A 57,671-nucleotide genomic window follows, 5' to 3' on the forward strand; every position below is an offset into this window, starting at 1 on the left:
TTTTGATAATGTATCAATTAAGTTATCTAAAATTTGACTAACCCAAGTGTTTTTTTCTCACTTGTGAGAAATCCGGGAATAGTGTCTGCCAATCTTGCAAAGTGTGAGGAACGAGTTTTAGCCCGTGGTATCTCCTCTAACCATGCAAAAACTCGACCTAGATTGATAGCGGCAGCCGTCAAAATATGCTGTAGATGAGTTTTAGCTAACCCAATATAACGGCAATCGCGCAATTCAAATCCTCGGATGCCCTGAGAGATAGTACCTTCAATGCCTGAACGCAGTTGATACTGTTTTTGGAACTGTTCAGTTTTTTGTCGCTCTCTGCCTTTTTGAAGGGCTTCGTAATCGGATTGCGCCTGTATAGTTAACCCGCGAGGGTTTGTTTTTGCATGAGTACATTGACTCCGAACTGGACAAGCCAAACAATCACGTTGCCGAAACTCAACGTAAATTACAGGTTTACCATAAACACTTTTATTCTTTTTCCAAAGGTAACTACGCTTACCTTGAGGACAATAGACCGCTTTCTGTTGCCAATCTATTTTAAAGTGAGATAAATCAAATCCCAGTCCGGCTTTTGCTTGCCATCCCACGTTCAGGGCTACTGGCCCCAACAGGTCAATGTTATAGTCTGCGTTTCCCCTAAATGTTCCAGTCTGCTTAAATCCCTGACTACAGCTAGTATATGGGTTGAGTCAGTGCGTTGTTTTCCTCTTGCTGACAGTAGTTTGAGTTCCTGAAATTTCGACAGCATCAAGTCTAGTATTTGCTGCTCGACACCACCTCTTATTAAGCGATCGCGGAATTCGCTTAGAATACTAAAGTCAAAACCTGGATCTGTTAACTCTAGGGACAAAGCATATTTCCAGTCAATCCGCCCTTGCACTGCAAGAGTTGCTTGTCTATCAGACAAATTTTCTCGCATATTGCATTACCAGTATCATTGCCAAACGCCAAGGTGCTTGTGCTGGCTGACCGCGTTGTGCATAAAGTGATGCGAAATCTTCATCCTCGTAAAAGACCCCAAGTTCATCACGCAGTCGCATATATAAATTACATGACAGGAAACGCGGCTTTGGCTACACGTACCGTTTCATTGGGAATAGGAGGAATTTCTTCAGGATGTAAGCACATATACTGCCTCCACAGGTATTTCTTCTAGTTTATTGATTATTGAGGCAGCTAACTTAATTTTTTTCTTTCCGTATATTACACGGAAAGGGTAATTCTACCTTCCCATGTAATACACGGTAAAATCGGCGTTTTTATGTTAAGTAATGTTTCGCCAACAGTATCACAGTATCCGTATCCCGGCTGTACCCCTATTAATGCTAAAGAAAGGAAAGTTGGCGGCACATTTTGTAGTATAAAAGTAATCTAGCAAAAAATTTTATTCTCTTATGACAAGCTTGTGCCAAATTTGACTTGATTACACTAAAAGGAGAGTGGGAATGAAAAAAGTAGCGGTGTTTGGCAATGCTGGAGGCGGTAAATCAACTCTAAGAGCCTGTCAAGAAACAACTTTTACATGTTGAAGTATAGATGTTATGCTCAAACTATGAAAAAAGCTAACAGGAACGAGTAGGTAAATACTAGGGCTTGCTATAGGGAAAACGCATCTTATTTACTAATCAAAACTAAAAGAGATTTCAAAATGACATAGATAATTCTAAAAATTAATTAAATGATAAATAAAATAAATGAAGTATTCTCAAAAAGCATGAATTATCTTATCTGAAGCTGAATAATTATTTATTGATACTAAAATAACTCAATATTCGAGTTTATAAAACTATGTTTATTTAGAGAAAAAATGAAATCCTTCCTAAATATTCAAATCTAATTTCTGATTTATGAGTTTATGCTAATGCTAAAACTCTTGCTAAATAATTGTTATCCAGCCCAGCGAGAAACTGTTTATTTTTTATTCCACGTTTGACACGCTTCTCTTTACCTAAAAGATTGACTGCAATATGTCTGAGAATTGCAAAATTCTGTGGAGCATTATCTTTCCTAATCCGACAGTCATCTTCCTTCAAGGCGACATCTAATATCCAATGTAATGAATTCTCAATTCCCCAATGACTGCGAATAGAATTACCAAACTGTTTAGCATTTGACTCAAGGCTACTGATAAAATAATGGGTTTCAACCGTTGTTTCACCATTTAATGAACGGACGGATTCTACCATCCCAACACTATTAAAGTTTGACCAAACTGAATCTGGGTTAAGCCGAGACTGAATTTGAGATAACATTACGTAATTGCGGATTTCATGACGACCATGCCCTGCTTCTTCTGTCTTATATGTGCTATGTTCAATCCCATCAAAACCTGTCGCTATCCCTAAAGAGAAGAGTTTTTCGACTTCATTATGAAGATTTCCTTGATTCTTCTTTAACGCAATTACATAATCGGCATTTTGCGATGTGATTAATTTTACGATTTCTTTCTGGCAGCCAATTGCATCAATTGTCACAATACATCCAGATAGTTCTAAGACCTTTAATAATTCTGGAATTGCTGTAATCTCATTTGATTTCTCATCTACTTTAACTTGTCCCAAAACTAATTTATTCGTAGTTGCCCAGGCGCTTACCATTATAATTGCGCTTTGGTCACTACTATTATCATAAGAACCACGTAAGGTTTTCCCATCAAGTGCAATAACTTCACCATTCGTCATCTTCTGTATTGACTTCATCCAATTAAGAAAACATTCTTGAAACTGTTGAGGATAAATTTTAAGCAAACACCCTCGCAAAAGTATCATGAGATGGAATGCCATTTGGTAGTTCTAAAAATGTTTCTAACCATTCATACTTTGCACAGCCATACGTCTCGATTGCCGTCCAACCATCCGCTCCACAAATCACAGCACATACGGCAATGGTCATGATATCGATTAAGTTATGTCGCTTCGTGCGATTTATTCGTGGGTCTTCTATTCCCAAAAAATGGTCAGCAATTGTGATTTTCGGCTTGAGCTTCATCTTAGGAGCTGGGAGAACGTAATCCTTCTTTCTGATAAATGTGAGAATACCACGTTCTTTAACAGGTAGCCGTCCTGACTTTTCACGCCATCTGTAAAAGTCAGGACGGCTCAGTTAGCGATCGCATAAATTGATCTGACCGTGATTCCTAGTCATTAATCTAAAACTATTGAGAATCAGACTGTGAGAAAACCTACGCTAGAAGAGTGGAGAACTGACCGTGAAAGTTCAGGCAGGCGTCGGCTGCCTCTAACTCCCCCCTCGTAATGATTATCATTTTTATAATGAGTGAGATTTATTTTCCTCAAAACCTTATGTAGTTTGAGTCTTAGTGTATTTCACCTTGATTCAGGCTCGTCAATATTTAGATGCGTTTGCCCTGCCATCTTCTGTAATTGAGCAAGCTCTTGATGAGCTAAAAATTAGATATTATCAGCGATTATTTGACCCAATAGTAACGCTTTGGGCATTTTTATCTCAAGTTTTAGATGCCGATAAAAGTTGTCATAATGCAGTAAGTAAAGTCATTGCTTATTTGGCTGGACTTGAAGTAGAAATTCCTTCAACAGATACAAGCGGTTATTGTCAAGCGGTACTCGCCATCATTTAAATAACTTTATTCCCGAATTGTTAGCTGCAATTTCAACAAAACGGCTTAAAATTTATCGCACTTTACTCAAAGTTATTGCTCACAAAGCTGTTCCTGACCGTCCTGCTAGATACGAACCACGAGTCCGTAAACGTCGCCCGAAAGCTTATCCCTTAATGACCAAACCCCGGCACGAATTACGAAAGCAGTTGCAAACTGCTTAATCCACAAGCATTTCGGCTTTTCTTAGTGCCATTCAGCTATAACCCTTGTTCTCCATAACTTAGAGCTTTTCTTAGTGCCATTCAGTACAGAGCAAATTAAATTTAACTATATACAGAATACAGATATGTGAATTTTTCGTGAGGTAATGATAAATTTTTATGTTAGTGTACTTAATATTTTACTTAATATTTATAGTATGAAAAGCTTGTACTGAGTAGACAGTATGACTCGCAACCCAGGTATAAAAATGGTACAACAAAGCCACTTTGAGCTATGGCCAATTTTAAAAAATCACATTCTGTCAATTTTTAATGCTTCGAACTTCAAGGAGCAACCCAGAGTTATTGTTGAATTGGGCTGCGGGAACGGTCTACTGCTACAACAGATCTACTTATGGATTCGAGATTATAGTCTTCGCGGTAATGTTCTGGATGAACACGATCTGACACTAGTTGGTATTGAGCAATGCCCAGATTTAATTCGGACTGCAACTCGTAACCTTGGAGATATCCCCGCTGATGTCATTTCAGTGCTTTTGAATCGCCCAGAGCAGATATTGCGTGAACTGGACGGTAGAATAACTGCTAACAAGCAAGATATCTTGTTCGTTCAGTCCGTTTACCATCTCAACGATGAAGAATCTGACTTAAGCGACATCAGGGATGTAACTGAATATAACAGGCAGATGTTGAGCGAGTGGAGCAACGTCGTGGGTCGTCACGGACTCCTGATTTGCCAATCTCACCCTGTTTTACTGCAATTGACTAAGGACATCAATTATTTAAGCAACGACTTCAAGAACTTGCCAAACGAGGCGGTTCCCAAAACCAGCGATATCGGTGCTGAATCTTTCCTGATACTGGCAGCTAACGTTGGGTTATTTTCAGCTAGCCAACTGACATATCCAATTGATACATCGGTCGTGCATTTTAAGAAAGCGGACTATCGCATTCGCCACACTCGCTTATCAGATTTGCCCGCACTAGTGCAACTGGAAAAGGAATGTTGGTCGATTGAGTTGCAAGCTACATCTACCAACTTGGTCGATCGCCTGAACAATTATCCTGAAGGACAGTTAGTGCTGGAGTTGCTCGATTCTGATAATAATTACAAAGTCGTCGGGGCTATCTACTCACAGCGGATTGAAAGTACCGATCAAATTCAAACCATAACCGCAAATCGAGTCTCCGAGTTGCATTCCCAGGACGGTTCTATTGTCCAGTTGCTGGCGGTAAATATTTTTCCCGAGGTTCAGGAGAGGAGACTTGGGGATCAGTTACTGGAGTTTATGCTTCAACTGTGCAGCGCGATCGATGGTATCGAGTCTGTCGTAGCGGTCACGTTGTGCAAGGAGTTCCATCGCCACGAGTTTTCCTTTGAAGAGTACATCAGGCAGCGCAATGTCCGTGGTAAGCTAATCGATCCAATTTTGAGGTTTCACGAACTACACGGTGCGAACATTGAGTGTATTGTGGAAAATTATCGACCATTGGATCGAAACAATCAGGGGCATGGGGTACTCGTCCGCTATCCAATTCATCAGCGCAGACGCGACGATCGGCGAATTAATGACGCAGCAAAGTGGGATGCTGGTCTGGATGCTGAACCACAAGCATGGGACACCGAATTGGCTACTGCATTTTTGGAAGCGACGGTTCAGTCCTGTCTGGGTGATGAAAAACGGAGTGGATACAAGTTCGATCGTCCCTTGATGGAGATGGGTCTTAATTCAGTCGATTTGCTGATTCTCAGCGAACAAATCAGCGATCGCTTCGGGCTGAATTTAGACCCAGCCTTCTTCTTCAGCTACACCACGCCCGAAAAGGTGTTGAGGTTTCTGATTGAGAAGCAGACACCCTCGGTAACGCAGAATCAAAATGTCGCGTCCCCATTCGTCGCCCCTACAGATACCTTGTTGACAACTACTCCCAAATCTGCAATATCGTGGCGAACCGAAGCAACCGACTCGGACGACGCTGTTGCCATTGTTGGGTTAGCCTGTCGGCTCCCCGGTGGCATTAACAATCCCGAATCGCTGTGGGATCTGCTCAAAAACGGTGGTTCAGTGATTGAGAAACTTCCAGAAGGACGTTGGCAATGGCCTAGGGACATCGACCCAGAAGGCAAGCACCAAGGTATCGATTGGGGTGGTTTTTTATCCCAAATCGATCTGTTTGACGCTGGCTTTTTCCGCATCAGTGCGATCGAAGCTCAGAGCATGGACCCGCAACAGCGAATTCTCATGGAATTAGCTTGGCAAACACTAGAAAACGCTGGCATCACTGCGAACAAAGTTGCTGGCAGCAGTACGGGAGTTTTTGTGGGTGCTAGTGGCTCTGATTACTGTCGGGTAATGGAGCAGGTAGGTATTCCGATAGAAGCCCACGTTGCAACGGGCACGTCGTTGGCGGCACTGGCAAATCGCATCTCTTACTTTTTTGACTTGCGAGGCCCAAGCATCGTCATTGATACGGCCTGTTCCAGTTCGCTGATGGCAGTGCATCAGGCAGTTCAATGTATCCGATCGGGTGAGTGCTTACAAGCACTTGTGGGCGGCATACATATCATGAGCCATCCAGCTAACAGTATTGCATATTACAAGGCTGGGATGTTGGCGCATGATGGCAAGTGCAAGACATTTGACGATCGCGCAGATGGGTATGTTCGCAGTGAAGGGGCTGTGATCTTTCTGCTCAAGCAATTGCGTCAGGCGGAAGCAGATGGCGATCTAATTTATGCGACGATCAAGGGGTCAGCCTCAAATCATGGTGGACAATCCGCCGGTCTCACCGTACCGAATCCGCAACAGCAGGCAGCACTCTTAACCAATGCCTGGAAAGCCTCTGGTGTAGCCCCTAACACGATTAGTTTTATCGAAGCCCACGGAACGGGCACAGCCTTAGGAGATCCCATTGAGATCCAGGGAATTCAACAAGCTTTTTCGGAATGGAGTGAGACTCCCCAAGTCCCAATCTCCTGCGGTCTGGGTTCACTCAAAACCAACCTGGGGCATTTGGAGGCGGCTGCGGGCATAGCAGGTCTGCTGAAAGTCGTGCTATGCCTCCAACATCAAGAACTGCCAGCAAATCAGCATTTCGGACACCTGAACCGTCATATCGATCTATCAGGTAGCTCGTTTTATATTGTGGATCGACATCAGAAGTGGGATCGCCCCAACGAATCTATTCCCAGACGGGCTGGTGTAAGTAGTTTCGGCTCTGGAGGTGCAAATGCTCACGTTGTGGTGGAAGAATATGACGTAGGGTGCAGCGTTGAACTAGGGACTGGGGATTGGGGACTAGGGATTGGGGACTGGGAAGATAAGTCTGTGGATTCAGACCCCAGCCAAATCTTGTTCGCGCAGCGTTCGCACGAGAAGAAATTTCTTGCCGAGTCCCCAGTAAAGAGTACCCAGTCCCCAAGCGGCCAGGATTCCCCAACAAGCTTGGCCGAAGTTGGGGAATCTTGGGCGCTACCTGCTGAAAAGGTGGATGACCGAACTTCTGAACCTTTTCTTTTCGTACTGTCGGCTCAGAATACTGCACAGCTAAGGGATTATGTCAAGCAATTTGAGCAGTGGCTCAGTTCGCTCTCTGACGAGCAATGCTCCTTGGCAGAACTGACTCGGTTTCTGCAAAGCCACAGGCAGGCATTCGAGGAACGGCTGGCTGTGGTAGCCGCAAGTCGCGTTGACCTGGTTAATAAGTTGCGTCAATTTCCAGATATAGGCGAATCGGGTTTTCAAGGTAACATCAAGCATCCTAGTCGTGAGGTTAAGACTTTAATTCGGGGGACTCTGGGAGAACAGGTGATTCAAGCAGCGATCGCAGGGCGAGATTGGGAGCAGTTGGCAGCTCTTTGGGTCGCCGGAGTTTCCCTGGACTGGTGTTTGCTGAATGGAAATCAATTGCTGACAGCATCCTCCAAACATTGGCGATTCTCCATGCCGACCTATCCTTTTGCGAAGAATCGGTTTTGGCTTCCAGGCACAACGTCACTACAAGAGTCGACTTTACCAGATGCCAATGCTTCCGTCAAGCCAGAACAGTCTGCTTCTGAGGCGGAACTGTTTACGTTAAAGCTGGTTTGGCAACCAGTAGACATTTCAAGCTGCGAAAAATCTGGCTCGAAGATGCCCGACGGTAAGACGGTGATTATTGGTGGCACCCCTGAGCAAAAGGAGGTTTTGCAAACGTATTTTACCCAATGCGAATTCATGGCGATCGCGACTGATGCAGATATCCACGATCTCGTTGAGCAACTCAAGCTGCTTGGGCGGATTGCTCATATTATCTGGGTCGGAGGCAGTAATTCGGCAAGACATAACTTTCCTGAGAATCTTCTGGTTAATCAAGCAAGCGAGATTTTACAGGTTTACCGTTTGCTCAAAGCGGGGGCTGTTATTTATGGAAACGAAGGGCTGCAATGGACTGCGATCGCACTACAAAGTCAAGCGGTTTTTTGTGGTGAAGATCCCGATCCCACCCAAGCGGGTATTCATGGATTTATCGGCAGTATAGCCAAAGAATTTCCCCAATGGAAATTTCGGCTGCTGGATATGCCTTCACCCGCAGATACATCATATAAATGGCCAGTGCCAGAAATGTTCGTCCCCTTTGATTCGGATGTGCGATCGCTGGCGTGGCGGGATGGCAAATGGTACAGACCAATCCTGGCAAAGTTATTTTTGTCAGAACCTGGTCGATCGGCCTATCGTGCCGGCGGTGTGTACGTAGTCATCGGTGGTGCCGGAGGTTTGGGCGAGGTATGGAGCCGATATCTGAGCGAAAAATATCGAGCGCAAATAGTTTGGATTGGTCGCAGCCCATTGAATGACACAATTCAGCAGAAACTAAAGGCGATCGCTAACTTGGGGCCAATGCCGAGATATATTTCGGCAGACGCAACAAGTCAGGAGGAACTTCAGCGCGCCTATGAACAGATTAAACATGAGTTCGGCTCGGTGCAGGGTGTCGTTCATGCGGCGGTGGGTCTTTTCGATCGCAGCTTCAACGACACAGACGAAGCTAGACTTTGCACAGTTTTGTCTGCCAAAGTAGACGTGAGCGTGCGGCTAGCTCAGGTCTTTCACACCGAAGATTTGGATTTTGTTTTATTCTTCTCCTCCATTGAGGCGCTGTCACAAAGCGGCGGACTGAGTGGTTATGCCGCAGGCTGCGCCTTTAAGGATGCCTTTTCCCAGTGCCTCGCCAACCGTTGGAACTGCCCAGTCAAGGTGATTCATTGGGGGCACTGGGCGATCGGCACCGGAGACAGAATCTCCCAGGCATCTAAGACTCGCCTCAAACAACGTGGCATCGGACTTCTAGAGTCTAAAGAGTCGATGCAGGCGTTAGAGTGCCTAGTGAGCAACAATCGCTTGAATCAGCTTGCTTTAATTAAGAGCGCAAGTGTCGAGGCAATCGATTGGTACGACGGGGGCGAATTTGTTGTTAGCTTCGAGGAAGTTGCGCCGTCAATCATACACGAGATTCGGCACATCGATGTCGCGCCAAACCAATCGATCACGCAACTACAGGCGGATAGCATCTTTCAATGCAGACAGATGCAGCCGCTTTTAATCCGCCTGCTGCGAACTAGCCTCAATGCACTTAACCTGGATTCGTCTGGTAGTGTACCTGACTTCTACGCCAAATGGCTGGCAGCTAGTAGGTCTATTCTTACTCAAAACGAAACGGGGGCTAGACTCGAATCCCCGAATATAGTTTGGCAAGCTTGGAAGGAGGCTAGGGATAACTGGCCAGAAGCCGACAGCAAACAGCGGGCGTTTTCCTTAGTTGAGACTTGCGTTCGGGCGTTGCCAGAAATTCTATCCGGGCAGAAGCGAGGGACAGACAGTCTGTTCCCGAATGGTTCCCTACAGATTGTCGAAGGTATTTATCGTGACAATTCTGTTGCGGATTATTTTAACGAAGTGTTGGCAAAATCGCTACGGTCGGCGATCGAGGCGCGGTTGAGGCACGATCCACGCACAAAGCTGCGGATATTAGAAATTGGCGCGGGAACAGGCGCAACAACAAAAGCCGTGCTGTCCAAATTAGCCGGACTTGAGGATAGCATTAGCGAATACCGCTACACCGATATCTCCAGAGCATTTCTTTTGCACGCCCAAGAGAAATTCATCCCTGACCATCCCTTTGTTGAAATCGGGATCTTTGACGTTGAACAGCCGTTGGCAGGACAGAAGATTGCAGCCGGTACTTATGACTTTGCGATCGCCACAAACGTGCTGCACGCGACTCGTAACATTCGGCAAACGCTGCGGAATGTCAAGGCTTGTCTGCGGACTAATGGTTTGATTTTGCTCAATGAGCTTTGCGACCAAACGCTGTTCGGTCATCTCACCTTCGGGCTATTGGAGGGATGGTGGCGACATGAAGACCCAGAGTTGCGAATTGACGGGACGCCGCTATTGTCAGTTGAATCTTGGGAGCGAGTCCTGCAAACAGAAGGGTTTCAATCTCCCTGGTTCCCGGCAGCGATCGCGCGATCGCTCGGACAACAGGCGATCGTTGCCGAGAGTGATGGACTGGTGCGGCAGAATCGCCCGTCAGTTGGTAATGCAACTCGTACTGTTGAAACTGGTTCTGGCATCAGCAGTATAGGTGCAATCAACGAATCCGATGATACTAGCCTCAGCCAAAAAGCCACCCGGTTTTTCCAGCAACTAGTAGCCAAAATACTCCGCATGAACCCAGAGCAGCTCGAAGCTGATGAGCCGTTCCAGAGTTATGGAATTGATTCCATCCTAGTTGTGCAGATCGCAGGGGCGCTACAAGAAAAATTTGGAGGAATTCATAGCACGTTACTTTTTGAAGTGCAGACTCTCGGCGAACTAGTCAACTACTTCGTTGAGTACCGCCGCTCGGACTTGATCGCGCAGCTGAGTAATAATCGGGAATCCGCCACTACACTAGATCAAAATGCCGCAAGTGAATTGCCGGATGCCGAACCTGCCGCCGCGATCGCTACTAATACTTCCCAAATAGCTGCTCGGTCGAGAAGCAATACCACAGATGCCATCGCCATCATTGGCATGAGCGGTCGCTATCCGATGGCTAAGGATCTGTCCACCTTTTGGGAGCGTCTGAAAGCCGGAACCGACTGTATTTCGGAAATTCCGCGCGATCGCTGGTCTTGGGAAGATCATTTTCATCCTCACGTCGAAGAGGCAGTCGAGCTTGGTAAGAGCTATTGCAAGTGGGGCAGCTTTCTGGATGATGCCAAGGAATTCGACGCCCAGTTCTTCGGTATTTCCCCGCATGAAGTGGTAAACATCGATCCGCAGGAGCGAATTTTTCTTCAGGCGGCATGGGAAGCATTGGAGGACGCTGGTCACACCAGGCAGATGCTAGAATCCCAATACCAACAGCAAGTCGGCGTATTTGTTGGCGTTACCAGAACCGGGTTCGATCTCTACGGGCCTGAACTCTGGAGACAAGGTAAGATTGGACACCCCCACACATCTTTTAGTTCCATCGCCAATCGCTTGTCGTATTTTCTGAATCTTCGCGGGCCCAGTATGCCCATTGATACCATGTGTTCTTCGTCGCTCACAGCAGTGCATGAAGCTTGCCAACACCTCCTGAATGGTTCAGTGCAACTCGCATTTGCTGGCGGTGTTAATCTCTATCTGCATCCATCCAGCTACAACATTCTGTGTGCTAGCAAAATGCTGTCTAAAGATGGTCGTTGCAAGAGTTTCGGCAACCACAGCAATGGTTTTGTTCCCGGCGAAGGTGTGGGGGTGGTATTACTAAAGCCCTTGTCTGTTGCGATCGCCGATCGGGACAACATCTACGCCGTAATTCGCGGCACTCATGTCAATCATGGAGGTAAAACCAACGGTTATACAGTGCCCAATCCCAAAGCACAGGCAGAACTAGTGTTTGAGGCGCTAGAAAAGTCTGGGGTCGATGCCAGAGAGGTGAGCTACATCGAAGCGCATGGAACAGGAACTGAACTTGGCGATCCCATTGAAGTTGCGGGTCTAACTAAGGCGTTTCAACGGCATACTCAAGACACAAGCTTTTGCGCCATCGGCTCTGTCAAATCCAACGTCGGTCATTTGGAGGCAGCGTCTGGAATCGCGGGTTTGACCAAAGCGATCTTGCAACTCAGGCACAAGCAACTCGTTCCCAGTCTGCACGCTGACGAACTTAATCCGAATATCGACTTTCCTCAGACACCGTTTTACGTGCAGCGTCATCTTCAGCATTGGCCGCAACCGCTCGTGGAAGTAGACGGAAAGACGAAAACTGTCCCTCGCATCGCTGGCGTGTCGTCCTTTGGGGCTGGCGGTGTCAACGCCCATGTTGTGGTCGAGGAATATGACGAGGAGCCAACCAGCGAGTCCGAAATCGGTGACGCACCAGTATTAATGCTGCTATCTGCGAGAAATAACGGGCGTTTAGCTGCTTATGCCGATAAACTGCATCAGTTTCTAGAAGCAGGGGCGGTGAATCTCCAGAACCTAGCTTATACCTTGCAAGTGGGGCGTGAGGCACTACAGTCACGGATTGCCATAATCGTATACTCACAATCCGATGCGATCGCCAAACTTGATGCTTTTATTAAAGGTAAATCCGATATTGATGACTGCTATGTAGGGCTAGCTGGTAAAGATAAAGCTACAGTTCTCAAGTGGAATTCTGACCCCGATTTGCTTAAACAAATAACAGCCTGGACTGAAGAGGGCTGTTACGCTCGTCTAGCTGAACTCTGGGTCAAAGGCGTAAATATTGATTGGTCGAGGCTTCGTCGCACATCGACCATTTACCCCCGGCGAATTTCGCTGCCAACCTATTCTTTTGAGAGAAAACGGTATTGGTTGGAACTAGAAGACAACCAGTCTAGCCAAATTACTCCGCCAGTAAATACACAGGCGGCAAGCGGTGAACAAAGTAGCAAAGCCATTGATTTGAACGACCAACAGCAGACAGTAGATTCACCTAAAACTAGGAAGTTAATTACTTTGGTGGACACTGACAAGGTTCAGCGCGACAGAGTTAATCGCCGGAATCGACAACCGATTCGCCTGAGAAATCCAGCCGAACTTATACCGCAGACCAAAGTAACGCCCTCTTTTCTCAGTCTTTCCCAGCAAGCTCAGGGAATAGTCGAAATCAGAATCGCTGCCGCCGATCGCCCCTTAGATGCTTCCAAGCTCAGTACTGAGCTAAGGGATAAGATGCTCGCCTTGAGCGATGAGGTGCGTGTCTTATTGCTGGTTGACGATCGCGGCCTGTTTTCCAGCAGCATAACTCACGACGATGTGCCAGTCATGCGGGCGTTGATTGGTTTTCTCCTGGAATTAGAATTACCTTTAATTGCGTTACTTAAAAGTGATATTCGCGGATTGGGTTGGAACTTAGCTAGCCTCTGTGATTTCCTCATCTTCCGTGAAACAGGTCAGTTTTGTCACCGAGGTTTGAGCGATCGCGATCGCTCGATAGTTGAGGAGCGATTTGGCAAATCATTCGCGTCTCGATTTTTTGCAGTGCCACATCTGTGTAGCGGACAGGCATTGGTAGAAATGGGTCTGGACTGCCTGGTTGCTGCCGACGATCGGCTCGACGATCTGGCCTGGGATTTCGCAGTTCAAATTTCTCAGTCACCGCAGCGATCGCTGATTGAATTGAAAAAACAGCTATCACGTAGCGTCCAAAACCTGGTGCGTCATACCTATTTACCATCTCCAGCCAATAGCAATATTGGGTTGAGCGGCGTGTCGGCAGTTCCATTCTTTACCCACCAGGATCTAAAACGAATGGTGGAGGAAAATGACCAATGGCTTGCCAGTCCGACCTTAGTGGCTACGTATTGCGATGTAGTCCACGTGCATGCATTTGGGAACGGTGTTGTGCAGGTTACACTTGCCGATACAGCCAATAAAAATATGTTCTCCAACGCCTTTAGCGAAGGATTAACTCAAGCGTTCGAGCATATTGAAAGTGTGCCCACTTATAAAGTTGTCGTACTTATTGGTTACAACCAATACTTCGCGTGTGGTGGAACAAAAAGCGGCTTGCAAGACATATATAACGGCAGGGCGCGATTTACCGACAACGATATTCACAGCCTGCCCCTGCGATGTCATCTACCTGCGATCGCCGCCATGCAGGGTCACGCGATCGGGGGCGGTTGGTCATTAGGGATGTTCTGCGATGTAAACATATTCAGCGAAGAAAGCATCTATCAAACTCCTTATATGCAATACGGCTTTACCCCTGGAGCGGGATCGACGCTGATTTTTCCTGCACGTTTGGGGCCAAACTTAAGTCGTGAAATTCTGTTCGGAGGACGAGAATACAAGGGAGCCGAGTTAAAAGAGCGAGGTATCTCAATGCCTGTGCTTCCTCGTAGCCAAGTTCTTGGTTATGCCCTGAAACTGGCTCATCATCTCGCCAAGTTTTCCCAAAACGAGCTTATTCAGCGAAAAAACCAGGCAACCGCAGGGCTAAGGGATTTGTTGGACAAGGTTCACACGCAAGAGTTGGCAATGCACGAGAAGACATTTGTGGGGCAATCCCAAGTGCTGAAAAACATTCACGAACGGTTCGATCAAGGCATTGAACTAGGGATTGGGGACTGGGAAGAGCAGTCTGTGGATTCACCCAACCAACTCGTTATCCAGACACTCAGAGAAACGATCGCGGCGGAATTGTTTTTAGAACCCGATGAAATTGACGAAGATGCAAAGTTTGTCGATCTGGGACTAGATTCCATATCTGCGGTCATGTGGATCAAACGCATCAACGCCAAGTTCGATCTATCTCTCCCCGCCACGAAGGTTTACAGCTATCCAACTCTGCGAGAATTCGCCAACTACGTGCAGCAGTCTAGCAACGTCCTTAATGGTTTCAAGGAGCAGACAACCACTCTCGAAGCAACGATCGTTGGCGATCGCGTTGAGAATTGTCCGCCTGCTCCGATGCCATTAAACAGAGAGTTACCCTCATCGCCATCGATTCTGAATATTCTGATTGAATCTCTGGCGGAAGAACTATTCATGGAAGCAACCGAGATCGACGAAGAGGCGAAGTTCGTTGACATGGGGATGGATTCCATTACTGCGGTTACGTGGATGAGGAAGATAAATCAGTTATTTGGATCTTCGTTGCCAGCAACGGATGTCTACAAATATCCTACACTCAGCGACTTTGCCCGCAACATTGAGCAAACCGTTGCCAGAATGCAGTCCCACAATGCGGTGGCACTTCCCCCCCCAACAGCGGCCGCTCACCAAAAAAGTGCTGAGTTAGAAATGAGAAAAAATACATCCTTGCTTCAATCCCCAAGTTTTAAGGATGGGGTACAACTGGACACTCAGCACGGACTAAACGCCCCGATATTACTCAGCACTACTGAAATACCAAAGCAGTCTCTGCCTACCCCTGCCGACAGAAATTCTTATAGCAGTGACGCGATCGCCGTTGTCGGCATGGCAGGTCGATTTCCGCAAGCGAAAAATTTAGCAGAGTTCTGGGAGAACATCGCCAACGGCAGAAATTGTGTCTCGGAAATAGCAAGCGATCGCTGGAACCTTGCTGATTTCTATGACCCGGACAGGAATGCGGCAAACAAGACATACTGCAAGTCGATGGGTGCGCTGGAGGATGTCGATCGCTTCGATCCCCTCTTTTTCCATATTTCCCCACGGGAAGCGGAATTCATGGACCCCCAGCAAAGGCTGTTTCTCCAAACTAGCTGGCAATGCATTGAAGATGCGGGATATAACCCCAAATCCTTTGCAGGCAGCAAGTGTGGCGTATTTGTCGGCTGCGAAACGGGAGACTATGGAAAGATTGTGCAGCGATATGAGTTGAACGCTCTCGGATTGCTAGGCTCTTCTGCGGCACTGCTCCCGGCAAGGATCTCTTATTTCCTCAACCTCCAGGGCCCTTGTATGGCGATCGACACAGCCTGCTCTGCATCCCTAGTTGCCATAGCTAACGCCTGCGACAGTCTGCTACTGGGTCACTCCGATGCAGCCTTGGCTGGAGGAGTCTACGTCCTCTCCGGGCCGGAAATGCACATTATGATGAGCAAGGCTGGTATCTTGTCACCCGATGGCAGATGTTTCACCTTCGATCGCCGTGCTAATGGCTTTGTACCGGGCGAAGGCGTGGGCGTCGTGTTACTCAAACGCCTTGCCGATGCCGAAAAAGACGGTGATGACATCTGCGGTGTGATTCGAGGCTGGGGGGTCAATCAGGACGGCAAGACCAATGGAATTACAGCACCTAACGGACAGTCACAGCAGCGATTGCAGAAAGAAGTCTACCAACGGTTTCAGATTCAGCCAGCAGACATTCAACTGGTTGAGGCACACGGTACAGGAACGCGACTCGGCGATCCGATTGAGGTAGAAGCGTTATGCGAAACCTTTCGTGAGTTCACCAATAAAGAAAAGTTTTGTGCGATCGGGTCGCTCAAAAGCAACATCGGTCATCTCGCCACCGCCGCAGGGGTGGCTGGGTTGATTAAAGTGTTGCTTGCCATCAGGAATAAAAAACTCCCGCCAACAATCAACTATGAATCGTTAAACGAACACATCAATCTTGATAGCTCCCCGTTTTACATCAATACGGAATGTACAGACTGGATTGTTGATGCAGAGCCTCGGCGTGCTGCCATCAACTGTTTTGGCTTTAGCGGCACGAACGCACACATGGTGATTGAGGAATATGTTAATCGGAGTGATGGACATCCAGCTATCACCGATGTTGCACCCGCTCAACCTTATCCGATCCTACTTTCCGCTAAGAACGAACAGCGCCTGTGGGAATATGCAGAACAACTGCTAAAACACCTGGAATCACAAACGCAACCTGGCGAACAGCCAGCCGCTTTGGGATATCGGCTATGTGACCTTGCGTACACATTACAAGTGGGGCGCGAACCGATGGATGCCCGTCTAGGATTTGTTGCTGACACCTTGACTGAAGTCGGGCAGAAACTGCGCCGCTTTGTTGATCGCAGTACATCTACTCCCCTGAAGAGTTTTGATGGTATCTATTGTGGCTTGGTTGGATCGGATTCCTCGGATTTTATAAAATTTGCTGCTGATGGTGACATTGTGACGATGACTAATTCTTGGTTGTCTCAACGAAAATACTCCAAGGTAATGGAACTATGGGTGCGAGGCGTATCTATTGACTGGACGCAGATTTATACCACTGGTGTAACAGCGCCAAAGCGGATTCGCCTACCAACCTATCCATTTGCCAGAGAGCGTTACTGGATTGGCAAAGAGATAGGAGCGATCGCGGATTTATCAGTCAAAAAATCAGAATTTGCCGATCGTATCGACTCAGCCAGTCAACTTGAGTGGACTCCCGAAGCACTTCCAGAGAACATTCCGTGGAGCGATCGCTTTGCTGATTATCAAGACCAAAAAATCCTCATCGTCTACGCCAGCGACGAGGACAAGGAAGGGATCTGTAGTCTTCTGAGACAAATTGAGGCTTCCGTTGGGCTGGAGCGATCGCTAAACTTGCAATGTCTTAGCTTCGACGCACTCGCCACTATTTCCATTGGGCAACCGTTGAATGTTGTTCTTGCCGTGGAATCTAAAGATGATGCCGCACGTAACTATTTTGAGATCCTTGGCGAATGGTTAAAATCCCAGCAAGAATTATTTAATACATATTATCTAACTGCCAATACTGAAGGTTTTGGAGATATAGAAAATGATCCGGTGACAGGCGCGATCGCAACATCGCTCTCTAACAATTGTCGAATCATTAGTGTGCAGCAGGATACATCCTGTGCAGAGAAGTATCAGCTTCTCCTGCGGGAATGGTTGAGCCGCAACCCATTAGATGAACAGCCGAGATTGGAATGGGTACGCTACGATGGGGTCGAACGATTCGTTTTGCGTCGCGCTAAATACCAGCCTGTCGAGTCTGGGGAGAAATCAAAGCGCCTCTATTCTATCCAGAAAAAGTGGAAACAAGGTGCTGTTCGACCGACAAAAACCTCGTCTTTTCAGGGCGAGATGCTGATTTTGGTAAACGAAGAAACCGCCGATCTGGGGCAACGTTTATTCAGTCAACAACGGGCTGCGATTGTCTACTGTGCAAATAATGACAGTGACCGAAATCGTCAGATATCAGCACAGATACTTGATTTTCGCGATTCCTCCTGCGGATTGGAAAGTGCAAAGACGATCCTTTCCCAACTTCAGCGGATTCGCATCGTTGTCGATCTCAGCGCTCTCTACCAAAGTTCTAAGGATTGCGATCGCGATGCACTGGGAAAAATTGCGTTTTATCAACAGCTGATAGCTGTCAGTTCCGATCTGGACATATTATATATCACAAAGGGGTTGCAGCATTTTTGCTCAGATACGATTAGTCTTGCCGGAGCGAAACTTGCCGGACTGATTAAGGTACTCAGTGCCGAACACGCTTATGTCGCATCTCGACATATCGATATTGATGCAGCGATGCTGCGTAATCCAGGGTTGCTCGAACAGGCACTCACTCAAGAGCTTACCGCTAATCTGGAAGAAACAGAAATTTGTTATCGCCAGCAAGAACGGTTCGTCCCCTACCTGGAAGCTGAAATTGCAGAACCAAGGGCGGATTTATCGATTCGTAGCGACGGAGTTTATGTTATCAGTGGCGGAACGGGAGGAATCGGGCTGGAAATAGCTGATTATCTCGTAGCCAAAGGCGCGAGGAAACTCGTCTTGATGGGACTGAACCCGCTACCACCCAAAACAAAATGGGGGGACGAAGGCGAACAATATTCTGAACACCTAAAGGTGAAACTTGGTAAGCTAGCCTCGCTAGATCGCCAGGTTGAGCATTTGAGCATATATACGGGATCGTTAACCGAACCTCAGCAGTTAGCGAACTTCTTTGCTGAAATTCGCGATCGCGTTGGTTCGATCGGTGGTGTAATTCACAGTGCTGGTATCACTTCTGACTTTAAAAAGCCCGCTTTCGTAACCAAAGATTTGGCTGGTATAGCTGCCGTCATCGAACCCAAAATAGCAGGACTCGAAGCACTTGCCACCATTTTTGCGAACGACGCGCTCGACTTCTTCGTGGCCTTCTCTTCATTGACGGGATTAATCCCTCGGTTCGCAAAGGGAAGTTGCGACTACGCCTTGGCAAATGCTTATGTTGACTGGTTCATGGCTTATCAAAACACTCAACTACATAAACGGGGTTATAAGTCAATCACCTGGGTGGACTGGCACGAAACTGGAATGGCGGCACGGGCACCATCATGTATCTTTAAAGCCATGCAGAACAATCTTGATAAAATTGGCTTGTTTACCCATTCCAACAAAGTCGGTAAGGACTTATTTGAACTTGCGCTTCAGCAGCAGGGAGCAGCCTGGGTTCTGAATACTGAGCTAGACCCAACAAAGTTTGGTGAGGCTGCTCCCACACTGCTTTTTGCACGCGATCGCTCTGCAAGCAATTCTCAGACCGAGGTTTCAAGCATCCAGTACCAGATCGAACAGTGGGAATCTCTGGTTCAGAAGCAAGGATTCATTGCCCCAGAATGCGTCACAAATATCATCAGTTTGTCAGAAATCAAAAGGCTCGATCCGCAACTGATTCAACGCATTTACCGTCTGTTGTTTCCGCAAACTACTGCCAAAGCTTTCGACAAAGACAGCCATGAAGCGATCGCCTTGAATGCAAATGACTCCCAACCAAACCAGCCAGACGCACCCGCCATCGACGTGATTCGAGAGGTTGCCACTCAGGTTCTGAAACTCAAGGAAATCGATGATAACAAGAAGTTTCAAGATTATGGGCTAGATTCCATTTCGGCAACCCAACTCGCAATTCGCCTGGAAAAACGTCTTCAAAAAGAAGTGCCACCCCAGTGGCTCCTTGACTTCCCGACAGTCAAGCTTTTGACCGACTGCTTGCAACGGCAGCCAGTGCCCTTGGCAATAGACGGTGAAGCGATCGCCAAGGCGATCGAGAAGGCAGTGAGGGAAGTATTGAAGATAAGTGGTATTGATTATAACCAGACTTTCCAGAACTACGGATTAGACTCCATTTCGGCAACCCAATTGGCAATTAAGCTTGAGAAGCAGTTGGAGCAAGAGATTATGCCCCAGTGGCTGATTGACTATCCAACGATTACATTGCTTGCTCGTCACTTAATTACCCAGATATAAGTTGTAAAAAGCATGACTACTTCCATCGAAGAATTGCTCGGTCTACAGCCCCCGATGACAAACCGTAAAAAGGAAAGTAACAACCAAATTTCGTTCAGCTTGCTGTTTTTCTCTGACGTGAGGAAAGATGTGACGGACAAGCAGAAATATGAATTCGTGCGCGACATCACGGTATTTGGCGATCGCGCAGGGTTTACGGCAATCTACATACCTGAGCGACACTTCTACGAATTTGGTTCTATTTTCGCCAATTCGGCGGTGATGGCATCCTATTTGATTCCGCAGACGACCCGCATCCGGTTTAGAACAGCCGGGATTTCCCTGCCTCTGCACCATCCGGCTGAAATCGTCGAGTGGTGGGCGATGAATGATATATTATCTGATGGACGAGTGGATCTCGGTTTTGGGTCGGGATGGAACAAGCCGGATTTTATTTATGCGCCCGAAAAATATGCTGAACGACGCAAGATTTGTAGTGAGTGGATTCCGATGGTGCAAAAGCTTTGGCGTGGCGAAACTGTCGCCTTTCCCGGCCCGAACGGTGAACTAATACCGATTGTGGTTTATCCACGTCCCCTGCAAAAGGAACTGAACGTCTGGCTGCTGGTCACAAAGAATGATGACGGTTTTTTTTACGCAGGTCGTCAAGGTTACAACGTTTTCACCATGCTCTACGGAAATAACTTTCAAGCCATGCGAGAAAAGATCGCATTATATCGTCAGGGACGGGAGGAAGGGGGTCACGATCCCAAGAAAGGCATAGTGACTCTAATGCTACATACCTTGGTTCACGAAAGCCGTGACTTGGTGCATAAAGTTGTTGAATTACCCTTTAAGGCTTATATCAAAAGTTCTCTAGACGCGCACGTACAAGCACTGGATGATAATAAAGGTGTCTCAGCGAAAGAGAAGGCCAAAATACTCGATTACGCATATCAACGGTATGTTAAAACAGCAGCTATTTTCGGCACCGTGGACGACGGCAGGAAAGTCATTGATGAAGCGATCGCGATCGGTGTTAACGATATAGCCTGCTTGGTTGATTTTGGCGTGGATTACTCTTTGGTAAAGGAGTCCCTCTCCTACCTGGAACAATTGACTTCGCACTATTTGCCATATACTAAATAATTATGAATACGGAAGAGCAACTTAAGTGTATCGAAGAGGCATTTTATCGGGACTCAATGCAGTCCCTGCCCTCCAGACAACCAGAATTGATTGTGCCGCCTTCGTTTCAAATTGAGCCGATCGCAATTGTTGGAGTGTCTGGCTACTTGCCTGGTTGTATGTCCGTCCGTGAATTCTGGCAAGCTTTAGACGCAGACCGTTCGTTAATTCAGGAAATCCCTGGAGAACGCTTTGATTCGCGCAAGTATTACGATCCGGCAGGCAAAGATCCTGGAAAGACGCGGTGTAAATGGGGCGGCTTTATTCCAGATGTTGCCGGCTTTGACGCGCATTTCTTTAAGATTCTTCCCTTTGATGCGAAGCAAATAGACCCAAGGCAGCGCTTGCTGCTGATGTCAGTGTATCAAACTTTATGTGATGCCGGATACGCCCCCGCAACGTTGAAGAAATCCCGCACCGGAGTCTATGTTGCTCATCAAGACGATGATTATCTCCAAATATTGAATGAACGCGGACTCGATCCGGGTGAAGGGTACGGGCAGGCATCGCTGCTGGCTAATCGAATCGCGTACTTTTTTGATTTTCGAGGCCCCAGCGAGATCGTAGATGCACAGTGCGCTGGTGCGGCAGTCGCTCTGCATCGAGCTGTATCGGCACTGCGATCCGGTGAAATCAGCCATGCTATTGTCAGTGCTGCCAACTTGCTTTTGCGCCCGCAGCCTTTCTTGGCACTGTCGCGCACCAAGCAATTGAGCCGCACCAATACCGTGAAGTCGTTTCAAGAGAACGCAGACGGACATTTACGGGCTGAAGGTGTTGTCAGTGTGATGTTGAAGCGCCTCACACAAGCCGAGGCAGACGGTGATTTTATTTATGCGCTGATATCGAATACGGCGGTAAACTTTAATGGTCAAGGGGGTACTTCGAGTGCTTCTCCGAACATAGAGAGTCATGTAGACTTGATCGAGCGATGCTATGGAGAAGCTGGTATTGACCCGCGTGACGTGAGCTATATCGAAGCTCAGGGCATGGGGAATCGTCTTTCCGACTTGGCGGAGTGGGAAGCCTTTAATCGGGCGTTGCGATCGCTAGCCAAAGCTAGAGGCGTAACTTTGGATCTCCACTCCTGTCGAATTAGTACGCTCAAGCCTTTAATCGGGCACATGGAATCGACATCTGCTCTGGGGGCGCTGCTGAAGATCGTCCGTAGTTTGGAAACCGAGCAGATTCACAAGATTCTCGGCTTTTCTGGCGCGGATATGGCGCTGGACACAGACAATCAGCCCTGTGTTCTGGCCAGCGAGACATTGCCTTGGAACAAAACGGACAAGCCGCGCCTCGCCGGACTGCATTCTTTTGGGATGAGCGGCAACAATGCTCATATTTTAATTCAGGAGTATCGTCCGTCAGAGAAAGAATATTCCCCGACTCAATCTTTGCCCGTCATTCAAGAGTTTCTCATCGTACTTTCTGCGAAAAGCGAGAAATCGTTAAAAGCCCTCGCAAGGGAACTCAACCAGTTTCTTGCTACTTCCTTAGTCCCTGATTTAAAGGACATTGCCCACACATTGTACAATGGGCGCGAACACATGGACTATCGAATGGCGATGGTCGTGCGCGATCGCCAACAATTGAGGGCTGGACTGCAATCGTATATCGAAGCGCCCGATGGCATTTCGACGAAAAAAGGGAATCCCAATGTCTTTATTGGCACTGTGAGTTCTGCTCAAGAGCAAGATCCTTCAAGTTTTGCCGGCATGCAAGCGATCGCGGCGGCGTGGGTGCAAGGCAGTGCAATTTCCTGGCCGGAACATCCCACCGCCCGCCGCGTGCCGCTTCCTAGCTATCATTTTGAGACACAGCGCTATTGGCTGGATGAAGGGATACAGCATCCTCCATCTCTGGCGGCAATTCCTAAGACGGGATTTCAGGACTTTGCGATCGATCCAGGGCAATCCAGTGAAGAGAACCTGCGTCGATATCTCACCTGTATTCTAGTCGAGTTCCTCGACCTCCCGTCAGATCGAATCGATGAGAATAAACATCTGCAAGATTACGGCATCGACTCTCTTGCGGGAATGCGGGTGATTCGCAGTCTGTCGGAAACCTTCGACATCGAAGTTTTAGGTCGAGATTTGCTCCAGCATCCGACAATCCGATCGCTATCAAAACACCTAAGTCAAAGAATCGACTTGGAGGCGAACCGCCCGTCCAATCCCCAGGTGAGTGAACCGGAAAACCGAGAGTTGGAATTTCCGCTTTCTGAAGGTCAAAAAGGATTATGGGCGTTACAGAAGTCATTTCCGCTCATGACTGCCTACAATATTCCGTTGTGTCTTAAGATTCGCAACACCATCGACGCTTCGATTTTGTCAAAGGCTTTGAAGTCATTACTCAGACAGCATCCTGTTCTCGGCTATCACCTGTCTGAAAAAGACGGCATTCTCAGACAAGGGCTGGCTCCGGGGACTGAGATCGGCATTAATACCGAAGATGTTTCAGTCCTTGATGAGCAAAGCATCCTATCTAAACTCAGAGAAAAGTCGAAACAGCCCTTCAATCTGGAACAAGGCCCCTTAATCCGGGTGGATCTGCTGCAAAAATCTTCAACGCAAACCTACCTTCTGATTTGCGTACATCATATTGTGTTTGACGGTGGCTCGTTCCTACCATTGGTTGATTCACTTTTTGATGCTTATCGCCGCTTACTGCACGGAGAATCGCCGCTTGCTGCGCCGATCTCCACAACATATCAGGATTTCGTTCTCTGGGAGCGGCAGATGCTGAATGGCGCTTGGGAAAAACATCGATCCTATTGGCGGGAGACACTTTCAGGCAACCTGCCAGTACTGGAACTACCCACAGATCGCTCGCGGTCAAAAGCACAACTGTTTTCCGGCGCAGTCATTTCGACATCGATTGAGTCGTCGCTGGCGGCTCAAATCCAAAGTTTTAGCAAAGCGCAACGAGTCAACCCCTCTACCATATTTCTGGCTCTATTCAAAATCCTGTTACATAGATATACCAACTTGGATGACATCATCGTTGGGATGCCAAGCATGGGACGACCGCAAGAACGATTCCGCTCGGTCGTTGGTTATTTCATCAATATGGTGGCGATCCGCAGCAAAGGCTTCAGTCAGCAGACGTTCGCGACTTTTCTGGAAAATCTCAAATACACCATGTCCGATGGTCTTGACCACGCCAGCGTTCCGTTTACAACCGTTGTCCGAGATATCGGCATTCTCCCCAATGCGATCGCCGCCCCCGTGTTTCAAGTGGCATTTGAGTACCAGAACGGTCTCGCACCTAGCGATTTGCAACACTTATGCAGTTGCTACGGCGACCTTTTCGATCTAGAAATTAGCTTCGACATCCACCAAGAAGGTGAATACGAGCTAGTGTTGGAGGTATTTGAAGAAGCAAATGGTTATCGAGTCAGTTTTAAATATAATCCGAGCTTATATGACGCAACAACGATTCAACAGATGCTCGGTCATTATTTGCAGCTGACTCAAGTGGCAATTTCCAATCCGAATGCCTTGGTACACAAGTACGAAATGATGGACGACGCGGAACGACGGTTGATTCAGTGGGATTTGAATGCAACTTCCGTAGAATATCCCAGCAATTGCGTTCACCAACTGTTTCAAGAGCAAGTCGAGAGAACTCCGAATGCGGTGGCGGTGGCTTGCGGTGAGCGGACTCTATCTTATGAAGAACTGAATCGCAAAAGTACAGCTTTAGCCAAATACTTGCAGCAACAAGGTGTCCAGTCGGAAACCTTGGTTGCGGTTTGCGTCGAGCGATCGCTTGATACGATCGTCGCCTTGCTTGGGATTATGAAGGCTGGCGGTGCTTATGTGCCTTTAGATCCGCAATTTCCCCAGGAGCGTTTGACGTATATGTTACGTGACTGTGGTGCTACATTCCTCGTTACCCAGTCGTGGCTGAACAATCGAATTGGTTTCATCGACGCACAGTACATTAACCTAGATCGGCAATGGGAAGAAATCGAACAGGATGCGGAATCGGTCGAGCCTCTAAAATGTTTGGCAGGTCTGGGAAATCTCGCGTATGTCATTTATACATCGGGAAGCACTGGTAAGCCCAAGGGAGTCACAATCGAACATCGGGCGCTGACCAACTTTCTGTGCGGCATGGCAGACCAAATCGGCAAGCAGTTCGTGGCTGATTTTCTGGCAGTTACAACCTACAGTTTTGACATCGCCGCGCTGGAACTGTTTTTCCCCCTAATTCAGGGTGGGCGTTGCACCATCTGCGATCGCGCTCGACTCAAAGACGTTGAGGCAATTAAGGCGGAAATTCGGCGAGCGAAACCGACTATTATGCAAGCTACACCCTCCTTTTGGACTATGTTGCTCCAGTCAGGATGGAAAAATGACGAGAACTTAAAAATTCTCTGTGGCGGTGAGATGCTGAACGATTCCCTGCGATCGATGTTTGCCTCCATCGGCTGCGAAGTCTGGAATCTTTACGGCCCCACCGAAACCACAATCTGGTCGATGCTTGCGAAGATCCAACCCGGCGATTCAGTCACCATTGGCAAGCCGATCGCCAATACCCGTGTCTATATCCTGGATGCCCACGACCAACTGGCTCCGATGGGTGTCCCCGGCGAACTTTGCATCGCTGGCGCGGGTTTGGCGCGGGGGTATTGGAACCAGCCGGAACTTACCGCCCAAAAATTTATCGATCATCCCCTAGAGGCGAATAACGGCAGCAAGCTGTATCGCACGGGCGACCTCTGCTGCTGGCTACCCAACGGCACCCTCCAGCATTTGGGCCGGTTGGATCTTCAGGTGAAGATTCGCGGATTCCGAATCGAACTGGAAGAAGTCGAACGCGAACTGAGTCGCCATCCCGCAGTAGCTGAATGCGTGGTGGTGGCAAAGGAACGCCAGGGAGTCCAGAGTCTCATCGGCTATTACGTTCCCAGGCAAAGTGACGAAAAAAACTTGCTACAGGACTTCGATCTCATCGCCCATCTGAAGCAACGTCTGCCCGATTACGCGATCCCAACAGCATTTGTCTCACTGGATCGCATACCTCTAACTGCCAACGGCAAAGTCGATCGAAAATCCCTCGCTGACCGAGAGGTTGCGATCCAACGGAAGACAGAGAAAGTAACTGCCAAGACTGAAACCGAGGCGATTCTGGCAGATATTTGGAAGAATGTACTGAATGTCACGGATATTAGCATTAACGACGGATTCTTTGCTGCTGGCGGCGATTCGGTTCTGTCTGTGATTCTGGCGGATCGGATAGCGCGAAGGTTTAATCAAGAGTTTCCGGTTACATCCTTGTTCAAGTATTCAACAATCCGAGATATTGCCGCCTATTTAGGAGACAAACAGGCTGAGATTCTTGAAGAAACTCCGTTACAAAATCTCATGTCTGCGTCCCACGAAGATGAGCAAGAGCGATCTGCGCTAGCCTTCGACAACGCCAAAGGCGAAGCACTGCAAGATAGCCTAGCGATCGTTGGTATCTCTTGTCACTTTCCCGACGCCCCAAATCACGATCAATTCTGGCAGAACATCTGTGCTGGCAAGGAAAGCGGGCAATTCTTCTCTGAGGAAGAACTACGCCAAGCTGGTGTTTCAGAAGACTCGATCCGAAATCCCCACTTTGTGGGAGTCCAGCGAACGATTGAAGGTAAGGGCAACTTCGATCCCGAATTCTTCAACATCTCGCCACGCAACGCCGTGTTCATGGACCCACAATTCCGTTTGCTGCTGATGCACGCTTGGCGGGCGGTGGAAGATGCGGGATATGTGTCAAGCGAGATCCCTCGTACCAGCGTGTTTATCTCCGCTAGCAACAGTGGTTACAACACGTTGGTTGACAAAGCTGGAATTATCGAAGCAACGGACGAATACACCGCCTGGATGTTAAATCAGAGCGGCACGATTCCCACCACGATTTCTTATCAGCTGGGCTTCATTGGGCCGAGCGTATTTGTGCATACGAACTGTTCCTCGTCGTTGGCAGCACTTAGTGCCGCTTATCAAAGCCTCAGCCTGGGTCAGTCCGACTACGCATTAGTCGGCGCATCAACCTTGTTGCCTAAGTCTGAGATCGGATATCTGCATCGTCCCGGTTTGAATTTATCCCGTGATGGTCACTGCCGAACCTTCGATGCGGCTGCTGATGGACTGGTGGCAGGTGAAGGTGTAGCGGTGTTATTGGTGAAAAAAGCTCCTCTAGCCATTGCCGACGGCGATCGCATTTATGCCCTAATCCGAGGAATCGGTATCAATAACGATGGCAGAGATAAAGCTGGGTTCTTTGCGCCCAGCGTGCGCGGTCAGTCTCAGGCGATCGATATGGCACTGAATTCTACAGGTATTGGGGCAGAGACGATTGGCTATATCGAAGCCCACGGCACTGGCACCAAGCTAGGCGATCCGATCGAGATTCAGGCGCTTTGCGACAGCTATCAAAAACATACCAATCAAAGGCAGTATTGCGCCATTGGTTCAGTCAAGCCGAATATTGGGCACTTGGATACAGGTGCAGGGCTGGCAGGATGCATTAAAGTGGCGATGAGCTTATATCACAAAAAGATTCCACCGTCAATCAACTTCAGCCAACCAAATCCCGCCATTGATTTTGAGCGATCGCCATTTTTTGTCATAGATCGTCTCCATGAATGGGAGGCAGCGCCCTGGCCCCGTCGCGCAGCTCTGAGCGCCTTCGGCATTGGTGGAACCAATACCCACGCGATTCTGGAAGAATATCTGCCAAGTCCAAGGTTATCCCCAAAGAAACTCAATAGTCCGGTTTTGATTGTGCTGTCAGCCAGGAAAGACGAGCGTCTCAAAGAATACGTCGGATCGCTAGCTGATTATTTAGAACAGGGGATTGCCAAACCCAACGATTCGAGCGAAACCGAGTGGTTAATAAACCTTGCCTACACCTTGCAATGCGGTCGCCAGCCGATGGAGAGTCGGGTTGCCTTCATTGCCAGTAGCGTTGAAGAATTACTCGCTAAACTCCGCCGATTTGCTACCGACTGGCAGCCTTTTGAGGGTTGCTATTTTGGTTCGCCATCTAGGGAGAATCAGATTCTCAAGCTGTTTGCAGGTGATGAGGACATACAAGGATTATTGGCGCAGTGGCTAGTAAAAAAGAATGTAGCCAAGTTAGCGCAGGTATGGATTCAGGGGGTAAAGGTGGATTGGAGTCGATTATACTGCGATCGCTTGCCGTCCCGAATTAGCGCCCCCACATACCCTTTTGCACCAGAGTACTATTGGCCGACTCCTAATTCTTCGTCAGTCAGCTTTTCGACACTTGCACCAAGCCATGCGATCGATCCGTTGCAGCATAAGAATGTTTCGGTGTCGGCGCAACATTACAGCTACGAGTTCACTGGGCATGAGTTTTTTCTAGCAGATCACCAAATCCGGCACAATGGTTCTGGGAGAAAAGTATTGCCTGCTGTGGTATACCTGGAAATGGTTCACCGCGCTTTCTGGCAAAGCATCAGCCATTCGCTGCCAAATTTAGAGTATCCAGGAAATAACGACAAGGCAGTAATTGTACTGAGTAATGTTGCTTGGGTACAGGCTCTCTTTGTTGACGAATCGCCAGCAGTCGTTGAATTGAAATTGTTCGACGGGGCGCTGAACCAAATGCGCTTCGAGATCGACAGCACATTCAAAGGCAAAACTTCGCTTCACTGCCACGGTGACGCAGCAGTGCGTTTTAATACTGTTCCTATTCTCAACTTGCTCGAGCTACAGCAACAAATACGAGAACGTCAACTTTCATCAGCAGAATGTTATGAGATTTTTCGCACATTAGGCGTGGATTACGGCCCTGCTCACCACGCCATCGATACTCTGTTCCTGTCCGCTGGCAAAGCTTCAGATCGACAGGTGTTGGCAAAGTTGGTGATTCCTGATGCCGTCGCTCAAGAGCAGTCTCGATATATCTTACACCCCAGTCTGTTGGATGCTGGGTTGCAGTCGTGCGTCGGCTTATTGCTGACTAATTCCCAAGAGTCGCTGCGGTTGGCGTTGCCATCGTCCCTGGAACAAATAGAAGTATACGATTCCTGTGCTGCCCTCATGTGGGCTTGGGTTCGTTTTGCACCCGAAACCAAAAAAGACAGCCCAATTCAACGAATAGACATCGATTTATGCACTGACGACGGTAAGGTTGCAGTGCGGATGAAGGGCTTTGTCGCCCGCGAAATTCGCCAGCAGGATTCCGATGCAGCAGTCATTCAACATCAACCAAAGCCTTTGATAAGTAACGAGATACCGCCCGGATTGGGTTCTGTAACCCTGAAACCAGTTTGGGATCGTGTGGCGATCGCACCTCAAGCGGATCGCTCAAAAGACAGCCTCACAGTAGTTTTCGGTGCAAACCAAACCTGGAAAGACCAGATTGCCGAACTCCATCGCACCACAGTGCTGGTTGACTCGGCAAAACCGCAATCTGTTGAGGAATTCTCCAAACAAATCGAATTGCTAGGATTGATAGACCGCTTACTTTGGCTTGCTCCAGCACCGATTAAATATGCCTTAGATGACGATCGCCTTGTCGATGAGCAGGAGTCTGGCGTTCTTCAGTTGTTTCGCTTGCTCAAATCGCTCTTTGAGAGCGGTTACGGAAAAAAATCCTTAGCGCTCACTGTGGTGACGAGTCAGAGTGTCGCGGTTCGCCCATTTGAAACCGCAAATCCGATCGCGGCAAGCATTCACGGTCTAGTTGCAACGCTCAAGAGTGAATATCCACATTGGCGCGTCCGGTTACTGGATATTGACAGGGGCGAGTTGCCATCTCTCGCTGAGTTATTTTCTGACAATGACACCGCAGATTTCCCGTTACTTGCGAGGCGAGACAAACAATGGTTTGCCCGCAAGCTGATCCCCATCGCCTTTGAAAGCAACGATTTTCCTGCTTACAAGCAAAAGGGAGTATACGTGGCGATCGGTGGTGCTGGCGGTGTTGGCGAAGTCTGGAGCCGACACATCATTGAGAACTATCAAGCGCAAGTAATCTGGATCGGTCGGCGAGAACTTGACGATAAAATCCGCGAAAAACAGGCGAAACTAGCTGCATTCGGTTCAAAACCGCTCTACATTCAGGCGGATGCCAAAAACAAAGCCTCTTTAGAAAAAGCTCTCGAAGAGATTCGCCAAAGCTACAGTTGTATAAATGGCGTGGTACACACTGCGATCGAGCTTCAAGACCAGAGTCTGGCGCAGATGTCCATTACCCGTTTTCGGACTGGACTGTTCGCCAAGGCTGAAACCAGCGTTCGCTTAGTTCAGGTTTTCCAGCATGAGCCGTTGGACTTCGTTCTCTTCTTCTCTTCCCTGATCTCTTTTGGTGAGTCGCCGGGACAAGCCAACTATGCCGCTGGGTGTAGCTTCCTCGATGCCTACGCCGAACAGCTTGGCAAAGACTGGGCTGTGTCGGTGAAAGTGATGAATTGGGGATATTGGGGCAACACTGGTGTTGTGGCTGACGCTACCTATCGAGAACGAATGCGGCAAAACGGCATCGGCTCCATTGAATCACAGCAGGCAATGGCGGCTCTAAATCGACTGCTGCAAGGACAAATCGATCAATTGGCATTCATCAACCTGCTCAAACCTCAAGCACTTGAGTTTGTAATTGAAGATGAAGTGCTTTCCGTAGTCGGTTCCGCACCCAGTCAAACGGCTCATCCTGTAGTTGAGAATGTTGCGCCGGAAATCCGCTATTCTCAGCAATGGCAATTAATTCGCACCCATCGCACGGATGCCCGTGACGCGCTGCTGCAAAACTTGTTGCTTGCCAATTTGAGCGAGATGGGAGTTCTTAATTCCCCGAATGGGCGATCGCTCCCTATGACCTACTATCATAAGTGGCTTGACGAGAGCATCCGTCTGCTTCAACAGAATGGCTTGTTAATTCGTCAGGAAAATGTCAGCAGCGTCGAAGAACTTTGGACGATGTGGCAAAAAGCGCGGCGGGACTGGGAAGGAAGCGCCAGCGTGACAGCAGAGATAAACCTTGTGGAGAAATGTCTGCACTCATTGCCAGATATCCTGAGTGGTAGAAAACTTCCCCAGGACGTGATTTTTCCTGAATCTTCGCTGCGCCTGGTCGAGCCGCTATATCGAGGTAATCCGGTTGCAGATTTTTTCAACGAGGTGATTGGCGATGCAGTTGTCGATGCTATTAATAGTTGGGACAAAGGCAACGGGCCGATCCGAATCCTGGAAGTTGGTGCAGGAACAGGGGGAACCACTGTTGGTTTACTGCAAAAGCTTGCGCCTTATAGCGATCGCATCGGCGAATATTGCTATACCGATATTTCCCAGGCATTCCTCATTCATGCCCAAGAGCATTACGCCATCGACTACCCATTTCTCAAGGTCGATCGCTTTAATGTCGAGCAGCCTCTTTCAATTCAGTCGATTCAGCCTGGAAGTTATGACATTGTAGTAGCAACGAACGTCCTCCACGCAACTAAAAATATCCGTCAGACTGTACGTAACGTCAAGGCCGCGATGCGTGCAGGCGGACAAGTCTTTATCAACGAGATCGGTGGTAATTCTCTATTCTCTCACTTGACTTTTGGCTTACTGGAAGGCTGGTGGCGTTTTGAAGATGCCGAAATGCGTATCCCAGGTTGCCCAGCGCTGAATTCTCATACCTGGAAACAAGTTTTGCAAGAAGAAGGTTTCGATGCCGTTAAGTTTCCGGTGCAGTTTGCCCATGACTTAGGCCATCAGATCGTCGTTGCCAGCAGCAATGGCGTCATTCGTCAACCTTTGTTGGACAAGCCCCATGTCGAGCCGGAATCTGTCGCCCAGACGCAGCCCGATGATTCATCAAATGTGCAGACAAATAGTATTGTGTCATTGCAGGAGCGGACTACAGAATTTGTTCGCCAGACCTTATCAGAGGCAACACGGACTCCAGCAAACAAGGTTCGTCTCGATACGCCCTTCGAGCAGTATGGTGTGGATTCAATTGTGCAGGTGGGGCTGATCCAAAAACTGGAACAGGTGACTGGATCGCTGCCCAACACCATCTTGTTTGAATACAGCACCACCCGCGAACTTGTTGACTATCTATTAGCCCATCACCAGGAGTTCTTAACCGCGTCCTTCCCGACTCGAATTGACGAAACTGAGCCAACAAGCAGCAATTCCGTCTCACAATCCACCAACGAAGATTCGCCATCCCCTAGAGTATCTCCCCAACCTGCCCAAAACACGACCGCATCGGATACCGCGAACGCCGCGTCAAACGCGAGTAGGTTTGTGCAGGACGACATCGCCATCGTTGGCATTGCTGGTCGCTACCCAGGTGCTAAAAATTTAGATGAATTGTGGGAAGTTCTCAGAACAGGGCGTAGTTGCATTGTCGAGGCGGACAGGTTTCGGCGGTCGAATTTGTCAGATCGCAAGCATTCCGAAACTCCGGCGCGATCGCACTTCGGTGGTTTCCTCAACGATGTTTACTGTTTTGATCGTCAACTATTCGGTGTTTCCGAAGAAAGAGCGATCGCCATGCCCCCAGAGGTGCGTTTATTCCTAGAAATTACCTGGGAAACCTTTGAAGCTGCGGGCTATTCACGGGCAGCCCTAAAACAGTTCCAGCTTAGGGAGAAGAAAGGCATCGGCGTTTTTGTCGGCTCAATGTACAGTCAGTATGCCTGGACTAATCCTTCTAGAAAAGAAGCCGTCCTCAGTTCCAACGGTACGGAATGGCAAATTGCTAATCAGGTGTCGCATTTTTTTGATTTGACTGGGCCTAGCCTGGTGCTGAATACTGCTTGCTCCAGTTCTTTGACCGCAATCCATTTAGCTTGTGAAAGCTTGCGACAGGGCAGTTGTTCGATGGCGTTGGCTGGTGGTGTCAATTTGACTTTAGAACCTTCAAAATTCCTATCCCTGGAGCGATCCAACTTCCTTGGTTCTGGACAACACAGCAGAAGCCTTGGTGACGGCGACGGCATGATTCCCAGCGAAGGCGTAGGAACGTTGCTGCTGAAACCGCTCAGTTTGGCAATTGCGGACAACGACCGGATCGAAGGCATCATCAAAAGCAGCTTTGTGAATCACAGCGGCGGAAGACAGGCATTCACGGCTCCCGATCCAGCCCAACAAACTCAGCTGGTGCTGGATTCTATCGCCCGTAGTGGGTGCGACATTGAGACAATTACCTATGTCGAATCGGCGGCGAATGGCTCCAGTCTTGGCGATCCGATTGAAATCATTGCGCTGAAGAATGCTTTTGCAAAGCTAACTAACAAAACAGGTTTTTGTGCGATCGGTTCGGTTAAATCTAACTTGGGCCACTTGGAAGCCGCATCGGGCATTTCGCAAATCGCCAAGGTACTATTGCAGTTCCAGCAAAAAACCCTCGTTCCCACCATCAACGCGACGCCGAGAAATCCCCGCATCAAACTCGACAATTCACCGTTTTACCTACAGGAACAATTGTCGCCCTGGGTTCCTCAGTCGGATTCTCACAATAGCGACCTACCGCGCCGTAGCCTGATTAACTCTTTTGGCGCAGGCGGTTCTTACGCAAACCTAATCGTGGAGGAATATCAAGATAAACCGTCAAATACCACATCTAGACCTCATCCGAGCGAAACTTTACTTGTATTTGCTGCCGCAACCCAAAAAGGACTACAGAGTTACTTGACACGGCTTCAGACATATTTGCGAGAACATCCCGCGATTTCAGTAGCGGATCTTGCTTCGGCTCTACAGTTACGAGATTGCAACCTTGAGTATCGTTTAGCCGCGATCGCATCCTCAACAAACCAAGCGCTCAATGTAGTCGAGCAGTTAGCAGGTCACAATGTCGATGTTAGCAATCCGGGTATCTACGCATCTTTTGGCGGCGCAGACTTACCGACACCAAAAGATGCCCAATTGCAATCCGCTATTGGCGATCGCGACCTTTTCAGGTTAGCGCGTTACTGGGCTGCTGGTGCAGACATCGATTTTGCTCGGCTGAATCGCGTCGATCGCAAATCGTGTGTGGTGTTGCCTGGATACGCATTTGAGCATGACAAGGAGTTTTCCTACATCATCCATGATTCCCAGGACGATACCCAAGCAACGGCAGAGCCATTGGGATCGCAGACATCAGGAGGGATGACAGCAACATATTTTTACGACGAACCATTTCTCCAAGACCACACATTGTTGGGCGATCGGGTTCTGTTAGGAGTTACTCATGCCAGTCTGGCGATGACAGACTTTTTCCAACGGTTTCCGCACCAGCGTGCCCTTTGTTTGAAACGCCTCACTTTTGTTCAGCCGATAATTGTTGACCGAGGGGAAGCTGTCACCGTTGAAATCCACACCTCAGAAATCCCAACCGGATTGAATTTCGAGGCTAGATACCGCTGCACCACCTCGAAACAATTGACGCAAACTGCGGCAACAGGACACTTACAGCCGGATCTGTACAAAGAGGAATACTTGGACGTAGAACGCCTACTGGAGTCTTCCACTCCAATTGGCAATCTGGAATCGATCTACCAAACTGTTCCCGCAATTCGCTTGGGGTCTAGTTTCAGGACGATTGAAAGATTATTCCGCACAAGTGATGGTATAATTGCCACAGTTTGTTTGACCGAACAGAGCCGTCAAGAGTCCCATACTTATGCTTTACATCCTCTGGCGATCGACAGCGCTTTCCTGGCCGCAGCACCCCTGCTTGCAGATGCAATTGGTAACGATTCTAACTATTTGCCGTTTGGCATTAAAGAAATCTATTGTGTCAAAGTTGACAACTGGCGATCGCTCGATCGTTGCTGGGTATATACTCGGTTAGTCAAGAATTCTGGCGAACTGATTCTGTTTGATGCAGATATTATTTCTGATAACTCATTAGTGGTTGCCCGCTTGCGGGGTTGTTCGTTAAAGCTTCTCCATGACCGAAAAGAACCTGAACAGGCTTCACTGAAATCAGATTCAATTGACGCATCGATCCTTGAGACGAGTCTGGCTGCCGATGTGCTGCGTTATCTAATCGACAAAATCAATATCACAGCGCAGATATCGATCGCCGAAACGGAGGTGAATACCAATTTGATGCAGCTAGGTTTGGGATCGGCCGAATTGGTGGCGATCGCAGCCAGCATCGAACAGGATACCGACCTGGAACTAAATGCCACATTGTTCTTTGAATACCCCAGCCTGATGGAAGTGACGAATTTTTTCGTAGATTCCCATCCTGCTGCTTTTCTACAACTACTTGGTGAAAGGAAAACCCAGCACAGAACTATTCCAGAAAAGTTAGATAGCTCAATATTGCAAAACCACGAAAAGGTGTCAGCAAACCTGCACGGCGATATTGCAGTCATCGGTATGCATAGCACGTATGCCGAATGCGAGGATCTCGATCGGTTTTGGCAGTTGATCCGTGACGGCAGAGATGTAATCCGGGAAGTGCCTCGCGATCGCTGGGATTATCGTCCCTGGTTTGACCCAAATCCTGGTTCCGAAGACAAAACCTACTGCAAATGGGGCAGCTTCATCAAAGATGCAGACAAATTCGATGCCGCCTTTTTCAATATTTCCCCGCGAGAAGCGATGTGGATGGACCCGCAGAATCGCTTGCTAATGCAAAGTATGTATGCAGCAGCAGAAGATGCCGGGGTGGTTAATCAGTTGCGTGGCAGTAACACGGGTGTCTTCGCCGGCATCTGTTTTGATGATTATGCAGAGAAAATTGTCGAGTTGGGTTTGCCGCTTGATATCTATACTGGGACGGGACGAAGCGGCATCAGCGCCAACCGGATTTCCTTCTGGTTCGATTTTAAGGGGCCGAGTATGGTGATTAATACAGCCTGCTCTTCGTCTTTGGTGGCGCTGCATTACGCCTGTCAAGCACTGCGAAACCAGGAATGCGAAATGGCGTTTGTGGGTGGTGCTAACCTGCTACTCTCATCGCTGCACTACCGCTATTTTTCCAAACTGGGAGCGTTATCTCCAACTGGGCATTGTCATACATTTGATGCTGCCGCTGACGGTTATGTGCCAGCCGAATGTATTGCTAGTGTACTGCTCAAACCCCTGGAGCAGGCAGAGAAAGATGGCGATCGCATCCACGCCGTCATCAAGGGAACTGCCTTTACACACGGAGGCTACACACCGTCTCTGTCTGCGCCTAGCGTCGCGGGTGAGGAAAACGCGATCGTCAAAGCATGGGAAGATGCCGGCATCGATCCCGAAACGCTAACTTATATAGAAGCTCACGGCACTGGAACCAAGCTCGGCGATCCGATCGAAACCAACAGTCTTAAGAATGCATTTGCCCGGTATACTAATAAGACCGGATTTTGCGCGATCGGCTCGGTGAAAGCAAATATCGGTCATGCAGAGGGTGCTGCTGGCATCACTGGGCTGATTAAAGTAATACTACAGATCAAACATCGCCAGATTCCCCCTCTCGCCAATCTCAAGCAGCTCAACCCTTACCTGAAGTTGGAAGGCTCACCGCTTTATATCAATCGTGAACTGACTGATTGGGAAAGCGAAGGCGTTAGACGGGCGGGTGTCAGTTCTTTTGGGTTTTCCGGTGCTTTTGCACACGCCGTTATTGAAGAGTATCGTAGTTATACTGATAGTGAATGCGAGTTTTCTGGCCCCTTCCCAATCGTCCTTTCTGCAAAGAACAACGAGTGTCTCAAGGGTCAAGTCGCCAACTTGATAGCATTCTTAGAAGAGAATTGCTCTAAAAATCTCCAGTACGAAGAAAACTTCCTGGCCAACCTGTCCTACACGCTGCAAGTTGGGCGAGAAGCGATGCAAACACGTCTCGGCTTTGTGGTTGAGTCGATGGCCGAACTGAGAAATAAGCTGCAAATGGCTTGGAAGGATTCAGATACCAAATCGGAATTGTTCTACGGAGAGAGCAAATCTGGCAAGGAATATCTGGCTAGTCTTTTGGCAAACAGGGATGTGTCTGAAGTCATCGCAGGTTGGATGAATAACTGTGAATATGCCGCTTTAGTTGATGGCTGGACTAAGGGCATGACCGTTGATTGGAGCAAACTTTACGCCAACGAAAAACCCCAGCGAATTAGTCTGCCTACTTATGCTTTTGCCCGCGAAAGTTATTGGATTTGCCCGCTTGATGGCGATGAGGGGCAGTCAGATTTAAAAACAGAGGCGAAGTTGTACGCCTTAGTGCCGTGCTGGGATGCAATACCTTTACTGAAAGCGAACCTGCCTTTTAGCGATCGCACACAGCGAACGCTGATTATCGGTGTAGATGCGGAACTCAAAGACGATCTGAGAGCTTGCTTTCCTAACGCATCCTATTTTGGTAACATGGCAAAAAACCGGATTGAGTCTCTCAAAGGCAGGTTAGAGACAGATTCGTCTTGGCAGCACATTATCATTGTCGTTCCCGAAGATAACTGTTCGTTGCTAGATGATGGTACAGTGTTATCTGCACAAGAGGGCGGGATACTTTCGGTCTTTCGGATTGCCAAGTCCCTGCTCTCGGCTGGCTACGCTACAAAAAATCTGGCTCTTACTTTCATGACGACGCAGATTGCTGCTATCAATAAAGATGAGTCGTCAAACCCAGTGCATTCCGCCGTGCATGGTTTTGCAGGTGTCCTTGCCAAAGAACTGCCTTCTTGGAACGTCCGCGTTTTGGATCTACAAAAAGGGCGATCGCTTTCATCTGTCGATCTAGAACATTTTCCCGATGATAGCGCAGGCAAGGTTTTCGCTTGGCGAGACGGGGAATGGTATCGACAAACTCCGATCCCAATGCGGAACGTTCCGACCCCTCAAGCCGATGAGTTTCATTCTGCTTATAAAAACCGTGGTGTCTACGTCGTTATCGGCGGGGCGGGTGGCATAGGCAGCGCTTGGTCACGCTTCGTTATTGAAAATTACGATGCCAGAGTCATTTGGATCGGTCGTCGGCAAATTGACGATGAAATTCGTCAAAAAATTGACACGTTAAAACAAATTGGTCACGCCCCGGAATATTTACAGGCTGACGCATCCGATCGAGAATCACTGACTGAAGCGTACAAGTCCATCAAGTCTCGGTACTCCCAGATACATGGTGTCATTCATTCGGCTGTTGGGCAATTCGACCAAAGCCTCAGTGAAATGGACGAGAACCGATTCCGCTCTATTTTGTCATCCAAGATCGATGTTAGTGTGAATATGGCAACCGTGTTTAAACACGAGCCATTAGATTTCATGCTGTTTTTTTCCTCTATTATTTCTTTAACTCGCGGTGGGGGTATGAGCGGTTATGCCGCAGGCTGCGCGTTCAAGGACTCTTTCGCAATCGAGTTGAACCGTTGCCTCCCATTCCCTGTAAAGGTGATAAATTGGGGGTACTGGAACGTCGGAACTGGTAACACCATCCCTGACGCCACGAAAATCCGCATGAAACAGTGCGGGATTGAGCCGATCGCATCGCAACAGGGTTTAGAAGCGCTGTCAGGCTTTCTGGTCAGCCCTTTGCATCAACTTGCTCTCTTGAAAACCACTGGTTTAGACAGGCTTGATTTGGTCAAGGACGACGAGTGGCTTGATGTTTATCCCCCGGTCAATCCGTCTTGTATTGAGTCGGCACTCAGGCAAATTCCCTGGCATGACCATCGCGTTGCAGCCATAGCAAAGCAATATCTAGAACCGATTGCAGCCATAGAAACTTTGCTGCTGAGATTGCTGCATGGCACGCTGACAAGCCTCGACTTGTTGCATCCACACGCCACTCTGTCACCCGCTCTTCCAGAATTCTATCAACTCTGGCTGCAAGAGAGTCGTCGGCTGGCGATCGCGCTCGTGCCGGATAGCGTGCAAGGGAATCTCAGTGATATCTGGGATGAATGGAATCGCCAGAAAATCCATTGGGACAGTATGCCTCACATCCAGGCGATCGTCACGCTGGTGGATGTTTGTATGCGCGAACTTCCAGCGATTCTGAAGGCACAAAAGCGAGCAACAGATATCATTTTCCCCAATGGTTCCATGTCACTGGTAGAAGGAATCTACGAAAGGAATGCGATCGCGACGCATTTCAACGAACTGCTTGCCCAGACTGTAGTTAACTACCTACAGGAACGATGCCGGGTCGATGAGTTGACACCGATACGAATTCTGGAAATTGGTGCTGGCACAGGATCAACAACAGCAACTTTATTACACCATCTCGAACCTTTGGGCAATCTGGTTGGCGAATATCTTTATACAGACATTTCCCCAGCATTTCTGGTTCGCGCAGAAAGACACTTTGCACCCAAGTATCCGTTTTTGCGAACACAATTATTTGACGTTGACCAGCCTCTATCGAAGCAGGGCATTCCAATCGGCTCTTTTGATATAGTTATTGCCACCAACTGTATCCATGCAACAGCCAATATTCGCCGCTCTCTACGTAACGCTAAAGCCGCCTTGCGCGGACAAGGCGTGATTTTCCTCAATGAAATTACCCAAATTTCATTAATTTCTCACCTTACTTTCGGTTTGTTGGCAGGATGGTGGTTAGCTGAAGATGCACGAGTACCTGGATCGCCGTTCCTGCTAGCAGAAGACTGGAAACGAGTCCTCCAGCAAGAGGGTTTCCAAGCGATCGCTTACCCGGCGCGTTCGGCTGATTCGTTGGGACAACAGGTAATTGTCGCTGTTAGTGATGGTGTTGTTCGTCAGCCAGAATCGATCTCTTCCGTACCTTCTCCAAAACAGCAAGCACTTAACTTTAGGCAACCCAACGACAAGGAAGGTGCTTCATCTGCACTGAAGGAATTGAAGGAAAAGGGGACGACTTACTTCAAACAACTTATCGGTGAGGTTCTGATGATGGATGGAAACCGAATCGATCCATCAGAACCCCTCGCCGTTTATGGTGTTGATTCCATAATCATCGCCCAGTTGACCAATGCGCTCAACAAACACTTTGAAGGTGTGAAAGCGGGATTGCTTTTTGAAGCATCAACGATTGATGCCTTAGTGAATCATTTCGCCGAAACTCAACGGACAAACTTTGCGAAGCTGGTAAAACTGGAAGACCATCCTGAGCCGAAAGCAGCCATCCAAGAAAGCACTGCAAATAAGCAGCCGTCTACAGATTTTGCAGCCAAGACCATCGCCTTACATCAGTCGCGTGACCCAATCGCAGATGCGATCGCCGTAATTGGAATGAGCGGTAGATTTCCCCAGGCTAAGACCCTAACAGAATTTTGGGAAAACCTGCAATCGGGAAGAGATTGCATCACTGACTTGCCAAACAACCGATGGAACATGGATGGCTTCTTTGAAGCCGATCCAAAGATGGCACGGGAACAAGGAAAAAGTTACTGCAAATGGGGCGCATTTTTAGAAGACTTTGACACTTTTGACCCGCTATTTTTTAATATATCGCCACGAGAAGCGGCTCAAATGGACCCCCAGGCAAGGGTATTTTTGCAGGAATGCTGGCGTGCATTTGAAGATGCGGGATATTCGCCGTCAGGACTCGACGATGCGGTGCGCGATCGCATTGGGGTATATGGTGCCGTCACCAAGGTGGGATTCAACACTTCTTTTGCCGCTATGGTCAATCGCGTCTCCCATGCGATGGATCTTCGAGGGGCAAGCGTAGCTGTCGATACAATGTGTTCCTCAGCCCTCGTAGCGCTGCACCAGGGGTGTGAAGCACTGCGTCGCGGCGACCTGCAAATGGCGATCGTTGGCGCGGTCAATCTGTATCTCGATCCGAGAAATTACAAGTATCTATGCGAGGTCGGCTTGCTGGCTGAATCGAAGATGCCAAGAGTCTTCGGCGAAGGCGGAACTGGCTTTGTACCTGGAGAAGGTGTCGGAGCTGTTGTCCTGAAGCGTCTTGAGGATGCACGTCGGGACAACGATTCTATTGTTGCGGTTATTCGCAGCAGTGCCGTCAATCATAGCGGTCGAGCCAACGCTTACGGTACCCCAAATCCGCTTCGCCAAGCTGAGGTTATTAGTCAGGCGCTCGATCGCGGTGGCATCGATCCCAGGTCAGTGGGTTACATCGAATCAGCAGCAATGGGATTGGAAATTGCAGACTCCCTGGAGTTGAATGCACTGAAAAAAGTGTTTGGCGATCGCGCTGAAGATCGTTGGCAATGTTACCGACTGGGATCGCTGAAATCGACCATCGGACATGGCGAATCCGTTTCGGCAATGGCGCAGTTTATGAAGGTCGTACTACAGCTAAAACACAGAAAACTTTGTCCAACAAAAGTGGTCAGACCGCTTAATCCAGACATCGATTTTGCCTCACTTCCGTTTCAGTTGCAGACAGAACTTGAGCCTTGGTCGCCGTTGACGATTGATGGCATCTGTTTGCCTAGACGAGCGGGGATTACTGCGCTCGGATCTGGTGGTGTCAATGCTCATTTGATTGTTGAAGAATATCGGCGAGAGCCAAGTCAAGAGACTCTGAAACTTGCCCAGGATTCGCCCCAAATCATCATTTTATCTGCCAAGAACGACGATTGTCGGCAAGCTCAAATATCTCAATTGATTGAGTTTCTCGATCGCAATCAAGACGTTTCCTTGGCGGATCTTGCCTTCACGCTCCAGGTAGGACGCGAGGCGATGGCATCGAGAGTGGCACTGGTCGTCAACAGCATTGATGAGTTGAGGAGTGGGCTGACTCATCTTATGTTACATACCCAAAGCAATTTGTCAAGGAAAATTTCCACTTATGTCGGAAATATTACCGAAACCGACAACTCATTACAAACGCTATTGGCTGGTGGTGCCGACGCGATGGTGTTACAGCTATTCCTTGAACAACGGAACTACGAAAAACTTGCCCAGTTCTGGGTTCAGGGTGGCAAGATTCCTTGGGTGTCGCTTTGGGAACAGAAACAGGTTCAGAGGATTTCTTTGCCAAATTATCCATTTGAGAAACGGTGTTTCTGGGAAGCTGCCAGCAGTGCTAATTCGGATGAACCGAAGTTTAATGGGGCGATCGCACCCGACAATTCCAACCCAAACGATCGCCCAGCCGCAAGTCAGAGCGTACAGGAAATTGTCACCGCAATTGTGGCTAAATCCATTGACCTCACCGAAAGTGAAATTAGACCGCACCTATCCCTCTGGCAACTAGGCGTTGATTCGATTCGCAGTATGGAAATTGCACGGCGGCTACAAAAACGTCTCCACGTCGAGATCGGGCATCGTGAACTAGCAGACTATGGAACCGTGGAAGCTCTGTGCCGACTAATTGAGCAAAAACGGGCAGCGATCGCTCTAAATGTGACAAGTGAAATAGAGTCAGTTTCCGAGCCACAAACAACCAGCAAGGTGCGTGTATCGACTTTTCCCCTGTCTGAAGGACAACGCGGATTGTGGCTGTTGCACCAGTTGGTTCCGAAGATGTCGGCTTACAACGTCCCTGTAACGCTACAATTCGATCGGCTCGTTAATGTTAATGCCATCAAACAAGCAGCATCCTTCCTAATGGAGCGTCACCCGATACTGCGATCGCAATTCCACACCGACGACAAAGGAAATCCCATCCAAACCATTCGTTCGCAGACCGAGTTTTTCTTCGAGGATAGCGATCGCGATTTCGCAACGGATGCAGTGTTACAAGATCGGTTAAGAGCCGCCGCCGATCGAGTTTTCGATCTCGAAAGCGATCCACTTGTTCGCCTTCATCTGTTTCACCAGTCGCAGAACCACCACAAGTTGCTAATTGTGATTCATCATCTGGTAGTTGACGGATCGTCTTTGCCCATTCTGCTGCACGACTTCCTGCACGCCTACGCCGCGTTCTCAAAAGGAAGCGAACCTGCAATTGCTTCGCCAGAGAGCGCCGACTATGCAGATTTCGTTGCTTGGGAACAGGCATTAATCTGTAGCGAACGCGGCAAAGCCAGTCTATCCTATTGGCAGAAGCAACTGAGCGGTACTCTGCCACTGCTGGCGTTGCCATTCGACCGGGAGCATCCCCCCAGCCAAACCTATGCAGGTACGACAATCTCCAGTAAGTTGGAATCAAATACAACCCACCAGCTTCGAGCTTTGGCCAAGAATCAGAATGTCAGCTTGTTCGTGTTATTGCTCGGAATCTATCAGGCATTGCTGGCTCGATATACCCTTCAAAGCGACATCATTGTTGGGGTTGCAAGTGCAGGAAGACCTGAAGATCGATTTGCCAACACTGTGGGCTACTTTATTAATATGGTTCCGATTAGAACGCAAATTAACGTCAATGAGCCATTTGCTGAGTTGTTGCAGCGCCTCAAAATCACAGTAGCCGATGGACTGGATCGTGGGCACTTTCCGTTTCCCAAACAGGTTTCCGAACTTTGCATTTCTCGCGATCTAGCGCATTCCCCAGTATTCCAAACCTCCTTCGCAATGCAAAGTTTCTGGAGACCAGAGGTAGAACAGACATTGCAAAATCAGTTGGAGGGCGTTTCGGTAGTAGCAGGGCCTAGTCCGGCAGGGGAAATCGAACTCCGCCTGGAAATCGTTGAGCAATGCAACGAAATCTTGGTGAATATGGCGTATAATACCGATCTTTTTGAGCAACCCACTATCGTCCGGCTGGCAGAACATTTTAGCAACCTGGTAAAAGCGGTCTGCCAAAACCCCAATCAACCGATTCATAGCTTGCAGTTACTGAGTAAGGACGAACAAAGAAAGCTGCTGAATGAATGCAGCATTGGCGATCGCGTCCCTAAAAAAGCTGATAACCTACAGAAATGCGTCCACCACCTATTTGAGATTCAAGCACAGAAAACACCCGAAGCAGTCGCAGTTATCCACGATCAGCGATCGCTGACGTATTTGGAATTAGATCGGCAATCTGCTGGATTAGCTAACCGTCTGCGGGAGATAGGTGTTCTACCTGGCATGATTGTGGGTATATTCACTGAACGCTCAATTTCCCAGGTAGTGGCGATCCTCGCAGTTCTGAAGGCGGGGGCTGCCTACTTGCCGCTCGATCCGGCTTATCCGCAGCAACGTCTGACTTTTGTCATCGAAGATGCAGAGCCGATCGTTATATTGACTGAGGAAAAGCTCCGCGATCGACTGATAAATCTGTTCGGATCTGAGAAACAAAGACTGCCGATTTTGTCTGTAGAGCAAGGCGAAGTACCACAGGAAATTTCGCCGTCTCCCCTACTACCTGCGAACTCCTTGGTTTATGTCATTTATACATCTGGTTCTACCGGGCAACCCAAAGGGGTAGCTATGGGACATGGAGCCGTGATGAATTTGATCCAGTGGCAGATTTCTCAAGCCGGAGAATATCAAACACCTCGAACCCTGCAATTCGCCTCACTGAATTTTGATGTCTCATTTCAGGAAATATTCTCCACTCTGGGCGGTGGAGGTAGCCTGGTACTGATTGACGAGAACGTGCGTACCAACCCGGCTGGATTAGCTAAGTTAATAGAAGATCGGCAGATTCAGCGTTTGTATCTTCCCTATGTTGCTTTGAGCAGTCTTGCCGAACAACTGCGGATTTCAGGACGTTCTTTGCATACCTTGCGCGAAGTGATTATCGCTGGCGAAGCTCTCAGAATCACCTCAGCAATTTCCCAGATGTTTCGAGATGCGCCTAGATGCATTTTACAAAATCAATATGGCCCATCGGAAACTCATGTCATCACATCATTCACTCTGGAGCAGGATGTCAACTCTTGGCCAGTCTTGCCTCCGATTGGATGTCCCATTCCTGGTGTCGCAATCTACATCTTGGACGAACACTACAATCTAATGCCCATCGGCATCGCTGGAGAAATTTTTATCGGTGGTGAATGTCTAGCGCAAGGCTATCTCAATAACCCGGAACTTACTGAGCGCAAATTTGTCACCAATCCATTTGTTAGTCCGCTAGAAGGCTCTGTTCGAGAACGAATTTACGCCACGGGCGATCTCGGTCGTTACTTACCCGATGGCAATATTGAATATCTCGGTCGCCGCGACAATCAAGTTAAGATTCGCGGCTTTCGCATCGAACCTGGGGAAATCGAAGCTGTACTAGAGACACACCCAGAAGTCCTCTCAACTGTGGTGATTGCAGAAGCAGACAATCCCAATTTTAAGCGTCTGATCGCCTATATTGTTCCCCAAGTTCACCCCCCCAGTACTAGCGAGTTACGGAGCTTCCTCAAACAGAAATTACCCGACTATATGGTACCTTCTGCTTTTGTGTTTCTCAAAGCCCTACCCGTAAACCCCAATGGAAAAGTAGACCGTCGCGCCCTTCCGAAACCAGAGCCAACTCTTTTAGATGAAGCTAATTATGTAATGCCAAAAACAGAGGTGGAAAAAATTATCGCTGAAGTTTGGCAAAAGGCGCTGCAAGTAGAAAAAGTGGGAATTTGCGATAATTTTTTTGAACTGGGAGGTCATTCGTTACTTCTAGTACAAATTAATCAACAATTGCAAGCAGTATTGAGTTCAGAACTGTCAATACTTGATATGTTTAAGTACCCAACTATCCAGACTTTAAGTCAATACTTAAGCGGGAATTTGCTTAAACAAGATACATCCGATAAAAATAATTCTCGCAGCCAAATTCAGAGTGATATTAAAGCTTTAAAAAACGGACAATTACAACTCAGGCGACAGCACCGTTCTCGTAATCAATAGTGAAGATATGGCAATGGATAATGTCAATAACAACGAAGAGTTAAATAATTATGAAATCGCCGTTATTGCAATGGTGGGTCAGTTTCCAGGAGCCAAAGATATTGATGAATTTTGGCAGAATCTATCTCTTGGGGTAGAATCTATCACTTGGTTTACAGACGAGGAATTGTTAAAGGCTGGCATCGATCCAGATTGGCTGAGTAACCCCAACTATGTAAAAGCTAATGCTGTTCTGTCAAACATGGAGTTATTTGATGCGAATTTCTTTGGTTATAGTGCTAAAGAAGCTGAGATCGTCGATCCGCAACAGCGCCTGTTTTTAGAATCGGCATGGACAGCTTTAGAACAGGCTGGTTACAATCCCCAAATTTACAAGGGTTTGATCGGTGTTTATGCGGGTCTGGGTCTGAATAGTTATTTGCTCAACAATCTAACTCCAAACCGCGAACTTTTAGAGACAGTCGATCCTTTACAACTACTAATCTCCAGCGACAAAGATTTTTTGCCGATGCGGGTGGCTTATAAACTCAATTTGACAGGGCCGGCGGTGAATGTGCAAACAGCCTGTTCTACTTCCTTAGCTGCTGTTCACTTTGCTTGCCAAAGTTTGCTCAATGGGGAATGTGACATGGCTTTGGCTGGTGGAGTTTCTCTCAGCTTTCTGGAAAACACGGGTTATTTGTATCAAGAGGGAATGATTCTATCCCCCGATGGACACTGCCGTGCTTTTGATGCCAATGCACAGGGAACTATTGGCGGTAGCGGTGTCGGAATTGTTGTCTTAAAAAGGTTAAACGAAGCTCTAGCTGATGGAGATTGCATCCAGGCAATCATTAAAGGCTCGGCGATCAATAACGATGGTGCCCTCAAAGTGGGTTACACTGCTCCCAGCATCAATGGTCAAGCGGCAGTGATTGCCGAGGCTCAAGCTGTTGCTGGAGTAGATGCCGAGACAATTTCCTATATCGAAGCCCACGGAACTGGCACGCCTCTAGGAGATCCGATTGAAATCGCCGCTTTAACGCAAGCTTTTGCTCAGAGTACTGATAAAAAAGGCTTCTGTGCGATTGGTTCGGTGAAAACAAATGTCGGACATTTGAATGCAGCAGCAGGTGTGACAGGTCTGATTAAAAGTGTAATGGCGCTACAACACAAATTGCTGCCTCCTAGTTTGAACTTCTCGACACCCAATCCCAAAATTGATTTCGCTAATAGTCCTTTCTACGTCAATACAACTCTTAGTGAATGGAAAACAAATAACATTCCTCGTCGGGCTGGGGTTAGTTCTTTTGGAATTGGGGGTACTAATGCTCATGTAATTCTTGAGGAAGCACCTGTTTTTGGGCAGGGAGCAGGGGGCAGGGAGCAGGGGAGAAATTATCAACTGTTGGTACTTTCAGCTAAAACTGCGATCGCACTCGATCGGGCAACATCTAATCTAGTCGCCCATTTAAAACAGCATCCCGAACTTAATTTAGCTGATGTCGCTTATACTCTCAGCATTGGTCGCTGGGTTTTTAACCACCGCAGGATGGTAGTTTGTCAGAACTTAGGAGAAGCCGTCAAAGTTTTAAGTAATTTAGAACCAAAACAAGTTTTTAGCAACTGCACTGAAGTTGTAGATCGGTCTGTTGTCTTCATGTTTCCCGGACAGGGTTCTCAGTATGTGAATATGACGCGGGAAATTTACCAAACCGAGGCAATATTTCGAGAACAAGTTGATTTATGCTCAGAAATTCTCTTGCCTCAATTAGGACTCGATCTGCGTCATCTAATCTACCCTGATGAGGAAAATAGCGATCGCGCATCAAAGCAACTTCAGCAAACAGCGATCGCTCAACCAGCTATTTTTGTGATTGAATATGCCTTAACTAAATTATGGCAGTCTTATGGAGTAAATCCTGTGGCTGCGATCGGTCACAGTATTGGCGAATATGTCGCCGCTTGTATCGCCGAAGTTTTTTCCTTAGAAGCTGCCTTATCTCTGGTAGCAACACGGGGGCAAATGATGCAGCAACTTCCCAATGGGGCAATGCTCGCTATTCCCCTGCCCGAAGACAGAGTAAAGTCTCTGTTAGGACAAGAACTTTCCTTAGCAGCAATTAACCAACCGTTCCAGTGCGTAGTTTCCGGTTCCACAACAGCAGTAGATGCCCTAGAAAATCAACTGACTACACAAGGCATTGAATGCCGCCGTCTGCATACGAACCATGCCTTCCACTCCCAAATGATGGAACCGATCTTGGAGGCATTTGCACATCGGGTAAAACAAGTTACCTTAAATCCTCCCAACATTCCTTATATATCCAACGTTACTGGTACTTGGATTACCGCTACACAAGCCACAAATCCTGACTATTACGCTCAACATCTGCGTTCCACAGTGCTATTTGCCCAAGGTGTAGAGAAGTTGTTGGCAACACCTGAGCAAATCCTGTTAGAGGTGGGGCCAGGACGGACGCTAACTACATTAGCTAAAAGGCATCCAGACAAACCAGCTGCACAAACGGTGTTAACTTCAGTCCGTCATCCCCAAGAGGAACAATCGGATATAGCTTTTTTATTCACCACACTGGGGCAACTCTGGCTTGCTGGGGCAAAGGTGGATTGGTTTGGATTCTATAAGCAAGAGCAGCATTATCGTCTTCCCTTACCTACTTATCCCTTTGAACGCCAACGTTATTGGATTGAACCGCCAAGAAAAAATGTTCTTGAGTTTCAAGCAACACCAAGTAAAAAACCGGATATCGCTGATTGGTTTTATGTCCCATCCTGGAAAAGGTCTCCGCTTTCTGTTAGTCAACCAGAGCATTTACAGGGCAGCGTTCTGCTGTTTATCAATGAGTGCAACTTGGGTTCTCAACTGGTAAAAGAACTGCAAAACGAATCTCAAAAAGTGATTCTTGTCAAGATAGGAGAGTCGTTTAAAAAAGAGAATCAAGGCTCATATACCCTCAATCCTCGACAATCCAAGGACTACGAAACTTTGTTGGCAGAATTGGGAGATATCCCTAAAACCATCGTTCATTTATGGAGTCTAGCCGAAAAAAATCACGCCGCATCAGAATTGGTAGGAATTGACCAAGCTTTAGATTTAGGATTTTACAGTTTGCTATTTCTTGCTCAGGCATTTGGTAAACAAAATGTTACCGATCGCTTTCAATTGATAGTTATATCAAATAATATGCAGGACGTAACCGCAGAAGAGAAACTACGTCCTGAGCAAGCCACTTTAATCGGCCCGATCAGAACTATTCCTAAAGAATACCCTTACTTAAGTTGTCGTAGTGTTGACGTAGTTATTCCGCAATCAGAAACCTGGCAAGAGAAGCAACTGATCGGACAGCTGCAAGCAGAATTAAAGGTTAAATCTGACCAACAAATTATTGCCTACCGTAAACAACATCGTTGGGTACAAACTTTCGAGTCAGTCAGATTAGAGAACTCAGATGGGGGAATACAAAGGTTAAAGGAAGGCGGAGTCTATCTGATTACAGGTGGGCTTGGAGGTATAGGACTGGCACTGGCGGAATATTTGGCGCTAACAGTTAAGGTTAAATTGATCCTGACAGGGCGTTCTGATTTTCCGGCTCAAACTCACTGGGAACAATGGCTAGCTAGTCATGACGCTCAAGATGATACAAGTTACAAGATCCAAAAATTGCAAGCAATAGAGAAACTGGGTACTAAGGTTTTGATTGTCAATGCAGATGTTACCAACCTGGAACAAATGCAAAACGCCATAGCTCAAGCATTAGAGCTATTTGGTCAAATTAATGGTGTAATCCACTCAGCAGGTGTTCCTGGGGGAGGAGTGATTCAGCTAAAAACGCCAGAAATAGCACAAAAAGTTCTTGTTCCTAAAATCAGGGGAACCCTCGTACTTGATGCTCTCTTCAAGGATGTTCAGCTAGATTTCTTTATTCTTTGTTCATCACTCAGTTCAATTCTAAATGACTTTGGACAGGTAGACTATTGTGCAGCCAATGCCTTTCTTGATGCCTTCGCTCATCATAAAACCTCAGAAAATGGAACATTCACAGTAAGTATTAACTGGGATGGCTGGCAAGAAGTCGGGATGGCCGCAGCGGCAGCAAAACAACGAATCGGAACCTTGGATCTTCCCTTAACACCCGCTCGAATCGATGAAAGGGAAAAAACCTTTTCCGCTTCCCAAAGCCAGAATTTTTGTTTGGAAATATCCTCTCCTGGTATTTTAGAAACCTTGAGATTTCAAACTGCCAAACGCCAGAAACCAGGTGCAGGTGAGGTAGAAATAGAGATATATGCTGCCGGACTCAACTACAAGGAAGTGCTTTTAGCGCTGGGGATGCTTCCAGTTCAATCTAATACTCCTTTAAACTTCGGTTTGGAATGTGCAGGAAAGATTGTGGCGCTGGGAGAAAGTGTCGAGGGTTATCAGATAGGAGATGAAGTCATTGCTTTTTCTTCTTCCTGCTTTAGTGCATTTACAACAACTTCCGCCTCCTATGTCGCACCCAAACCAAATCATCTGAGTTTAGAAGAGGCAGCAACAATTCCGATTTCGTTTATGACAGCCTACTATGCGCTGAATAAATTGGGCAGGCTTTGCAAAGGGGAAAGTGTTCTCATCCATGCCGCCGCCGGAGGTGTGGGCATGGCTGCGATCCAAATTGCCCAGATGATCGGTGCAGAAATCTTTGTCACAGCTGGCAGTCCAGAAAAACGGGCGTTTCTGCATTCTCTGGGAATTGAATATGTGATGGATTCAAGGTCTTTGGCTTTTGCCGATGAAGTGATGCAATACACTAACGGCAAGGGTATTGATGTCGTTTTGAACTCTTTAGGGGGAGAATTCATACCCAAAAGCTTGTCAATTTTAGCACCTTACGGACGTTTTCTGGAACTTGGCAAGCAAAATATCGATGAGAACAGCCAGGTGGGTTTACGGCTTTCTGAGAAAAGCTTATCCTTCTTTACCATAGATTTGGAGCCGAATATCCCTAACTTTAGTTCCATATTCCTGGAAGTGGTGCAACACTTCAAAAATGGGAATTTTAGTCCCCTTCCTCATCAAGTATTCCCAATTTCAGAAGTGGCGATCGCTTTTGAGTATATGGCACAAGCGAAGCACATCGGCAAGCTCGTTGTATCGTTACAGGATAAAGAGGCACTGAAAAAGATAGCATCTGAAGTGTTCAACGGAGTCCGCTCAGATCATATTTTCCCAAAAATTAGTCAACCTGCTGATTCTGGTCTGTACGAACAAGCGATCGCAACTACAAATATACTTCACAAAGACCATAAGTTAGGGCTATTACCCGCAGAGGGCGTAGATGTTTTTCGTCGTCTTTTGTGTAATACACTGCCTCAAGTTATTGTATCCACACGAGATTTACATTCTCGGATTGAGCAAAACCAAGTCTCTACACTACTTAGTTTTTTAGAAGAATCATCGAAGGAGGATCTACCCAAACAGGTACACCAACGACCACCAATAACTCAGGCTTATATTGTTCCGAGAAACAAGCTTGAGCAGATTATTGCTGGTATCTGGGAGGATATTCTTGGGTTTGAGCAGGTGGGAATCCACGATGATTTCTTTATGTTAGGAGGAGATTCCCTTGTAGCAGTGAGGGTCATGGCTCAAATAAAGAACATATTTCAGGTAGAGTTACCCTCGGCTACCCTGCTCCAGAAGCCCACTATTGCCCAACTATCCCAACTGCTCAAAGCCAGTAATCATTCTACTATTAATAGACATCTCCAGAAATTAGGTTTTCGCCAAGACCAGATAAAAGCTTCAGATTCTTTTTCAAAGATGTCTAATGCGATTAATTCAGTATTAATACCCATTCAGCTTAAAGGAGAACAAGTTCCTCTATTCTGTGTTCATCCGGTAGGTGGGAACGTACTGTGCTATGCAGCACTCTCCCAACAGTTAGGGCAGGAACATCCTATCTATGGACTGCAATCATTAGGCTTAATAGAACAGCAGCTGACTTTGAACACCATTGAGGCAATGGCCAGTCACTACCTTGAGGAAATCTTGACGGTGCAACCTCAGGGGCCTTATCACCTTATAGGCTGGTCGATGGGAGGTATAATTTCTTACGAAATAGCACAACAGCTTATTCATCGAGGAGAGACAGTTGCATTGTTAGTTCTGATTGATAGCCATATCCCGACTGCTGAAGACATACCAGGCAAGGATCAACTCCTTGTGGAGTTCATAAAAGATTTAGCTGGGCAGTCGAGACAAAGCTTGCACTCAGTTCTAGAGTCACTAGAAGGAAAACTAGTTTCTTTAGAGCAAGTATTCAAACTTACCCAACATCATCAACTTTTCCCATCTGAGTTGTCTTTGGAGCAATTACAGCGCTTATGGCGGGTTTTTCAAGTAAATATGCTGGCCTTAACCCAGTATCACCCGCAGCCATATAACGGGGCAGTTTTATCACTTGTAGCAAGTGAGTCAGTCGCACAAGCCTCGCATACAGTAAGTAATGGTGGAGACAGAGTTATATGGGACACGCTAATTAAAGGCGAACTGAGTGTACACATCATTAATGGAGATCATTTTACCCTGATGCGAGAGCCAAACCAAGTTGCCGAAATTGCATACTACCTTGGTTGCTATCTCTAGGATACTTTGCCTAAGTAGACAAGGTTGAAACTGGGGTCTGATCGGGGACTCCAGTTAAATCTCCCTCAAATTTTTTCGCTCTTAGATAAAACCGCCCTACTAAAATTAGGCTGGAAATTGCCGGAGCCATAATTAAACCGTACCATAAACCAGTTCCTCCCCATCCTAAAATTATTCCCATTAGATAACCTCCACCCAGCCCAACACCCCAGAAAGACAATGTGTTAATTATCATAGGTACGCGGGTATCTTGCAATCCTAACAAAGCCCCAACCGCAATTCCTTGAATACTGGAAAAAACTTGGTAGACTGCAACTAATTTTAGGAAATTTATTGCCTGAGTAATTGCTACGGCATTATCAGGATTATTAATGTCCAAATAAAGGGTGGCAATGGGTTGGGAAAACAGTTCAAAACCTATCGCTACAACGAACGCCAACAGTACGCTTAAACTAAGATTAACAAAGGTTGCCCTGATTACTCCCTTAGGGTTCTTCTCTCCCATCATCTGCCCTACTCTCGCCGTAACCGCGTAAGAAATTGCCATTGTAATTGCTGAAAAGATACTTGATGCCTGGAGAGCAATTTCATGGGCTGCTAAACTGGAGGTTCCCAACCTTCCCATTAGCATTGCCGTGATGGTGAACAGCCCCATTTCAATTGCTAATTGAATTCCCGTCGGCCATCCGATCTGAAAAATTTTACCAAATATCTCTCGATCGAACTCATCCAAATAGCGAAAAAGCTTGTAGTCTCTACTGTTAGGATGAAAATAAATCAGCATAACTGAGGCTAGGAAACTTACCCAATAAACGAGCATAGTTCCCCAGCTTATTCCAGCTAAACCAAGGGCAGGGAAACCTAAAAAGCCAAACATCAGTACGTAATTGACAGGTATATTCAGCAGTAAAGAGACAACTATAATTACCATGCCAAATTGGGGAAAATTGATTGCAGCAGCAATTTGTTTTAAATATAAAAAACCCAGCATGGCAGGTAATCCCCAAACCAAAACATGTAAATAGCTTTTTGTCAATAAAATATTGCTTTCTTCTTGACCTAGTAAGGGCAGTATAGAATCACAGTTCCATAAGAGAAGCATTGCGGGTAAAGATAGGGCAACTGCCAGCCACAGTCCTTGACAATTAATCCGGCTGACCCTATCGAGATTGTTTGCTCCAAAAGCCTCGGCAGCAAGCGCCCCTGCTGCTCTGAGAATACCAATGCAAATAGATGCCAGAGTCAGAAAAATAACTACACCCAAAGCACCCGCCGCTAAATTTTGAGTGCCAAGTAAACCCATCATTACCGAATTGATTACAGGTATAGTAAATTCAGCTAGTTGAGCAACTGCTAAGGGTACAGCCAATCCTAGACTAACTCGTGCTTCAGTTAGAAAATCTGACTTAAATTCTGTTGAGGTTATTTGCTCCATAAACAATTGCGAATTGTGAATTGGTTTAAATTCTTTTACCTACCTGCTTATAACCTATAATGCTTTTAGCAAAATTAGGTTCATAGAATCTAAATCCTGTTTATAGGTTATGGGGGACTCAGTGAGTAAGTCTGATATTGAGGAAAATGGGGCAACTATAAGCAGTCCGATACCAGAAAAGGTAGCAGAAATGTATAATGCGCCCGGAGGTCAAGGAGGGCATCTCATCTTTGACGGGCAGTTTCATTGGGGCTATTGGGACGAAAAGAATCCTGACGCCAGTCTTGCTGAGGCAGCCGATCGCCTGACTCAGATTATGATCGGCAAGTCGGAGATATCTCAAGGAGAACGCTTCTGCGATCTGGGATGCGGTGTTGGTGTGCCAGCTATGCGGATTGCAAAAGCGAAAGAATGTTTCGTTGATGCAATTACCATCAGCAAGTACCAATACGACAAGGCGAAGCAGCTAGCTGAAGAAGCTGGTATGTCCGATCGAGTCCGCTTCATCCAGGGCAATGCGTTGGAAATGCCCTGCGACGATGCAACCTATGACGGAGGCTGGTTTTTTGAAACCATTTTTCACATGGGACACCGCGAAGCCCTACAAGAAGCTTATCGAATCTTGAAGCCAGGGGCCACATTACTAATCGCTGACTTGCCAACACGGTCAAACATTACCGAAGAATTTAAGACGTTTGCCAAAGAAAAAATTCATTCGGTCTTTATTCCAAAGGAAGATTATCCAGGACTGTTGGATGAAGCTGGGTTTGACTTGATCGAAATTGATGACGTAACCGAATTTGTGATTCCTCCTCTGGTTCCAAAGGTTAAAGTCGCGTTCAAACAGTATGAGACCGAAATTCTGCAATACGTTGAGAGTCAAGCGATCGGCCGTTGGGTCGGAATGTTTGAGGATATGTGTGAGAATCTTGGGTATATGCTGGTAAAGGCAAAAAGGAGAGCATAAATACTGGTTCAATTAAATGAGAATCGAGATGACAACAGAGATTACAAGGGATAGTATCTTTAACATCATTGTCCAACACACTTGTGAAGTTATTCCAGAACTGGAGAGCCATTCCATTGTTGAGACGGATCGACTCGCTGACTTAGGAGCCAACTCAATGGATCGAGCCGATATTGTCATGATGACGCTGGAATCGCTGTCGCTAAAAATCCCCCTAATTGAGCTTGCAAAAGCCAAGAGTATAGGCGAGTTTACCAATCTGCTGTATGAGAAACATCAGTTTACCTAAAATACTTATTACAGGAGTTGGAGTCACCACTGCGATCGCGCAAGGAAAAGTTAATTTTTTAGAGGCGATACTTGCTGGGAAATCAGCTTTTGCTGAACTCAATCGACCTGGGCGAAAGATCGTTGATGCCAATCTGCGTCTGTTGGGTTGCGAAATTGACAATCTTGTGATTCCTGATGGGATTGCCGAGAAAGATTTACGGACAGCCTCATGGTCGGCTCAAGTCGGAGTTTCTACCCTGGATGAAGCATGGCGGGATGCCCGACTTGATGATGTCGATCCTTGCCGCATCGGTCTAATTGTTGGTGGCTCGAATTTCCAGCAGCGTGAATTGGTGCTGATTCAGGAAAAGTATGCAGATCGGACTCATTTTCTCAGACCGAGTTATGGCACGACATTTCTTGACAGTGATATTTGTGGACTCTGTACCCAATATTTTCCTGTGAAAGGATTCGCGCATACTATAGGGGGCGCGTCGGCTAGCGGTCAGTTGGCAATCATTGAGGCGAGCGAAGCTGTTGCAAGTGGTAGAGTTGACGTGTGCATCGCTATGGGAGCTTTGATGGATCTGTCCCATTGGGAGTGTCGAGGACTGCGAGCTATGGGGGCTATGGGGTCAAATCGTTATGCTAATGAGCCATCATTAGCCAGTCGCCCTTTCGATCGCGATCGCGACGGATTTATTTTTGGCGAGTCCTGTGGCGTGGTGGTGATTGAAAAAGAGGATACAGCGACTCGTTCTGGCGTTTCGCCCTATGCCAAAGTTTTGGGGTGGGCGACCAGGATGGACGGAAACCGCAACCCCAATCCATCCAAGTCAGGTGAACTGTCTGTCATCTGGGAATCATTGGCTCGTTCTGGATTGTCGCCGCCAGCGATCGACTATATCAATCCCCACGGTAGCGGTTCCATCGCTGGGGACGAAACTGAAATTTCAGCCATTCGCGAGGCAGGTCTGTCCCACGCATATATCAATACAACCAAGTCACTAATCGGTCACGGACTGAGCGCCGCAGGAGCTGTTGAGGTGGTGACAACAGTTCTACAAATGCGTGCTGGAATGCTTCATCCATCGCGAAACTTAGAAAGTCCAATCGACTCAACTTTTAACTGGGTTCGGGAAAAATCTGTTACACATCAGATCGAATATGCGATCGCCCTGAGTATGGGATTTGGCGGAATCAATACGGCATTATGTCTCGGACGATGTTAAACGAGGAACAATCATGATATCAGTTGGAATCGAAAGCATGAATGCTTTTGGCGGTAGTGTCGTCCTTGATGTGATGGATCTGGCTCGTCATCGACAGCTAGATATGCGGCGGTTTGAAAATTTATTAATGAAGGAAAAAGCAGTTGCCCTCCCGTTTGAAGATCCCATCACTTTTGGTGTCAACGCTGCCAAACCTTTAATCGACTCCCTCTCAGAAGAGGAAAAAGGACAAATAGAATTGCTCATTACCTGCTCAGAATCAGGGATTGATTTCGGTAAATCCATTAGCGCCTACATTCATCAATACCTGGGTTTAAATCGATGCTGTCGCTTATTTGAGTTGAAGCAAGCGTGCTATGCAGCGACTGCCGGACTACAAATGGCCCTTAATTTCATCCTCTCGCAAACATCACCGGGTGCTAAGGCGTTGGTTGTAGCCACCGATATTTCCCGATTCGTTGTCACCCCAGGGGGTGAGGCACTTACCAACGACTGGTCTTATTTTGAGCCAAGTTCAGGTGCAGGGGCAGTAGCCATTCTCGTTAGTGACGATCCAAAGGTGTTTCAAGTCGATGTAGGTGCAAACGGCTATTACGGCTACGAAGTCATGGATACCTGCCGTCCCGTGCCAGACAGTGAATCGGGAGATGCCGATCTGTCTTTGATGTCGTATCTCGACTGCTGTGAGAAGGCGTTTATTGAGTATCAGAAGCGAGTTTCAGGCGTAGACTATCAAGACACCTTTGGGTACTTAACATTCCACACGCCTTTTGGTGGCATGGTCAAAGGGGCACACCGGATGATGATGCGTAAATTCACTAAGGTAAAGTTAAACGATATTGAACTTGACTTTAATCAGCGAGTTGCACTAGGACTTCGTTATTGCCAACGGGTGGGCAATATTATGGGCGGAACAGTGATGTTATCTTTGTCAAGTACGATCGACAATGGTGATTTCACGACACCAAAGCGACTAGGTTGCTTTTCCTACGGTTCTGGCTGTTGCTCCGAGTTCTACAGTGGTGTGGTGACAGCAAATGGACAGCAGTGGCAGCGTCAGTTTGAGATCGCGGCGATGCTAGACCGACGCTATCAGATTTCCATTGAGGAATACGAAGACCTTTTCCAGGGCAATCGCAGTGTCCGGTTCGGAACGAGAAATGTGACTTTAGACCCCACAATGCTTACGGGTATGCGATCGGCCTGGAAAGATAAACCATTGTTGACTTTACGCGAGATTCGAGAATTCCATCGTGAGTATGAATGGGTGAGCTAACGTATCAAACTATCAACGTCCGGTTTCAGGGATCAATTTGTCGCATTCAGCTGTGTCAGTCAGATTCCGAGAATGCGATTACCAACCGTCTTGTAACCGAACTTACAGATGTCCTTGCCATTTG

At 47.5% G+C, this 57,671-nt stretch carries 12 protein-coding genes and 2 pseudogenes (1 of these 14 running past the window's edge); 11 read left to right on the forward strand and 3 right to left on the reverse strand.

From position 1 onward, the window contains the following. Positions 1–26: 26 nt before the first annotated feature. Positions 27–1,137 (reverse strand): annotated as a pseudogene (locus tag CDG77_RS11245) (transposase). 725 nt (positions 1,138–1,862) lie between these two features. After that, positions 1,863–2,997 (reverse strand): annotated as a pseudogene (locus CDG77_RS11250) (ISAs1 family transposase). Positions 2,998–3,340: 343 nt separating this feature from the next. Here CDG77_RS11250 and CDG77_RS11255 point away from each other — a divergent pair. The 6 genes from CDG77_RS11255 (at position 3,341) to CDG77_RS38840 (ending at position 52,367) form a co-directional block, all read left to right on the forward strand. Further along, entirely contained in the window at positions 3,341–3,607 is a 267-nt protein-coding gene (locus CDG77_RS11255) for a hypothetical protein (RefSeq protein ID WP_143857005.1), read from the forward strand. Continuing rightward, positions 3,580–3,810 (forward strand): hypothetical protein, encoded by a 231-nt coding sequence (locus CDG77_RS11260; RefSeq protein WP_219852097.1) that lies wholly within the window; start codon positions 3,580–3,582, stop codon positions 3,808–3,810. Before CDG77_RS11255 ends, CDG77_RS11260 begins: the two co-directional genes overlap by 28 nt. Positions 3,811–4,034: 224 nt before the next feature. After that, complete coding sequence (locus CDG77_RS11265) at positions 4,035–19,988, forward strand: SDR family NAD(P)-dependent oxidoreductase (RefSeq protein WP_094329466.1); 15,954 nt, start codon at positions 4,035–4,037, stop codon at positions 19,986–19,988. 12 nt (positions 19,989–20,000) lie between these two features. Further along, on the forward strand, positions 20,001–21,116 hold the full coding sequence (locus CDG77_RS11270) for a MupA/Atu3671 family FMN-dependent luciferase-like monooxygenase (protein WP_094329467.1): 1,116 nt from the start codon (positions 20,001–20,003) through the stop codon (positions 21,114–21,116). 2 nt (positions 21,117–21,118) lie between these two features. Further along, a complete protein-coding gene (locus CDG77_RS11275) occupies positions 21,119–45,739 on the forward strand; it encodes a non-ribosomal peptide synthetase (protein WP_094329468.1) in 24,621 nt (8,206 codons plus the stop codon). A 7-nt stretch (positions 45,740–45,746) separates the two neighbouring features. Beyond that, positions 45,747–52,367: a type I polyketide synthase gene (locus tag CDG77_RS38840; RefSeq protein ID WP_094329469.1), complete on the forward strand. Its 6,621-nt coding sequence runs from the start codon at positions 45,747–45,749 to the stop codon at positions 52,365–52,367. Between the two features lie 10 nt (positions 52,368–52,377). Here CDG77_RS38840 and CDG77_RS11285 read toward each other — a convergent pair whose 3' ends face one another. Beyond that, the gene (locus CDG77_RS11285; protein ID WP_094329470.1) at positions 52,378–53,802 is read right to left on the reverse strand and encodes an MATE family efflux transporter; all 1,425 of its coding nucleotides are present in this window, start codon (positions 53,800–53,802) and stop codon (positions 52,378–52,380) included. Between the two features lie 121 nt (positions 53,803–53,923). Between CDG77_RS11285 and CDG77_RS11290 the strand changes: the two genes are divergently transcribed. The 5 genes in view from CDG77_RS11290 to CDG77_RS11310 are tightly spaced (at most 28 nt apart) and all read left to right on the forward strand, a layout consistent with a single transcriptional unit that may run on beyond the window. Beyond that, on the forward strand, positions 53,924–54,769 hold the full coding sequence (locus CDG77_RS11290) for an SAM-dependent methyltransferase (protein ID WP_223269783.1): 846 nt from the start codon (positions 53,924–53,926) through the stop codon (positions 54,767–54,769). Positions 54,770–54,797: 28 nt separating this feature from the next. After that, the gene (locus CDG77_RS11295) at positions 54,798–55,058 is read left to right on the forward strand and encodes an acyl carrier protein (RefSeq protein WP_094329479.1); all 261 of its coding nucleotides are present in this window, start codon (positions 54,798–54,800) and stop codon (positions 55,056–55,058) included. Further along, positions 55,036–56,271, forward strand: coding sequence for a beta-ketoacyl synthase N-terminal-like domain-containing protein (locus CDG77_RS11300; protein WP_094329472.1), 1,236 nt, complete (start codon positions 55,036–55,038; stop codon positions 56,269–56,271). Before CDG77_RS11295 ends, CDG77_RS11300 begins: the two co-directional genes overlap by 23 nt. A gap of 13 nt (positions 56,272–56,284) precedes the next feature. Then, positions 56,285–57,547, forward strand: a complete 1,263-nt coding sequence (locus CDG77_RS11305; protein ID WP_094329473.1) for a hydroxymethylglutaryl-CoA synthase family protein — start codon at positions 56,285–56,287, stop codon at positions 57,545–57,547. After that, a protein-coding gene (locus CDG77_RS11310) for an enoyl-CoA hydratase/isomerase (protein ID WP_094329474.1) crosses the window boundary here: on the forward strand, positions 57,535–57,671 show its 5' end (the start). Its footprint extends 652 nt past the window's final position; only the first 137 of its 789 coding nucleotides appear in the window; its start codon is at positions 57,535–57,537; its stop codon lies beyond the right edge, outside the window. Before CDG77_RS11305 ends, CDG77_RS11310 begins: the two co-directional genes overlap by 13 nt.

Origin of the sequence: Nostoc sp. 'Peltigera membranacea cyanobiont' 213 (genome assembly GCF_002245975.1) — a bacterium.
Lineage (GTDB): Bacteria > Cyanobacteriota > Cyanobacteriia > Cyanobacteriales > Nostocaceae > Nostoc.

Bases quoted from the DNA above. Each gene is read 5' to 3' on its own strand.
- CDG77_RS11265 (WP_094329466.1), top strand. From the start codon at position 4,035: ATGACTCGCAACCCAGGTATAAAAATGGTACAACAAAGCCACTTTGAG.
- CDG77_RS11270 (WP_094329467.1), top strand. From the start codon at position 20,001: ATGACTACTTCCATCGAAGAATTGCTCGGTCTACAGCCCCCGATGACA.
- CDG77_RS11275 (WP_094329468.1), top strand. From the start codon at position 21,119: ATGAATACGGAAGAGCAACTTAAGTGTATCGAAGAGGCATTTTATCGG.
- CDG77_RS38840 (WP_094329469.1), top strand. From the start codon at position 45,747: ATGGCAATGGATAATGTCAATAACAACGAAGAGTTAAATAATTATGAA.
- CDG77_RS11285 (WP_094329470.1), bottom strand. From the start codon at position 53,802: ATGGAGCAAATAACCTCAACAGAATTTAAGTCAGATTTTCTAACTGAA.
- CDG77_RS11295 (WP_094329479.1), top strand. From the start codon at position 54,798: ATGACAACAGAGATTACAAGGGATAGTATCTTTAACATCATTGTCCAA.
- CDG77_RS11300 (WP_094329472.1), top strand. From the start codon at position 55,036: ATGAGAAACATCAGTTTACCTAAAATACTTATTACAGGAGTTGGAGTC.
- CDG77_RS11305 (WP_094329473.1), top strand. From the start codon at position 56,285: ATGATATCAGTTGGAATCGAAAGCATGAATGCTTTTGGCGGTAGTGTC.